This is a genomic window from Paraburkholderia sp. Ac-20342, from assembly GCF_017104985.1.
Classification (GTDB): Bacteria; Pseudomonadota; Gammaproteobacteria; order Burkholderiales; family Burkholderiaceae; genus Paraburkholderia.
This window is the reverse complement of sequence record NZ_JAAGPQ010000023.1, coordinates 1-57,671: the sequence shown is the minus strand read 5'-3', so window position 1 is coordinate 57,671 and position 57,671 is coordinate 1. Positions and strand designations below refer to the sequence as shown.

The following is a 57,671-nucleotide window of genomic DNA, read 5'->3' as shown; positions in this document are numbered from 1 at the left end:
ATTCCGGGTACTCGAGGCGTATGACCTCGTCGGCCAGGCGAAGCTCGCGCAATTGCCGAGCATTGGCCTGACTGCCCAAGGCGGTACGGCGAGTTTCGCGCTGAATCAACTGTTGAAATCGTTTACGTTCGGCATCATGCCGAGCATCGATATTCCCTTGCTCGATCCGGGCGTGCGTGCGCATGTGAAAGTGACCGAGGCGCAATCGAAAGTCGCCGAACAGCAGTATCGCGTGGCCGTCATGGGGGCGTTCGAGGAAGTCGAAAACGCACTCGTCAATCTGAGCGCGCACAAGCAGCAGCGCGAGGAATTGCTGCAGCAGGTTGCGCGTTTGCAGATCGTGGCCGATCAGATTCAGGCGCAATTGCGGCTTGGCGTCGTATCGCAACTCGAAGTTTTCGAAACCGAGCGGACTCTACTCGACGCACAGCAGGCGCTGCTCGAAAATCATCAGGAGATTCTGTCCGACACGGTACTGCTGTACAAGGCGCTCGGCGGCGGCTGGCCGAGCGTCGACGTGCAGGCGCAAGTCAAAGACAAGTAAAGGAACATTGAGCTAATCCGCGTGGTGGCGTACGGCGCGGGTATTTAGGCCGCGAATGACGCATCCGTGCTGTTCCCGGCAGACGATATGGAAATTGACACTCGCCATGCGTGACTTACAATTCTTTAGGGGTCTGCGTTCGCGCGGCTCCTCACGACAACATCGTTGCGCCGTGGTTCTTCGTCCCTGTTCCACCGTGTCCTTCGCGTTCCCATCGCGACAGGTACACGCTTAGTGATCCAGACAAAATGGCCGCCGGCGAAGATTCGATTGCTGAGATGCGCGCGACAGTGGACGCTGCCTTCGACGTGGTGCTGTCGCCGGTTGCGTCCGCGCAACGCCCGTCGTTCGACGCGATCCGCATCGTCGACACGCTGTTTGCTGTCGGCCGCAGCGAAGCACCGTTCAACGATTACCCCGCGCAGTGGACCGCGAGTCTGTCGCGCCGTCATGCGCGCATTTTTATCGAGCATGGCACGGTGTATGTGGCCGATCTCGGCAGCAAGAACGGCACGACCGTGAACGGCGTCGCGGTGCGACAAACGCCGGCGCGCGTGCGCGCGGGCGACGAGCTGTGCTTCGGCGGCGAGTTTCGCTACCGCGCCGGCATCGAGCCGCGCGCGCGCATCGTCGCGAGCAGCGGCGAGTCTTGCGCGCTTCGTCTGCTGCTCGCGCCGCAGCGCGACGACCTCGGTCTGCAACCGGTCGAAGTACACGCGTTTCCATTTCTCGTCAGCAAGACGGACGAGGTTTTCTCGCGTTACAAGGAACGCTATCCGCATCAGGTCAATTACATTTCGCGGCGCCATGCGCATCTGTTTCTGAAGAGCGGCGAGTTGTTCGTCGAAGATCTCGGCAGCACCAATGGCACGTTCGTGAACGGCGTGCGGCTCGACGAAGCGGCATTGCCGCTCGCGGACGGCGATGTCGTTGCATTTGGCGGCGATCATTTCGTCTACAGAGTGTCGCTACAGAAACAGCCTGACGTCGAGCCCACCGTGACCCAGATTTCACTGAACCCGGCCGCGGACAGCGCGGCCGATGCCGACAAGACCACGTTCGTGGGCGCCGCGCATTCGTTCCTCGATATCTTTTGCGTCGATCCGGCGCTGCAACGCGAGGACGAGGTGAACGAGGCGGCACAGGTGGCGACTGCGCAGGCAAAGCGCGACGGGGCCTATTCAGGAAGAAACGGTGCGCAAGCCGCCAATGGTGCGGGCAATCACGGCGGCGCAATCGGTAAGAACGCGGCGAAGCATGAAAAGAATGCCGTGAGAAGCCAGTCGCGCTGGCGCCTGCTGGCCGGAGAATTCAAAAAGGCGCTCGCCGACGGCGAACGCACGAACGTCCGTCGTATCGCGGCGTGGGGCGGCGCGGGTGTCGTCGTACTGGCCGGACTGGGTGTCGCGCTTTATCTGCATGGCTCGTCGGAGCGCGAGTTGAAGAACCTGCTCGCCAGCGGAGAGTACGCGAGCGCGGTTACGGTTGCGCGGAGTTATCTCGCCAATCATCCGACGGACACGAAAATCAGTGCGCTCGCGAGCGAAGCACTCTTGAAGGCGCAACTTCCAGGCTGGCTCGATACGCTGCAAAAAGCGCAATTCGATCAGGCCGATGCGCGGCTCAAGGAGATGAAGTCGTTGAGCGCGAACAATGCGGACGCGGGCTCGCTGGTCGGCGAATTGCAATGGGTCGGCGATCTGGAGCGGTTCGTCGTCGCGCGCGGTGGTGTCGATGCGCCGATCCGCATGTATGCGGACGAACCGACGATCAGCAACCTGCTGCGCCGCTGGAACGACGATGCGAGAACGCACCAGCGCGCGCTCGACCGGATTGCGGGCTACGTGCCTCAGTTCGCGGAGCCCTATGCGCTGGCGCTCAGTCATTTGCGCAAGCTGGAAAGCGACGATTCGGTGTATGTTGCCGCAATCGATCGGCTGAACGGCGTGATTCGCGCCGAGCTTGCGCGCGACAAACCCGATGCACTCCCGGCCGTACTCGACGATTATGCGCAGCGTTATCCGCGCCTTGCGGGCCTCGATCGCGTACGCGAGGACTTGCGCCAATACACGGCATTGCTCGATGCCGCGTTGAGCCGCCAATTGACGTCATTGCTCGCGATGATGAAGTCGGCGCATTTCAGCACGCCGCCGTTTCAGGCGCAATTCCGGCAACTGGCCGCCGCGCGCTTGCCTTCGGCGGAAATCGTCAGGCAGCAGAATCGGGTCGATGCCGCATGGCAGCGTGGCGATGCACAACAGGCGCTGGCCGGTTTGCAGTCGATGCCGGCGAGCGCCTGGTCCGACGTGTTCGCGGCCGAATCGGCGCACAAGAAAGCGCTGTTCGATCAATACACCGATTTGCAGAAAACGCGCGATGCCAAAGATTATGACCAGCGTCTGCTGTCGTTCTACGCGAGTCTCGATCCGCAAACGGATGCGTGGTTCGTGCAGTCGATTCAGAAGGACGTCGCTGCATTGCACGACAAAGCGCTTGCTCGTGCGCAGGACTCGATGCTGCGCGCGCAGAGCTTGTGGAGAGCGTATCGCGCGAGCGGTCCGATCGGCGGCACGCAACGGCTCGAAGCCGGCATTTCGCCCGGCTTTCGCAACGAGGCGCGCCTGCTTTCCGATGCGCAAACCGCGGCCCAACAAGGCATGCGCATCTACACGCAACTGAAGGCCGATCATCCGGCCGACTTCGACCGCCTGCTCGCGGATATCGAGGCCGAGGCGAGTTTGCAGCGCCGCTCGCTGACCGAATTGCGGATGGTGCTCGACCCCGCGCTATTGAAAGCGAAGCTCTCGCTGATTGGAGGCGATCAGAGTGAAACGCGACCCACACCCTAGACCGTTGTCCGAGGCGCTCGAAGATCACAGCGTCGAAGGCATCGCGATTCTGACCTCGGAGCCGGTGCGGATCGCGCGCGCCTTGATCTGGGCGATGGTGGCGCTAGTCGTGACGGGACTGCTGTGGTCGTTCGTCGGCCGCGCGGACGTGATCGTCAGCGCGCCGGGCACCTTGTCGCCGGAATCGGAGGTACGGCGCATCTACGCGCCGATCGACGGCGAACTCGCCGACCTCTATATCGCCGAGGGACAGCCGGTGTCGAAAGGCGACGTGCTCGCGCGGCTCAATGCACGCGGCGCGATCGAAGCCGCGAGTAATGCGTTGCAGGCGCAACTCAAGCTCGAAGACGCCGAGCGCGAATGGAAGCAGTTTCCCGAGAAAAAGGCGCTACTTGAACGCAAGGCTGCTGCATTGAAAGCGCAACTCGAAGTGGAAGAGCGACTGCACGAAAACCGCGTTTCCGAGGGTACGACGAAGCTGGCCGAAGGACAGAAAGCCGAACTCGATGAAGCCCGCAGCGCACTCGACAATGCGCGTCGCACGCGCGAAGCGGCACGCCAGGAACTCGACCGGTATTCGCGGCTTTTCGCGCAGCCCGGTGGCGGCGGCATTGCCGAATTGCAGGTCGAGCAGAAGCGCACGGCGGCGCTCGAAGCCGATAACGCCTATCGTGTCGCGCAATCGAAACTTGCGGAACTCGACTTCCGCCTGAGCCACGAATACGCGCAGGCGAATGCGCAACTGGCAACCAGCGGGCAGCAAAGCACCGATCTTCAGTTGCAATACGACTCGGCCGTGCGCGATATCACCGATGCCGAAGACAAGCTGCGCGTGCAATTGCAAAGCGCGCGTCTCGAAGCCGATGCGGCCGCGCGAGTCCGTTTCGAGAACATCGACAAAGATAACTTCCTGCTGATTCTCGCGCCGGTTTCGGGCGTCATTACCGACGTCACGTCGACGCAGCGCGGCGACAAGATTCAGGCGAATGCGCCGCTCGGCGGTATTGCGCCGAAAGACGCGCGGCCCGTGCTGAAGATCGAAATCGCCGAGCACGATCGCGCGTTTCTGCATGAGGGGCAACCGGTCAGGATGAAGTTCAATGCGTTTCCGTATCAGCGCTACGGGCTTATTAGCGGCACGCTCGCATCTATTTCTCCGGCGACGAAACCGTCAGTGCAGGACAAGCAGCCGGTCTACGAGGGCCGCGTCACGCTCGATAAAGACTACTACCAGGTGGCCGGCACGCGTTATCCATTGCGTTATGGCATGACCGCCAACGCGGAAATCGTCGTGCGCGAGCGGCGCCTGATCGACCTCGGTCTCGATCCGTTCAGACAGGTGGCGGGTTGAGCACAACGATGACACGTCAATCAAAGGAGCGGATCAAATGACCGCGATAGTGCGTATCGACGACGAAGTCGTGGACGTCGACGAGTTCATTCGTCTTCTGAAACTGACGGGCCAGTTCGAGAGCCTGATCGAGCAGATCGTGCGCGACAAGCTCACCGTGCATGCGGCGAAAAAGCAGGGCGTGGCCGTGAGCGCCGACGAAATCCAGCAGCGTGCCGACCAGTTTCGCCGCGTGCGCGGACTGCATCGCGCGGCGGACATGAATCATTATCTCGACGCGCTGCATGTGAGTCTCGACGAATTCGAGGTATTCATTACCGACGGGCTCTATCAGGAGAAGATGCTCGACGAGGTCGGCAACGATGCCGCGATCCGCGATTACTTCGCGCTCAATTCACCGAAGTTCGATTCGATCGAGGTGAGCCATATCGTGCTCGACAGCGAGGGCAAGGCGAAGGAAATGATTTCGTATCTGCGCGACGACCCCGGCAGTTTCGCGGAAATGGCGCAGGAGCATTCGATTGCCGATACGCGCGAATCGGGCGGCGTAATCGGCAAGGTACTGCGCGGTTCGTTGAAACCCGATATCGAAGCGAAAATCTTCAATGCAGCGGTCGGCGATCTGCTCGGACCATTCGCCTCGGCGGACCGTTCGTGCTTCGAGATTTTCGCGGTGACGGCCAAATATCCGGCCATGCTCGACGCCGACGTGGCCACTGAAATCCGCCGCCTGCTGCGCGAGAGCTGGCTGATTGCCCGCGCGCAGGAACACGTGATCGAAGCGCGCTAACGCGCTCGCCCGATTCGAATTCGACGCCCATGGACGCTCCCCAGACCGCGCCTTCCACCGCCGAATTTCTGGCCTCGGTGGAAATACTGTCGCCGTTCTCGCGCGACGAGATCGAGCGGCTCGCCGAGTATGCGCAGGCACGTTTCTATTCGTTCGGTGAAACGGTCTGCTCGACCGGCGAAGTTGCCGATGGTCTGTATGTGATCCGCTCCGGTTCCGTGCGCATCTTTACCGAGGAGCATGGCAAGGAAACCAGCATGGGCGTGCGCAAGTCGGGCGAGATCTTCGCCGACATCGCGATGTTGCGCACGTATATCCACGAAGCGTCGGTGCGTGCTTCGGCAAAAACCGAATTGCTGTTTATTCCGCGCACGGCGATCGAGCCGGTGATGGCCGGCAATCAGGCGGCGTTGGCGTTCGTTGCGAGCTATGTTGCGATCAATTCGGCGGGCGGCTTCGTCGCGCAACTGTTCGATCTGCGCGGCAAGCTGAACAAGGCCGAACTCGAAGAATACGTGCGCAGCGTCGGTGCGAAGAAAGTGTCTGCCGGCAAGGAGATTCTCAGGCAGGATGGCCGTGACGATCGCCGTCTCTATGTGGTGCGGCAAGGCGAGGTTCGCATCGTCCGGCACGAGGAAGGGCGCGATTACACGCTCGCGACGCTCGGCGAGGGCGAGATATTCGGCGAAAAGGCGTGCCTGATGCGCCAGGAGCAGATGGCTTCGGTCGTCGCGTCCACCGACACGCGTTTGCTCGTGATCCCCGAACGCACGGTGCATTTCATTCTCGAACGCAATCCGAAGCTGCGCGAAGTACTCGACGAACGCATCCGTTATGGCGACCGCGAATTGCAGCGGCAAAAGCGCCTGGAGCAGCGCCGCAAGCTGCCGTTGATGCTCGATTTGCGGAGCAAGCCGGAATTCGGCGAGAAGATCATCAAGCGCTTTGCGCTCGTCGAGCAGGCCGAGGAAATGGATTGCGGTGCCGCGTGTCTCGCGATGATCTGCCGCCACTACGGCATTCCGATGACGCTCGGCAAGCTGCGCGAACTCGCGAACGTAACGACGCAAGGCGCGACGCTCGACAGCCTCGCGCGCGCCGGCGAATCGCTCGGCTTTGCGACACGCGGCGTGCAATGCACGTTCGATTCGCTGCGCGGCTTCGATCTGCCGTTCATCGTGCATTGGGAAGGCTATCACTACGTCGTCGTGTACGGGCTTTCGAAAGAGTATGTGTGGCTGGCCGACCCGGCGCTCGGCTTCAGAAAACTCACGGTGGAGGAGTTCGAGCGCGGCTGGAGCGGTACGTGTCTGCTGTTTACCGGTGGGCCGCAGCTATTGCAGATGTCGGCCGCGCGCTCGCCGTGGATACGTTTTGTCGGCTACCTGAAGCCATACCGGACGATACTCGGCTACCTGTTTCTCGCGACCTTCGTGATTCAGGTATTGGGCGTGATCCCGCCGCTGATTATCCAGAACATTCTCGACGGCGTGGTCGTGCATCAGAACGTGAGCTTGCTGCATCTGCTAATCGGCGGCCTGATTATTTCCAACGTGTTCTCGCAATTGATGTCGACGATTCGCGCCTATCTCGCGAATTTCATGGTGCGTAACATGGACTTCGCGATGATGTCGCAATTCTTCAAGCATACGTTGTCGCTGCCGTTCTCGTTCTTCGCGAAGCGAAAAACCGGCGATATCTTCGCGCGCTTTCAGGAGAACCAGACGATTCGTGCGTTTCTGACCGAGTCGACCGTGACCACCGCGCTGAATCTGCTGATGATCTTCATCTACTTCACGATCATGTTCGTCTACAACGTGAAGATGACGCTCGTCTTGATCGCGTTCGTGATTCCGATCATGGCCTTGACCGTTATCGCGACGCCGAAGATCAAGTCCTATGCGCGCGAGGTGTTCACCGCGTCGACCGAGGCAAAGTCGTTCCTGATGGAAGCGCTCTCCGGTGTCGAGACCATCAAGGGTATGGGCATCGAACGGCCCGTGCGGCTGCGTTGGGAGAAGAAGTACGCGAAGGCGCTCGAATTGCAGTATCGCGCGCATGCTTTCGGTATTCTCGTCAGCTTCGGCAGCCAGTTGCTCAATGCGGCGACGACGATCGCGATTCTATGGGTCGGCGCGAATCTGGTGCTCGCGCATGAATTGTCGATTGGTCAGTTGATCGCGTTCAATGCATTCATGGGCAGCGTACTGGGTCCATTGATGGGGCTCGTCGGCCTGTGGAGCATGCTCAACGACGCGGGCGTGGCGATGGAGCGGCTTGGCGACGTGCTCGACATCGAGCCCGAACAGAAGCCGCAGGACTTGCCTTCGCGAGTCATGCTGCCGGAACTGCAAGGCGAAATCAGCCTGAGCGGCGTCTATTTCCGCTATGGCGAAGACGATTCGGCTTATGTGCTCGAAAACATCAGCTTCGACATCAAGCCCGGCGAACTGGTGGCGATAGTCGGGCGCAGCGGTTCGGGCAAGACGACGCTCGCGAAACTGCTGGTCGGCTTCTATCAGCCAACCGAAGGCAAGATGACGATCGACGGCTACGATGCCGGTGTGATCGACAAGAACTATTTCCGTGCGCAGATCGGCTACGTGATGCAAAGCAATCTGCTCTTTTCCGGCACGATTGCCGAGAACATCGCGAGCGGCGACGATGCGCCCGAGCGCCGCCGCATCGAGGAAGTCGCGAAGATGGCCGACGCGCATGGCTTTATCAGCAAGATGCCGCTCGGTTATGAGCAGATCGTCGGCGAGCGCGGTATCGGGTTGTCGGGCGGGCAGATCCAGCGGCTCTGTATTGCACGCGCGCTTTATCACGATCCGCGTCTGCTCGTATTCGACGAAGCGACCTCGGCGCTCGACTCGCAATCGGAGAGCAATATTCTCGGCAATATGCACGACATTCTGCGAGGCCGCACTGCGATAATCATCGCGCACCGGCTCAGCACGATCATGCGCGCGGACAAGATTCTCGTGCTGTATGAAGGCGCGATTGTCGAACAGGGCCGCCACGAAGAACTGATTCAACGCGGCGGCATGTATTACCAGCTCGTGCAGAAACAGTTGAGTGCATCATGATGAAGATACTCGATCAGACGGAAGAGGCCAGTCCCGCGATTTCGTATGCAGGGCTGATCGAGCGGATCGAGATTCTGCGCTCGACGTTGCGCTGGTCGTCGCGGCTCGAACGCGCGGATATCGACAAGCTGCTCAGGCAAGCCACCTCGCTGCGCGACGAAGTGATGCAGCTTTCGCACAAGGAGCGTTTCGTGCAGGCGGCCGTGGCCGCCGAGCCGCAGGAGTCCGCGGATCAATCGCGCGGCGCGCGCCGCAAGGCATTGCTCGAACGCAGCTTTATTTTCGAGGGAACGTTCGGTGACAATCCGCGCCTGCTTGAATCGCTCGAAATCGCCGAGAAAGCGGCGCCGACCGATTTGCCCGTGTTGATCGACGGCGAGAGCGGCACCGGCAAGGAGTTGATGGCAAAAGTGATTCACGCGAATGGCGCGCGTGCGGACAAGCCGTTTATCTCCGTGAATTGCGGCGCGATTCCAGACAACCTGCTTGAATCGGAACTGTTCGGTCATCGCAAGGGCGCGTTCACGGGCGCATCGAATGATCGCAAGGGCAAATTCGAAAGCGCGCATACGGGGACGATCTTTCTCGACGAGATCGGCGAATTGCCGCTGGCGGGGCAGGTGAAACTGCTGCGTGTGCTCGAAGCGCACGAGATTCAGCGTGTCGGGTCCGACGAAACGATTGCGGTCGATACGCGCATTGTCGCGGCGACCAATCGCAATCTGCGCAAGCTCAGCGAAGAGGGCAAATTTCGCGAGGATCTGTTCTATCGGCTCAGCGTGATTCACGTAACGCTGCCGCCATTGCGCGAGCGTCGCGATGAAATACCGCTGCTGATCGCATGGTTCGGCGACGAGGCGGCCGGCAGCCTGAAGCGCCGGCCCGTCAGATTGACGCCGCGTTTGCGGGACTTTTTGTTGAGCTATGCGTATCCCGGCAATATCCGCGAATTGCGCAACGTGATGTACCGCATTTCATGTCTCGCGGGCGAGATGGCCGACGTCGATCATCTGCCGCTCGATATGCGGCCCGCTGCGCCTGGTTCCACGACGGCCGCCGCGGATGATGGCATGCACGCAAACGGCGCACAGCCGATCAGCGTCGCGAATCTGATGTCGTTGAGCGACGCGAAGCGCGCCGCGAGCGACGACGCCGAAAAGGCGTTTCTCGAACGTGGACTGCGCGAGGTGAGCGGCACCGTTGCCGAACTGGCGAGACGGATCGACATGAACCGCTCGCATCTGCAGATGCTGCTCAAAAAGCATGGACTGCATTCGAAGGATTATCGCAATCGCAATGTACCGGCGGGAAAACAGAACGGCAGCGACGAGCCAGAGGAAGAAGACGGCGAAGCCTGAAGTCCGGTCGGCTCCAACGCGATCCGGAACCGCACGCAAAAGCGCAAGAAAAGCCGCGCTCACGGCGCGGGATTCAATAAGGTCTTCTCCGACGCATTCGGGTCTTGCGCTTCGACGACCACGGCCGTGATATTGTCGCGTCCGCCGCGTGCGAGCGCGAGTTCGACCAGGGCTCCGCATACGTTCTCGCGCTCGGTGGACGTCAGCACGCCGGCGATGTCGGCGTCGCTCAGTTCGTTGCTGAGGCCGTCGCTGCACAGCAGGAACAGGTCGCCGTCGGCGACTTCGATGGCATCGTCGTCGAGTTCGAGCAGGTCCGTTGCGCCGACCGCGCGCGTAATCATGTGCTGCGCGGGATGATGGCGCGCTTCTTCCTCGGTGATGACGCCGAGCGAGCGCAACTCCTCGACATGGCTGTGATCGCGCGTGAGTTGCCGCAACTGTCCCGCGCGATACAGATAGATGCGGCTGTCGCCTGCCCATACGTAGCCGCAAAAACGATCGTACGCGAGCAGCACGACCACGGTGCTGCCGATTCGCTGCACCCGGCGGCGCGCGGCCTCGTCGCGTAGCTGGCGGTTCGCGCCTTGCAGCCGCGCGCGCGTATCGGCGATCAGGGTTCTGATGCTGCGCGGCGCCGCGAGCCGGCTCAACGCTTCGATCACGGTGCGGCTCGCGAGATCGCCGACCGCGTGCCCGCCCATGCCGTCGGCGACGGCCCAGCGGCCGGCTTCGGGCAGATCGAGGCAGGCGTCTTCGTTGATTTCGCGTACGCGTCCCGCGTCGGAGCGCGCGGACGACGTCCAGCGAAATGGGCTCGCACAGGTCACAACGGCTACACCATATCGTTTCTGCTGCGTGCGTCGGGAGAGACGTTGATGTTCGAGTTCGAGCCGGTGTTGCGCACGTCGACCGACTGGAACTGGTTGATCATCTGGTTAGCATAGAAGTTGTTGGACACCTCGTACAGATTGACGACGGGTCCGATGCTCGGCGTTTGCGGCACGTAGGGCTGAATCCAGCCATATACCCACGGCGCGCCACCGCCGCCGCGAATCGCGGCCATCGCCTTGCGGTCGAGCGCGAGGTTCAGCGGGAGATCATCGACTGTGATGCGGGACATGGCGTTCTCCGGTTCGCCGCGTGTGCAACGCGCGCGGTTGAAGGATGTTGCGGACAACGATGCAAGTGCCATGCCAATGTGTGCCGAGCGCCGCGCATTTCGGGCCGTGCGTTGACTGTCGGGCGATTCCGGACGCCGTGCGTGATGCAAGGGACGACGCCAATGGCAATGAGTCGGCCTGCGGCCAACACACGCGCATTCGAATCGGTGTGTGCCCCAACACGTCGAACGACTTCCTGGTGTTTTTCCCGAGGCCGGCCTGCCGCGCGGTACGCGCTCCTACGAGTGCCGCAAAAGAGCGCCGCGCGCCAACATATCGACGCGAATCCTGTCGGCTTGCCGCCGACATCCTCACCCTTCAGAAAATCCGAAATCAGCCGAAAACCCTGTAAACAAGGGCTTTTCCATGCATGGCCCGGATGATGCGAAAAGCTGTCGCAACCGTGTTGGAAATCCGAACGAGGCCAGCCATGAACACCCGCACGCTCGATACAGGCAAGGAAAGCCGGCAACGCAGTGACGCATCATCGACGATCGATCTGCCGATCGGCGCGCATCTCGTCACGCAACGCAACGGCTACGAACATCACGGCATCTATGTCGGCAACGGCCGCGTCGTTCATTACGCGGGCTTTGCGAGTTCGGCGCATCGCGGGCCGGTCGAGGAAGTGGAGATCGCGCGCTTCGCGGCCGGTCATCCGCTGTCGATTCGTCCGACGCCGAGCGCCCGCTATGCCGGCGACGAAGCGGTGCGCCGCGCGCGTTCGCGTCTCGGCGAAAACCGCTACCGCCTGCTGACCAATAACTGCGAACACTTCTGCGCATGGTGCCTGCTCGGCGAAAGCCGCAGCGAACAGGTGCATTGCTGCCTGCGCCATCCGCGTACGGGTATGCGCGCGCTGATGTGTCTCGTGAAGGCGTTCGTCGAAAGCGGGGCGAGCAACGGTGCAAAAAGCCGCGGACGTAGTGCGCGCGTCGCGCAACTCGCGTGAACGTAGCGCAATCGGGGCCGCGCGCGCAGCAGCAGAAGATTCGAGGAGAGCATCATGGTTGCCGTCGAAAAAACCTTGCGCTGGGCCGTCGACAAATGGCTCGCGCCAACGCCGTCGACGCCCGCGCGCGTCGTGCGGTTCTGCCATCGCACCTCGCAGCGTTATGTCTGCGTCGAGGCGCTGAAGCCCGAAGGACTGCTGTCGATCTTCTTCTTCCGTCACGGCGACGGCTCATGGAACGTGTTTCCGCCGCAAGCCGAGCGGCCTGCAATGAGCGGACAATGCCGCGCGGTGCCCGCCTGCTAGTTTCAAGTAGTCTCAAGCAGTTTCAAGTCGGCACAAGCTTCGGGCCTCGAGATGCAAATCATGCAAATCCCTAAGCGGCCGCGGCCTTTGTGATCCATTGACTGAATAGCACCATTGCCGGTGTCATCGGCTTGCTCTTCAGACAGGTCAGCCAGTAGCTGCCCGCCTGGACTTCCACGTCGAACGGGCGCACGAGACGTCCCGTGTTGATCTCATGCTCGAACATCAGTGCGGGCGCGAGTGCGATGCCTGCGCCCTGCATCGCGGCTTCCGCCATCAGCCGCGACGAATCGAACACCGGCCCGCGCACCGGCCGCGGCGCGATGCCGGCGGCGGCAAACCAGCTCATCCAGTCGTCCACGCGATAGGAGCGCAGCAAGGTTTCGTTGGCGAGATCGTCGGGTCGCGCGAGACGCGCGGCGGTCTCCGGCGTGCAGAGCAGCGTGAGCGGCGCGTCGAGCAGTTTTGTCGCGAGCGAGCCGGGCCATGTGCCGTCGCCGAAACGGATCGCGAAATCGAGGCCCTCGGTCGCGAGATCGACGAGGTTGTTGTTCGTCAGCAGTTGCAGTTCGACGAACGGATGCGCGTCGCGAAACGATTTGAGCCGCGGCATCAGCCAGCCGACCGCAAACGTGCCCACCACGCCGACCCTCAGCACCTCATGAAAGTGACCGCCGTCGAACCGCCTGAGTACGGCCTCGATGCGATCGAATGCATCGGAGAGTACCGGGCGCAGCGCGAGACCTTCTTCGGTCATCGCGAGGCCGCGCGGCAGACGCTTGAACAACGCGGTGCCGAGCCGTTCTTCGAGCGAGCGGACCTGCTGGCTGACGGCAGCCTGGGTCACGTTCAGTTCGAGCGCGGCGCGCGTGAAGCTCAGATGTCGCGCGGACGATTCGAAGGCGCGCAACGCGTTCAGCGGAAGATACGGTCTCATGGTGCAGGCATTAGATTTTCTTGTGAGCTGGATAAATTAGCATCGTTGACGGCGACCGTATATCGTCGCGTCAGATTTTGTTCAGAAGAATTGTGCGACACTAGGGCCGCATCGAAGAGGGCGAGCACCGGCGCGGCGACGCCTGGACGATAACGGGCGCGCGGCGTGAAGCGGCAGGGAGGGGACGGTGACGGGCGGCTACGGCGGTTGCCTCGATGTGTAGCGAGAAGTTGACTGTTCAGATGGAATGATCGACATGTTCCGCCGGCGCGCGAGTGAAGGCGTCGGCTCGTTCAACCGTACGTCATTACCCTCGATCGGGAGCCCGCTATGTCCGTGTATGTTCTGGCTTTGCTCATCGGTGTCGTCGCCGGCCTGCGCGCCATGATTGCACCCACCGCCGTCAGTTGGGCCGCGCGTCTGGGATGGCTGCCCTTGCAAGGCACGCCGCTCGCTTTTTTCGGTTTTGCTGCCACCCCGTATATCTTCACCGTGCTGGCCGTGGTCGAACTGATTACCGATCAGTTGCCCGAAACACCGAGCCGCAAGGTGCCGCTGCAGTTCGGCGCGCGCATCGTGCTCGGTGCGTTGAGCGGCGCGGCGATCAGCGGGGCGCATGGTGGTCTCGCGGGTGGTGCGATCGTCGGCGTACTCGGGGCGGTGCTCGGTGCGGTCGGTGCGATCATCGGCACGCTCGGCGGGGCCAAGGCGCGCGGCGCGCTGGCGCGAATGTTCGGGCGCGATGCACCGGCGGCGCTGATTGAAGACGTGGTGGCGATTGTCGTTGCTGTGCTGCTCGTCGTGTCGCTGCACGGCTTATGAGGATTTTCTGTTAATGGCGGGACGCTGTGCGCGTCCCGCCGCCTTCGTTCGATAGATCGAGCCGATCGACTAGCTGGCGCGAGCGACTCGCGAGCCGGCCGTGATGTGCTTGACCGGCGCGGCAGCGGTTGTTGCGTTCACGCAATCGATGGCTCACTGTAAAAGGAGGCGGCGAAGCGGAGAACGTGGGAAACGCTCGATAAATGGCGCGGGCGTCTCAAGGTGGGTTTTCGCGGGGGAGTGGGAACGTTGGATGGGAATGTGAACAGGAAAATGCGAGTGTCTGCTGAACGGGCTGGCTTAGATACCCGTTCGCGCGAGCAGAGAGATATCGGGGAGTTCACCTTCTGCAATGTTTGGTCGCCAGTACCTCGCGGCTGATCTATCAGGTAGATCGACGGTCATGGCGTGCCAGGTCAACCGCTTTGCTATTCATCGGGACACGGTTTGTGTTTACGAGGGCCGTTTGCCACTACTCGTTTGCACGACAATCCAATACCGTGGAACTCCTTTGTGAAAACCGGCCCGCCGACAAAATCTATCGACACGACTGACGATGAAAAACATTTTCTTGCGCACGTTCACCTTGCTGGCTGTTGTTCTGGGCTTGAGCATCATGCAGTCCGCCGTGGCGGCGGAGACGCCCGAAGCGACGGTCCGGGAGTTCTACCCCTGGTACATCGGAAAGCAGGACACGCGCGATGCCCACTACTTTCAGCTAACGGACAACGCCATCTATCGCTACGTGTCGAAAAACACGGTAGATACGTTGAGAGACGACTACAAACACCACCGTCTCCGTGGGGATGCCGACTACTTCACGCGCGTTCAGGATCTCGACCCGCATGTATGGCTTGAAACGATGCTCGTGCATCCCGCCATCATGCTCGATGGCGTGGCCGTTATACCGGTGACTTTTGGCGTGAAGCCACAGGATAGGCAAAACCTCGTGGTGTTCGTCGCGAAGGAGAACGGGCACCGGCGAATCACCAAGGTAGAGGACACCCATAACGGCTACCTCGGCTATCACCAGTACGATGCGGCAGACTAGAGCGTGTTAGGCACTTTGGATAATTGGCACAGCATGAACGAGCATAAGCATGGCGAAGACAACGAAGTGCAGGCCTGCAAGGGTTTCGGGCAGGCGCTCGTAATCGCGTGCCAGCCGCCGGAAGCGGTTCAGCCAGCCAAAGCTGCGTTCAACCACCCAGCGACGCGGCAATAGCACGAATCCTTTCTTCGTCCCGGGCAGTTTGATGATCTGCAATTGCATTCCCTCGTCGCGAGCAGCCTGCGCAGCCGTGTCGCCCGTATAGCCCTGGTCAGCAAAGGCGAGTTTCACGGTCTGCCCCGTGACGTGCTGGACCTGGCGCGCAAGCTCACCCACCTGCGCACGTTCCTGCTCATTGGAGGGCGTAATGTGTACCGCAAGCAGCAGACCCAACGTGTCGACGGCCATATGAACCTTGCTGCCTCGCTTGCGCTTGTGTCCGTCATAGCCCGCACGTGGTCCGCTTTCGCATGTGGACTGCAACGTGCGTCCAGAATCACCGCACTGGGCTGGCCCTGGCGCGCTTGCGCCACGCGCAGCACCGAACGCAAATCGTTGACCATCGCCTCAAAGCAACCCGCGTTGAGCCAGCGTTGTGTTTGCTGATAGACCATCTCCCACGGCGGGAAGTTGGTCGGCAGCATGCGCCACGATGCACCAGCGCGCGCTATCCAGCGCAATGCGTTGAACATTTCACGCAGCTCATAGCGGCGCTGCGGCGCATCTTCGCTCATCAGGACGAGGTACGGAGCGGCGAAGCTCCATTCCTCGTCCGATACATCTGTTGGGTAGGGTTTGCGTTCTGGCATCCAGCCTGGTTACCAAGTTTGGCCGAAAGTGCCTAACACTAAAGCTATTTGAGGGATGTTGTACTAGCCCCCGCTTCACGCCATTTGGCGCACGGCTCTATTCGGGGTCTGAGGAGCAATGGAACAGGGAGGTCAGTTAAGCCTCGCGAACGAGCTTGACGGAGGAGTGAAGCGCGCGGGGTTCCATAGACCCCATTTAATTGTGAAATCTATGGAAAACACGAAAAAGGAATCACGCAATGGTTTACTGGAAGGGCCCAGGCGAGAGCGTTCGCAATGAGCAACTTTTTTTCGCGAGAGCGATAGTGCAGCGCCGGAGGATTGTGCATGCTGAAAGTTTCTCTGATGTTGTCGGACGATAATGGGCTGCATTCATTCAAAACTAGTGGATTCTCACGGGCACGACTATGCGCTCGATACGTTGGGGTCGTCGTCTTCGCCCGCGCAGGCGTCGGCGTTGTCATCGTCACGGTCTCAGTACTCCGACGCGCGGTTCGACCAGATTTCCCAAAACCGGCCACCCAAACTCAAATCTCCAGCGGCTCAAACGGCATACACTTCTGGTACTGCTGCTCAACCTTCTGCCGAAACACGCACAATAACGATGCCCCATGCGGTATTTTCGAAATCTCCCATGACATTGGAGACTAAAAGAGCCATCGCGCAAGTAGTCTTGGAGGATGTAAGGAATTTATATTACAAACATCCAAATTTGAAGTCCTGCAACAAAATTCGACTCCACGCGGAAAGAGACTCCGAAATACGCAGGGTTTGTGAGGCGGCAAATCAAATGGGTGAACTATATAAAAATTATACTTTGGATAACATAAAAAAATCGAAAGCACATAACTGTGGTGAATTGTCTCGACTCGCAGTCGACATGTTATTGAAGAATAATTTAAAGGCGGTCAAGATCGGGATTGTCGGGGTTGTTGGAACACACGCTTTCGCAGCTGTACTGCCACCATCGCACCCTGACTACATGGGTTTCGATATGGGGAGCGATATGAGTAAATGGAGTGAAGATATAATTATATGCGACCCATGGTGTAACATATCTTGTTCGGCACCTTATTTTAATGATTTTTTCTCAAAGAAGATGGATAAATGGGTTGCCGATGGAAAAATACTGGCAAATTCGTATGGTGGGTATAAGGAATACCTCGCAAATAATGAAGATTGGGTAAGAGATGTAGTGTCAGGGGAAAAGAAGATCGATTTCGTTCAATAAAAGCATGCCGTTTTGGCGAAACGGTCAGCGCATTTGTAAAGCGCTCAACGCTCCGGAAAACGTGCAAGCGTCTGATACACGGTCGGGTGGGATACCGAGAACAATTCAGCCAGATCGCTGATCGAGTGCTTGCCGCTTTCGTGCATCCGGCGCAGTTCCTTCTGCTGCTTGATGGAGAGCTTCGGTTGCTTGCCACGGAGCTTCCCCTTCGCTCGTGCGATGGCCATCCCCTCGCGGATACGCAGACGGATCAGGTCGGCTTCGAATTCCGCGAACGTCGCCGGGATGTTGAAGGACATCTTGCCCATTGGGTCGGCCGGATCGTAGACGCTTAACCCGACTGCCAGTTTCATGCCGCGCGTGACGAGCGAATCCGCGATGTCGCGCGCATCCGGCACCGACCGTGTCAGCCGGTCGAGCTTCGGGGCGATGAGCGTATCGCCACGACGTACGGCCCAGAGCCTGATCGAGTTCGGGGCGTGCGCGATGGGTACCGGTCAGGCCGCGATCCGTGTAGATGCGTCCGGGGCGCCCCCCAGTTCCATGAGCGCCCGCTGCTGGGCGGTCAGATCCTGTCTGTCGGTCGAGCACCGCACATAGCCAATCAGGGTCTCGGGCATATTTTCATGCTGCATGTTTAACCGCGATTTCCGCTGGCGCGATCTGCGACACACGTGGGCGAGCTGGCATGTGCAACGCGGCACGCCGCTACAGGTGCTGAAGGAATTGGGCGGGTGGGAAACGCTGGAGATGGTGCAGCGGTATGCACACCTGAGCGCGGATCATCTTGCGCAGTGGGTTGTGCCGCATACGAGCGAGACGGAACTGCACCTGGCAGCCGGCTAACTGTATTTTCACTGCACTGGGGGAAATCGATGAAGTAGCGAAATCGCTGAAAGCCTTATGAGGCTTGGCGCCCGACTGGGATCGAACCAGCAATCCCTGCCTTCAGATGGCAGCAAATCTTGCAAATACTTTTCAGCATGTTCGCCAAATTGCGCGAACGTATTCTGCGTGCGCCCTCATCCAGCAGCATAATTCCAGCGATCACATGAACCAAATCGCGGGGACGCATTAAGCCACATATCATCTTCGCGACGCGCACCGATCTATTGTGATATCGGCCTACCTGCATTGATATGTATTTTTCGTTCCAAGCCACACCAAGCTATGAGGCTTTTTTGTCTATTAGTACGCTTGCAGACAACTAGGACGCTTTGCGCTCCACCTCGCCAGTCCTATAGCTCAAATCCAACAACGAACGAAATCATTAAGGGTCCTCACGTGACACAGCCCCGATTACCTAGTGCCGCATCGTTAAAAGAACGCCGCGAAAAAAATCCTGATAACGGGGAATCCAATCCTTAATGGCTTGGTAGCGTTGCTGTTCGTTAAGCGGAGCGATCAAGTCACGGATATCGTTTATCGCAGCCACAGGTCCCCGACTATCGCGAAAAACGCGCCAATACAAGACGCTAACGTAATGGGTCCCGGTTCCGTATGGGCCGATACCGATATGCATGGCAGCCCTTCTCTGAGCCCCCCGTAGCATGCCCAATACCTCATCGCGAGATATCCTGAAGTCCGGATTACTGTTTTGATCTGCGAGAGCAGTCTGTAATTCGCGCTCGCGATCAGTCCGCATGTCGCGCCCTTCAATGACCGTGGCGACTGAGTCTGTGGCAGCCCAATTCCGGATGACGGCTGGCTTTGTATCACTTGCCTTTCCGGAGAGTCGCGTATTCAAGTGCATAAGCAGAGTTTGCTGTTCGTCCGCAGGCATGGAACGCAGTTTGGTTTCGATCTCGGCGCGCGCTGCCTGCTGCTCCCAGCGTGGCAATTCGTTCACGATTTGCGTAATACCCCGGCTGATCGATGGAGAAAACGCAGGCAGAGCGACCACGGGTTGCAACGGTTGAGAAGACGAGCCGGCCACCGGAACTCCGGAATACTGAACAGGAAACTGCGGCATTTGAGCTTGTGACGGGGCAAAAGGCAGCAACGGTGCCGAATTCGGGATCGGTTGCGCCTGCCCCAGAAGTGCTGGCGTTCTGGGGTGCAGAGATGATTACCCGCCTGTTTGGATTTGCTGAATCCCGCATGCCAGCTGAGACAAGGTCGAAGTGTCCGTCGGCGCGCGTCCTCAAATTGACGACGAGCGAGACAGTGCCATGAGTCGTTTCCAGCAGTTGCCCGTATTGCGCCCGCATGGCGCTTTGTGACGCGGGACTGCCTAAGGCTAACGAACCGTTCTGGATGGCTGATATGACCGCTCCGGCCAGCGCGCGTTCACCAGCATCGCTAGAATTCCGGAATGCGTGGAGCCACGCGGTAGACGATCCGCTTACCATGCTGGGCTGAAGTGTTGACGGATGCGAGACAGGGGCGAGGCCCCCAAACTGAGCGGCGCTGGCACGCCGGCCAGAGGACGGCACAGAGTTGTTGTTGGTCTGCGAGGGGGCTAATTCGGAATAGCTGTGCCACTGACCGGAAGGATTTCCAGAGATGCGTTGATTTGACATGTCGGTGATATTCGCAAAACTGCGCGCATTGGTAAAGACACTTGCCAATACCAGCAAACATGCGTCATACATTGCATCAAAGCGAAAACAGGTTCTGCCGTGCGAAGCGCCAGGAGACACGGATCGGCACCCTTGGAATACCTCCGCGACGCGCACTGCATTTTCAGTGTGATAAATTTTGGCGCTAAGTGGATAGCCCTTGAGCATGTACGGCATCGAACTCTGTTGCACCCCTAGTGTCGTGAGTTAGAAATTCGTTTGATTAATCAGTTTTGCTGCCAGCTATGACGAAGTGCTGCTTGAAGATGAGTTCGGATTCGAGCAAACCGTCGTCAGTGACGATCACGGATTTTGCTTTATTGACCGGACCGCCGATTAGGCCGCGTTCGTAGAGTCGGTTGAGCGCATCTCAATCGAAGCTCTTCCATGCTCGGTTGTGGTCATGCAGTGTCAAATAGAGAAGCGCGAGGGCGGCATCAACACGTGCGTCGTCGATCGATCTGGATGCGCCCGAACGTGGTGCGTCAAGCAGGCCTCCAGCCGATGCATTGCGTAGCGCCCACGCCACTTCGAGACAGTTTGCTGGGTAACCCGCAGTTTCGCCACGACCGTTCTGTTGTCGGTGCCCTCGGCACAGGCCAGCACGATCCGCGCTCGCAATGCCAACGCCTGCGCCGTCTTGCGGCGCGTCATCAGGGCCGTGAGCTGCTCGCGTTCCGCTTCGCTCAACACGAGTTCCGCCTTGGGTCTTCCGCTCATGGCCGCCTCTTCGTGTCCGTCGCACTCACTACACGGTACGACAGGCAGCAAATTGTTCAACGAATTTCTAACTCATTACACTAGGTTCTGTTCACATTCTCACGAGTAGTCCAAAGGCACAGGCAAGCGAAGCGAAGGCGAGATAGTTCCCTGCGCGATTGTCATAGCGAGTGGCGACGCGACGAAAATGTTTGATACGACTGAAAAAGCGTTCGACGATGTTCCGGGTCCGATACAGCACGCGGCTATAGCGACGCCTGATTTTCCGGTTCGAACGCAGCGGGATTACGGCCTTTGCATGCGTACTGCGGATACGCTCCACAAAGGCGTTCGAATCGTAGCCTTTGTCGGCAATGATCGCGCCGGTGCGCAAATGCTCAACCAGTTCATTCGCGCACGAAATATCGGAAACTTGCCCTTCGGTGGCCATCAACCGCAGAGGGCGGCCAGCGTCATCGACGGTCAGGTGCAACCTGGTGGTCAGTCCACCTCGCGAGCGCGTGCGGTCCGTTTTTTTCGAGCGCCGGACGAGTGCTGGTGCGCGCGCACGATGGTCGAATCGATCAGCACATGCCTGATCCCGGTTTCGTCAGCTACTGCGTGTATCACGCGTTCCCACGCACCCTTGCGACGCCACCTGGAAAACGCATGTACACCGTGTGCCATCGGCCGAATGCCTTCGGCAACCGGTCCGGCCGATCCAGAGGACAGCCTTGACAAACCAGCAATTGTCGGTCGCCGTTCGTCCTGGATCGCCTTCTTTGCCCGGCAAGACAGATTCGATTCGTGCCCCTACTTCATCGCTCATTAACGCTCGAATCATCTTGGCCCACTCGCGCAAAAGACAAGATGTAAACATATTTCATTGAATGTAAACAGGCCATAGTCGTCGGCTTCCATTGCTGTGATACCTAATCTACCCGTCGAAGTTCAAGGTTTCCGGAGAGGCTCCGCGACGGCTTGGGCGGGTCATATCGTGACACGGGCGTGACAGCCCTCGCCGCTGGAAGACTTCGAGGAGTGGGCATCGAGGACGTGGCATGAACGCGTCGGCGTATACAATGCGGCAGCACCTGATTTTTACAGCCTGACCTACCCGCAACGCATCCGTCAGTGCATTGATTGAACGCATTTTTTCCTACGCCTTGTACCGCGATCCGATCCAACCCATGCCGACTCCGACCCGGGCCTTCCTTCTCGGCCCGCTCCTGAAAGGCGTTTCACGCTCCTTCTATCTGACGCTGCGCGTGCTGCCCGCCGGCATGCGCGATCCGATCGGCCTTGCCTATCTGCTCGCGCGCGCGGCCGACACGATTGCCGACACCTCGCTGATTCCGCCCGAACAACGCCTCGTATTAGTGCTCGCACTGCGCGAGCAGGTGAATGGCGTGGCTGTCGATAGCGCGCCGTTTCAGCGCATCGCCGCCGAAGTCGCGGGCCAGCAGGTGCAATCGGATGAAAAAGTACTGCTCGAATCGCTGGGCCCCGCGCTCGACGTGTTGTCGCAACTGGGCGAATCCGACCGCAAGGCCGTGCGGGAAATCGTTTCGACGCTGACCGAAGGCATGGAATTCGATCTGCGCACGTTCCCCGACGAACGCGCCGGCCAGATCGCGGCGCTGCGCGTATACGGCGAACTCGATCGCTATACGTATCTGGTTGCCGGCTGCGTCGGCGAATTCTGGACCACGATGACTTACGCGCATATGCCGGGCACGCTGAAAGAGCCGCCCGATACGATGACGCAACTCGGCGTGCGTTTCGGCAAGGCCTTACAGATGACCAACGTGCTGCGCGATTGCGGCAAGGACTTGCGCATTGGCCGCTGTTATCTGCCACAGAACATGCTGGAGCGTCACGGCCTGAGCGCAGAGGAACTGCTGGAGCCGGCCAATTCGATGCGCGCGCGGCCGTTGCTCGTCGAGCTTCTGCGCAAGGCGATCGAGCACTATCGCGCGTCGCTCGATTACACGCTCGCGATTCCGGCCCATGCGGTACGCTTGCGGCTCGCGTGCTTGTGGCCGATTCTGATCGGCCTCGACACTCTCGTGCTGCTCGCGGATAACGACGCATGGCTCGATCCTGCGAAGGTATCGAAAGTCACGCGTCATGCGGTATATCGGATCATCGCGTCGTCGCTGCTGCTGGTGCCCTCGAATGCGCTGGTGCGCAATGCGATCGAGAAACGCATCAGGCGGATCGAAGCACGGTTGTAAGCGTTTCACATAGGGGCTGCGCGCGGGGCGAACGGACATTCGATTCGCATTGCATCGAGTCGGTCAAAATGGAACAGGGTGCATCGGCCCGGCAAAAATTGGCAATACGCGTTATTTCACTGCAAATCGCGGCGGAGTACTACCCGATTTAATTGGGATCATGAAATAAGCAGATAATCGGGAAAGCCCCAGGACCGTGCGCTCGCGCTTCGCGTTAGTCTCTTCCAAAAGAGGAGGCGACCCATGCGACAGGCGTTCAACATTGCCTTGGTGCTTTTGCTTGGCTATCTGATGGCAGATAGGGCGTTGATGCGTGCTCAGGCCGGCGAGGTTGGGACGATTACGTGCCACCAGGGCGCGGCGCTCGTCAAATCGGACGCTGTGAAGAAGGGCTTTGGAGAAGCCGGGGCCAGCGCGCAGAGCGAGAGCTTTCTGTCAAGCTGCCTCGTGACCGGACGCGGTCAGGTCGGCGATCTGATCGCGCGCGACTGAGCGGCTGATAGCGTTGCCGGGTATTCGGCGCGACGCACGCAGAGCGCCGTGAAAAAGCGCCCAGACCGTGAAGGTCCGGGCTAAGTCATCGGAAGCCCGATGACGGAGGTAACGGTTACATACAGGACAAAACTGGCCCGCGTCCGGGTATCACCGGACGCGGGCCAGTTTTTTTAACGACTTGCGTTGCTTACTGACCGAAGTAGACCGACTTCGGGCCAGTCGCCGGAGCCACACGGCCCGATTGCGACGAACCGCTGGTCACACCGCCGAAACCGCTTGCCGCGGCTTGGCTCACGCCGTTTTGCGCATTGATGCGAGCTTCAGCGGCCTGGATGTTGGCCGGGTACTGCGGGTCGGCGAGACCGGGTTGATAGCCGGCCTTTTCCAGTTGAACCAGTTCGGCGCGCACCTGGGCGCGGGTCACGGGCTGGGTGGTTTGCGCAAACGAAGCGACAGGAGCGGCGATTGCGGCGGCAATGACAACGGCTTGAATGAGCGATTTCATGATACTTACCTCCAGTTTTGGGTTTTGTCGTGCTGCGAACGTTGTTGTTCGTAGTCAGTGATTACATTGTAATTTCGATAACTGGAGAGAGTAATAGGTCATCCGTTGAATGTTTATTGCTAATTTTGAGATAAAGCTGCGGAACCTTTAAGGGTTAACGCGTGCTTATGCGGTTCGCGTGAGCCGCGAGCTGCGATCCGAAGAGACATGGGTCAATGCTCCGAGCCGATGCTATTTCGGAGAAACGGGGCGGGTTTGATCGGTATTGGCCCTTGCATCTTTCGATGGCGCGCCCGTCGTTTTGCGGACCGATTGCGAAAGACGCGTGAATGCGTCGCTCGTGCGCGCATCGCGCTGGTCCCGCGCTGCGTAGAAATCCTTGCTGAGCCATTGCCCGAAGCTCGTCATTAGCGAGCCCAACGTGCTTTTGAAGCGTACCCACGCGTTGCCGGCGTTCGCGAGTTGCGCTGCCGATGCCACCGCGTTCGCGCTAAGCCGGTCCAGTTCCTCGTGCAGGTAATCGGCGAAATAATGCAGTCCGTGCTGATTGCCGTTCGACGATTTGCGTTCGAGTTCCACATGCTCGGCAATCAGCAATTGATTGCTCACGCGGATAAAAGCCGGTGTATCGGTACGCGCGACATCGGTGCCGCCCATTGCTTCGCCCACACTCGATGCTTTCTGCGTGCGTAGCCCAAGCGGCGCGAGTTTCCATTTGTCGCACAGGTATTTCAGCAGACTGCAATGGTCGAACTGCGTGTGACACACGCCGGCCTTGCACCACGGCGACACGAGAATCGCGGGCACGCGCACGCCGAGCCGGGTGAAGTCGAAACTCGCGGTGTGGTCGTCCGGCGCGGTGGCGTTTGAGGGCGGCGACACATGGTCGTAGAAGCCGCCATGTTCGTCGTACAGGATCACTAACAACGTGCGTTCCCACAGCGCCTGATTCGAGCGCAGCGCATTGTAGGTATCGGCGATCAGCTTCTCCGCTTTCATGATGTTGTGCGGCGGATGATCGTCGTTCTGCGCTTCGCCGAAGTACTTCGGCTCGATCAGCACGAATTGCGGAAACGCGTCGGCGGGGCCGGCTGCGTCGTGAAAGAACGTCTCGAAGAGATGATAGTTCGCGAGGTTCGCGGCGTGCCGCTGGTTCTTCAAGAGCAGCGATGCGGGAAAGTCGTAGAAATAGACTTTCCATGTTTTTTGCGCCGCATTCAGCCGATCGAAAATCGTGTCCTGGCTCTGCTCGGTGTACCAGTGCGGATTGAGCGCATCGAGTCCCGATGGCATGGCCACCTGACCCATCGACGTGCCGGTCAACGCGAAGAAGCGATTCGGCCACGTGGGCCCCGGCAGCGATGAGAACCACCGGTCGCAGACGGTGAACTGCTTGCCGAGCGTATGGAGCGCGGGCAGAAAACCGAGCGGGTAATAGCCCATCACGTCCTGGCGCGCGGCGAGGCTGCTCTTCGGATAGTCCTTCACGAAGCGGCGCACGAAGCCGCTGTTGTCCGCGGCAATCTGCTCCATTACGGCCTCGTGCTCGTGATTCGGATCGTGCTTCATTTGCCGCTCGCGCGTGGCGCGAGGGTGGAACGTGTGGCCCTGACCGTCGGCATTCGATTTCGTGGCGGCGTTGCGCACGCCGTCGAGTCCGTCATGCACGGCGTCGAGGCAACCGAGCATCTGATCGAACGAGTGGTTCTCCATCAGCAGGAGAACCACATGTTCGATCGGATCGTTCTGCGCGCTGTGCTGGACGTCACTCATTTTTTATCGCTCCAGGTGGGACAGAGTTGGGTGGTTGGGTGGTTGGGTGCGGTTGCGGCGCTGCCAACTTAGCGCAAAACGTCTGGTCGCGAAAGAGCCCGGCTAAAACGGAAACGCGTGAGTGGCGGGGGCGACCCATCGCGCATGATCGGCGCAGCGAAGTCGAGCGAGATCGATTCGGAAGATATAGAAGCAAAAATGCCGTTCGGCCAAAGACCGAACGGCATTCGTGATGAATCGGGAAACGATTGGTACCGCTTTGCGCGCCGGATTCGAAGCGGCGCGGCGATTACGCTGCGCTTAAACCGAAGTCGGCCGCCATTTCAGCAGGCGGTTCTCGATCGCGGTCAACAGATAGTCCGCTGCCAGCGCGACCACGGCCAGCACGATCATTGCCGCAAACACGCCGCTTGCGTTGAACGCGCCCTGTGCGGTGGAAATCAGCAGGCCGATGCCCTGCTTCGAACCGAGAAATTCACCGACCACCGCACCGACCAGCGCAAAGCCGAAGCTCACATGCAGGCTGGCGAGAATCCAGCTGAGCGCCGACGGAATTACGACCGAGGTCGTCACCTGGCGGCGCGACGCGCCGAGAATCTGCGCATTCGCGATCATGTAGCGGTCTGCTTCGCGCACGCCCTGGAATGCATTGGCGAATACGACGAAGAACACCATCACGACGGCGAGCGCCACTTTCGACGCCATACCGAGCCCGAGTGCAATGACGAACACCGAGCCGAGCACGACGCGCGGAATCGAGTTGGCGATCTTGATGTAGAGGCTGAATACGTCCGAGAGCAGCTTGTTGCGGCCGAGCACGATGCCGCAGAAGATGCCGCCGACCGAGCCGATAATGAAGCCGAGCCCGGTTTCTTCGAGCGTGACCCATACCTGCGTAAGCAGCGGACCTTGCGACGTGCCGTTCACGAACCAGTCGACGATCTGCTCGAAAATCGCGCTCGGCATCGAGAAGAAGAACGGGTCGATCCATTTCAGGCGCGCGGACAGTTCCCAGCCGCCGAGCACGACCACGAGTACGAGAATGCGCAGCGAGACGACGAGTACATGGCGCTGGCGGATTTTCTTTTGCGCAATGCGCTCGACCTGAGCGAGCGATGCGGCGTCGATGCCGGACGGCATCATCTGTTGAGAGGGCGTGGACATGGTTGCCGTTCCTTGATTAACCGATTTGCACTTCTTCGCGCAGGTCGTGCCAGATGTCGCGCGAAATCTCGATGAAGCGCGAGTCGTAGCGAATCTCCGAGGTGACGCGCGGGCGCGGCAGATCGATTTCGTAGACTTTCTTCAGCGTCGCGGGGCGCGCGGTCAACACGAACACGCGGTCGGCGAGCGCAATCGCTTCTTCGAGGTCGTGCGTGACGAATACCACCGAGCCGACGCCGCCCCACAATTGCAGCAGTTCGTCCTGCATCAGCGTGCGCGTCTGCATGTCGAGCGCCGAGAACGGTTCGTCCATCAACAGGATTTCCGGCTTGTTGATGAAGGTCTGCGCAAGCGCGACGCGCTTGCGCATGCCGCCGGACAGTTGATGCGGATAGTGCTTGCCGAACTTGTCGAGGCCCACGCGGCGCAGCCATTCGTTCGCTTCGTCGTAGGCGGCGGATTTCGAGCGGCCACGATAGAGCGGACCGGCCGCGACGTTGTCGAGCACCGAGCGCCACGGAAACACCGCATCGGCCTGAAAGACGAAGCCGATGCGCGGATCGATGCCGTCCACCGGCGCGCCCATCACGCGCACTTCGCCGGTGGTGGGTTTCAGCAGACCGGTAATCATGCTCAGCGTGGTGGACTTGCCGCAGCCGGTCGGGCCGACCACCGCGACGAATTCGCCGCGTGCCACCGACATGCTGAAATCGCGCAACGCGATGGTTGCCTTGCCGTCCGGTGAAATGAAACGGCACGACACGTTGCGCATTTCAATTGCTGGCGTATCGCGTGACATAGGTTGATTCATCGGCGGAGCCTCGCAGTTCTCTGGATATGAAAGAAGCGTTACTTCGACGCGGTCTTGACCGGCGCCGATACGTATTCGTTGGTGTAGGTCTTGGCGAGATCGATGTGCTTGCCCTTCACCGACGGATTGAATGCCGACAGTACTTTCAGCACCGTGTCCGGGCCGTCGGCCGGCATCTTGCCGTCCTTCGTGAACATCGGCAGCGAGGCCTTCAGCGCGTTGACGTACAGGTCCTTGTTGTTGCCGTAGTAGTCTTTCGGCATTTGCGCGGCGATATCTTCCGCGCTATGCGTCGAAATGAAGTTGAGCGTCTTCACGAAGGCATGCGCGAGCTTCGCGGCCTCGTCCTTGTGCGATTCCGCCCATGCGCGCTGCACGTAGAAGCTCGATGCGGGGTACGTGCCGCCGAGCGCGGCGCGCGTGCCGTCGAGCGTGCGCATGTCGACGAGAACCTTGGCGTCGCCGGTCTTCAGCAATTGCGAAACGGTCGGCTCGGTGGTCATGCCCGCGTCGATGCGGTTCTGCTTGATCGCCGCGATAAAGCTGTTGTCGGCGCCGACCGGCAGTAGCGTGTATTGCGTGGCCGGTACGCCCGCGCGTTGCGCGAGGTACTGCGTGAGGAAGCTCGTCGACGAGCCGAGGCCGGTCACGCCGAGCGTTTTGCCTTTCGTGTCGGCCATGCTCTTAAGGGTATCGGCTGCTTTCGTCGAAACCATTTCCACTTCGCCGGGCACCTGGCCGAACACGACCAGCGCCTGAATTTCCTTGCCCTTGCTCTGCAGATCGATCGTGTGATCGTAGAAGCCCACGACACCTTGCACCGCGCCCGCGAGCAGTTCGTTTTCCGCGTCGACGCCGGCCGGTTGCGAGAGGATCTCGACGTCGAGCCCTTCGTCCTTGAAGTAGCCGAGCTGTTCGGTCAGCTTGGCCGGCAGATAGATGATCTTGGTGGCACCGCCCACCATGATCGTGATCTTTTCGGCGTGAGCGGCGGCCGAAGCGGCGGCAAGGGCGAAAGCAACACCTGACACGGCGGCAATCTGGCGCAAGGTACGCATGAAGCAGTCTCCTTAACTAAGTGTGGTCGCCGCAGCCTGATAAGCGGCGCTTTTCTGGGTGAATGGCGGCGATTATAAAAATGCGAAACCTTCTGCGAGCTTTCGGGAGGGAGCGCGAAACATGGGTGTTAACCCGAAAATGCACCGAAAATAAGCCGAAAATGCGCCGGGAATGTGCTGAAAACGAGCCGCGCTTAAGCCGCAAGCGAGCCGCAATCAGCCCGCCACTGCGCGACGCACTTGACCGGCGTCGACAGCGGACAGGGGACGTATGGCGCAAATCCCACAGGAAGCGCGCAAACCCCCTGTTTTACGGCACAATCGACGGCCTGACTTTTGCCGTTGCCGCCATGAAGCTGCTGCTCATCGAAGACAATCCCACGCTTGCGCACTGGCTCGCGAAGATGCTGGAGCAGGAGGCATTCGCGCTCGATGCCGTGCAGGACGGCGACGAGGCCGACCGTCTGCTGCGCACGAATCACTACGATGTGATTCTGCTCGACCTGAATTTGCCGAAGCTCTCGGGCAAGAACGTGCTGCGCCGTTTGCGTCAGCGTGGCGATGCGACGCCGGTGCTGATCCTGACCGCGAGCGGCTCGATCGACGAAAAAGTGGAACTGCTCGGCGCCGGCGCGGACGATTACCTCGTCAAGCCCTTCGAAGTGCGTGAGTTGATCGCGCGCATCAAGGTTGCGATTCGCCGGCAGTCGCCGTCGAAAGCGAGCGAGGTGGTGTGCGGCGATCTGTCGTTCGATATCGACACGCGCCAGTTCACGCTCAAAGGCGCGCCGCTCAATGTGACGCCGCGCGAGCGCTCCGTGCTCGAAGCGCTGATTTTGCGCCTCGGCAAGACGGTGACGAAACCCGCGCTCGTCGATGCGATCTTCACGCTCGCGGACGAGCCCAGCGAAGACGCGGTGGAGATCTATATCTCGCGTCTGCGCAAGAAGCTCGACGGCAGTTCCGCGGCGATCGTCACGCTGCGCGGGCTCGGCTATCTGCTGCGCAAGAAAGAAGACGACCACTGACAATGGCTAATAGCCTGCGTATACGTTTGCTATGGTGGCTGCTCGTGCCGCTCGCGCTCTATGTGTTCGTGACCGGCAAGACCGAATACGACAATGCGCGGCGTACCGCGAATCTCGTGCAGGACAACCAACTGGTGGCGTCGGCGCGCATGATCGCGGGGGAAGTCGAATGGCGCGACGGATTCCTGCGCGTGGACGTGCCGCCTGCCGCGCTCGAGATTTTCGCCTCGCCGTATCGCGACCAGGTGTTCTATAGCGTGCGTGTCGACGACGGGCAACTGCTCGCGGGTACGCCCGACTTTCCGCCGCGTCCCGCGCGGGCGCCCGACGTGCCGGATTCGTACTACACGGCGTTGCACGGCCAGCAGGTGCGCGCGGTCGATATCGCGCGGCTCATGTACGACAACGGCGTGACGCGGCGCGTGCGCGTGACGGTCGGCAAGACCGCGCGCTCGCGCGACGCGATGACGAAACAGCTATGGCAGCCGCAACTGATCCGGCAGATCGAAATGATCGTGCTGGCGGTTGCGCTCGTTTGTATCGGACTCACGTTCGAATTGCGGCCGCTGATGAAAGTGAAAGACGAGGTTGCCGATCGCGATCCGATGCAACTCGAGCCGATTCGTGTGGAGCGTTTGCACACGGAATTGCGTCCCATCGTCGATGCGATCAATCAGTGCATTGCGCGGCTCGGCTTGCAGGTGGCGGTGCAACGCCGCTTTATCGCGGATGCTGCGCATCAGTTGCGCACGCCGCTGACGCTGCTCGGTACGCAACTGCAATTCGCGCGGCAGCAGGACGGGATCAATCCCGCGCTCGACGAGGCGCTGGGCGCGATGCATCGCAGCAACCGGTCGATGGTCGCGCTCACGAACAAGCTGTTGCTGCTCGCGCAGGCCGAGGCCGCCGACAGCGCGCAACTCGCAATGGAAAGCGTCGACCTGGTGCCGCTCGCGATGGAAGTCGTCGAAGACCTTGCGTTGCTCGCGCAGGCGCGCGAAATCGATCTCGGCGCGGAGTTGCACGGCGCCGCGCCGGTGGTGGGGCATCGTGGATTGCTACAGGCACTGATTGCGAATCTCGCCGAGAACGCGATTCGTTATACCGGCAGTGGCGGTCACGTGACGGTTGCGGTGCATGCCGATGCCAATACGGTCACGGTAAGCGTCATCGACAACGGCCCCGGCATTCCGGCCGAAGCGCGCAGCCGCGTATTCGAGCCTTTTTTCAGGGCCTCGGCGGATACGGACGGCACGGGGCTTGGACTCGCGATCGTGCGTGAGATTGCGGATGCGCATCACGGCGAGATATCGCTGAAGGCGGGCGACGGCGGCAAGGGCGTGGATATTGCCGTGATGTTTCCGCGTGCGGCGATGAAGTGATCGGGACAAACCCGAGGTTCGCGCTATTTCACATTTGTGAAAGCATCGGGAAGGGTTCGCACCTTCAGAATCAGGCACAGGCGACTCGCGCGGCGCCACGAAGCAGGACAACGGAGACACCCGCAATGAAGCTTCCCCTGACGCGTTTCTCGCGCGCGGCCTGTGCCGCCGTCGCGGCGTCGCTCGTGTTGTGCGCGCTCGCGAAACTCGCGACGCCCGCGCAAGCCGCCGAGCCGGAGAAACTCGCGATCATGGTCGGTGGCATCGACAAGCTTATCTATTTGCCGGCGCGTCTTGCCGAACAGCTCGGCTATTTCAAGGCGGAAGGGCTCGACGTCGAGTTGCTGTCGCAACCGACCGGAATCGACGGCGAAAACGAAATGCTCGCGGGCGCGGTGCAGGGCGTGGTCGGCTTTTACGATCACACGATCGATTTGCAGACCCGCGGCAAGGAAGTGAAGACGATCGTCGTATTCGCTCAGGTGCCCGGTGAAGTGCAACTGGTCGCGGCAAAATCGGCCGCTTCCGTTAGAAGCATGGCCGACGTGCGCGGCAAAACGCTCGGCGTAACCGGGCTCGGTTCGTCGACGAGTTTTCTCACGCAATACCTCGCGCAACGCGCCGGCGTGCCGTCCACGCAATTCACGCTGTTGCCGGTCGGCGCGGACAGCAGTTTTATTGCGGCAATGCGGCAGGGGCACATTCAGGCGGGCATGACGACCGAGCCGACCGTCACTCGCTTATTGAAAGCCGGCGAGGCGAAAGTACTCGTCGATATGCGCAACGTCGACGGTACGCGCGAGGCGTTGGGCGGCACCTATCCGGCGTCGAGCTTCTATATGCAAAGTACCTGGCTCGACGCGCATCCCGACGAAGCCGCCAAACTCGCGCGCGCATTCGTGAAAACGCTGCGTTATATGCACACGCATAGCGCGGAACAGATTGCCGCGCAGATGCCGCAAGAAGCGATTGGCGGCGACCGGGTGCTTTATGTCAGCGCATTGCAGGCTTCGCTGCCGATGTACACCGTGGACGGCAAGATGCCCGCCGACGGTCCGCAGACGGTGCTCAAAGTACTGTCGGCATTCAATCCGACAGTGAAGGGGCGGCATATCGATCTGTCGCGCACGTTTACCAATCAGTTTGTCAGTGACGTGAAGCCTTGAAAGCGGGTTGACCGCGCTTGTCGCTTCGAACACAAAAGGATCGACGCATCGTGTTTTCAGGCAGCTTGCGCGGACGTTTGCTGTGGTGGCTCCTGTTGCCGCTGGCCGCATTCGTCTCCATTTCCGTCGCGATTTCATATCGCTTCGCGCAGACCACGGCGGATCTCGTGCAGGACAACGCACTGCTTTCGTCGATGCGGATCATCGGCGAGGATATCGATTGGGACGATAGTTCTTCGGTCTCCATTCAGATTCCGCCGGCTGCGCTCGAACTCTTCGAATCGCCGGAACAGGACAGCGTTTTCTATCGCGTCGAGGCGAGCGGACATCGTCTGCTTGCGGGCAGTCCCGACCTGCCGCTGCCGCCGCACGTGAGCGATAGTCCCACGCTTTATTCCACGCATTTCGACGACGGCCGCGAGGCGCGCGCGGTGGCTTATGTGCGGCAGCTCTACGACTCGGGGCGCACCGAGGAGGTGATCGTCGCGGTCGCGAAGACCGAGGGCTCGCGCGATGCGATGGTGTGGCGTCTGCTGCGGCCGCAATTGTCCGGCGAAGTACTGACGCTGGTGCTCGCGATGGTGTTCGTCTATCTTGGCTTGACCTTCGAGTTGCTGCCGCTCATGAAGGTGAAGGACGACGTTGCCGATCGCAATGCGTCGCAACTCGAACCGATTCGCGTCGCGCGTCTGCATGTCGAACTCAGGCCGATTGTCGAGGCGATTAATCAGTGCATTGCGCGAATGGGCCAGCAGGCGGCGACGCAGCGGCAGTTCATTTCCGATGCCGCGCATCAGTTGCGCACGCCGCTTGCGCTGCTGGTCGCGCAGATCCAGTTCGCGCGGCAACGCGACAACCGGGACGCACCGCTCGCCGAAGCGCTCGCGGGCATGCACAAGAGCAGCCGCAAGCTGACCACGCTGACCAACAAGCTGTTGCTGCTTGCACAGGCCGAGTCGGTTGCGCCGTCGAGTGCGCGCGAGCGTATTGATCTGAGCGCGCTGATCGCGGGCGTACTCGAAGACTTGATTGCGTTCGCACAGTCGCGTGCAATCGATCTGGGTGCCGAGCTGGAAGACGGCTTATACGTGACCGGCGACGAAGCCTTGACCTCTGCACTCGTGACCAATCTCGTCGATAACGCGCTGCGTTATATCCAGGCCGGCGGTCACGTTACCGTGCAGACGCAGCGGCGCGATGAGATGGCGATCGTACGCGTGATCGACAACGGACCCGGCATCAAGGCCGAAGCACGCGAGCGTGTGTTCGAGCGCTTCTATCGCGCGTCGAGTCATGCCGAAGGAACGGGACTCGGTTTGCCGATCGTGCGCGAGATTGCGCGACGCCAGGGCGGTAGCGTGAGGCTCGAACCGAATGACGACGGTATCGGCCTCGTCGCGACGGTCGAAATGCCTTTATGGATCGGCGCAGCCTGACGCGTCGCGCGACCCGCAAAAGAGGGAGGAACGATGAAACTACTGCTTGTGGAAGACGACGCGGACCTCGCCCGCTGGGTGATGAACCTGATGCAGGTCGAGCAATTCGCCATCGATTGGGCGCAGAACGGCGAGTGCGCGGAAACGCTGCTCGGTCTGCAATGCTATGACGCGGTGCTGCTCGATATGCGTTTGCCCGGCATCGGCGGCAAAGAGGTACTCAAGCGGTTGCGCCGCAAGCGCGACAATGTACCGGTGCTGATGCTGACCGCAAATGGCTCGACCGACGACAAGGTGGCCTGCTTCTCCGCCGGCGCCGACGATTATGTCGTCAAGCCTTTCGATGCGCGCGAACTGGTGGCGCGCATCAAGGCATTGATCCGCCGTCAGGCGGCGGGCGACAAGGGGCAGCAGATCGAATGCGGAGATTTGTGCTATCTGTTCGATTCGCGCGAATTCCTGCTGCAAAACGAGCGTTTGCCACTGCGCCGCCGCGAACACGCGATTCTCGAAACGCTGATGCTGAAGCAGGGCAAGACCGTTTCCAAAGCGACGCTGATGGACAAGGTTTTCACGCTCGACGAAGAGCCGAGCGCCGACGCGATCGATATCTATATTCACCGCTTGCGCAAGCATCTCGCGGCATCGAGCGCGAAGATCATGACGCTGCGCGGACTCGGCTACATTCTGCGCGAAGAGGAACCGCACGAGGCATTTGCTGCGACCTGAGACGACAGCGCGATAAATACGTGTTTCGTTTACCCGTCTTCTGTTGTCAAAATCATACGTTCTAGTGTTTTCACCGACTTCCGCCGCTCCTGCGCGAAAGAGGCGTGAAGGGTTGCTCTGACTATTCTTGGCATTGCTATGCAAGCAGATGTCCGATCAATTCAACACAGCAGGAACGGAGGAGAAGATGGGGAATAAGACCAGGTTTTTGCTGGTGGCAGGCGGCAGTGCTTTGGCCATGAGCAACGTTCACGCACAATCGAGCGTGCAGCTTTACGGTTTGATGGATTTGAGCGCGGTGTCGTATCAGACCAATGCGAATGCCGAAGGCAAGCATGTCATCTCGATGGGCATTAACGGCGAGCCGTGGTTTAGCGGTAGCCGTTTCGGCATGAAAGGCGCGGAAGATCTCGGCGGCGGGCTGAAGGCGATCTTCAGGCTCGAAGCGGAATACCGCGTGAGCGATGGCGCAATGGAAGACCCGGGCCAGATCTTCGATCGCGACGCATGGGTGGGTATCGAAAGCGACACATTCGGCAAGGTGACGGCGGGCTTCCAGAACACCGTGGCACGCGATGCCGCCGCGATTTACGGCGACCCATACGGCAGCGCCGCCTTGACCACCGAAGAAGGCGGCTGGACTAATGCCAATAACTTCAAGCAACTGATTTTCTACGCGGGCAGTGCCACGGGTACTCGCTATGAAAACAGCGTGGTGTGGAAAAAGCTGTTCAGCAACGGCATATTTGCTGCGGCGGGCTACGCATTCGGCAATCACACGAGTTTTGGCACCGACGCCACCTACACCGGCGCACTCGGCTATAACGGCGGACCGTTCAATGTGTCCGCGTTCTTCAACCATGTCAACAACAACGGCTTCACGAACAAATCGTATTCGATCGGCGGCAACTACACGTATAGCATCGTTCGCGTGAACGCCGGCTATTTCCACTACACGGGCGATCAGGGCGCGCTGGGACAACGTCACGACAATGCGTGGACCGTGTCGCTCAAACTCTCGCCGAAGGGACCGTTCGACTACGCAATCGGCTACCAGCAGATGCATGCATCGAATGCGGCATTCGACGATAACGGCGGCACCGCGAATGCCAACCTTGCCTTCAATCCCGATGGGGGCACCGCGAGCGGCTATAAGGAAACCCTGTACGCGTCGATGTTCTATCACCTGTCGAAGCGCACCGAACTATATGTGGCCGGTGACTATATGAAGCTGCACAACGGTTACGTCGTGGCGACGACGTATGGCGCGAAGAATCAGCTGGAATTGACGACGGGGATTCGTACGCGGTTCTGAGTTTCGGGTTTCGTGTCTCTTGTTTCGCGAGAGTGACGTGGGCGTTGCGGGAGGTCGAGCGTTCTTTAGGCTGAGCATTTCTCGCGGTGAAAGCCCAATTTACTGCTCAAGTATTTCTGCGCTTGCGTTGAAGACAGACCGCCGCCGGTTTCTCGGGCGGCGGTCTGTTTTTTTGGGAGGGGCTTGCAGGCGTTACTCAAGCTGCCTTGGCTGCGGCCTCCTTCGCGAGCAGATGCTGGGCCTGATGATCACCCTTTGCCGCTTCCTGCTCGGTTTGAACCGACGTCTCGCTGGCTTCGGCCAGCATGGCGCGCGCGGCACTGCTGATGCTGACCGTGTACGACGAGGTGGTGGAACTGGTGGACGATCCTGTCGACGACGAAGCGCTCTTGCTGGATGCGGGTGCCGTCGATGCCGATGCCGATGCCGATGCCGATGCCGAGGCCGAACCCGACGCGACAGCAGAACCTGTGGGTCCCGCCGGGCTTTGACCAACTGCCTGAATAGACATTTCTCTCTCCTGGTTGGAAAACGAGTACTGCGCTCTGTCTATCGGCGTCGTTCGAGGGGGCTTGAGGACTATATTTTTTGTGTTTTGGGTGGAGCTTAAGTTGTTGTTAAGGTTGGAAAGAAAAGTGCTGGGAGGGGTGTTTTCTTAATGTTTCGATAAGGTTGAAGAGGTAGGCTGCGCCTCGATGATAGGTCACGACGGACAGACTACGGCGCGGTAATTAAACGTCTGCATCTGGTCTTGTGTGCAGACGAGCTATATCCGTTTGAGTCGATGGATTCAAACATCTGTTTCGTCGATGGCGAGTAATTCATTCACCCGCTTTAGAATGCCGGCCTTTTTCCACATCGTATAGCGCAGATAACAGGTCTGTTGCGGTGGAAATGTTGCCGGAAGTCTGTGCCATTTTTCTTTTCGCTGCTGTAGCCACAGGATGGCGTCGAGAATGTCGCGATCGCTGCGGCGTGGCCGCCCGCGAGTTGAGGCGGGCGGTTCGGGGAACAGACTCTTGACGCGATCCCAGTTGGCGTCGGAGAGCGGGATTTCTAGCATCGGCTGCCTTGAATGAACTTAAGGGAAATTCGCAGTCGCTGGTCAATATTGCGTCGGAGCGGATACTAGTCAATCTTGCAGAGCCGGTCAAATGGTTAGGCACGCAATTTTCCGTATTTGACTTTCTTAATCTCCTGCATTTTATGCCGATATACGAGCCCGCCCGTATGGTGTGATAGGGCCGCGCTTGTCGTTGCGTTACGTCACGGGCAACACAACGCAACGTAACGTGCGACGTTACGCAAACATCGTACGGTGTGCCACAGCCATTTTTCCCATCAAGATATTGTTCCCGAAGTCCTTGATCGAAAAGACTTTTACGGTCTTTTTGCAAATAATCGGCGAATCCGTGTCATATCTGGCGCGACTCGTGCTTGCATATGCGCGTTTATACAAAAAGACGTATTCGCCATGCACACGCTTGACCCTGCGAAACATGTCGCGCTTGCGCGCACGATGACCGCGCGTTTGGCCGCCGTCGCGCAGAACGATGCGAACGGCGCCGACAACACGACCGCGCGACTTAGCGAACTGGAGACGCGTGTCTGCGAAGGCCTGCATGCTGGCGAGTTCCATCTCGTGTTTCAGGGTGCATATCGCGTGGAAGGTGGCGCGCCGGCGCGGCTCGAGGCCCAGCTTCGCTGGACGCACCCCGAATACGGATTACTGCTGCCGGGTATCTTCATGATGCCACTTGAACATCCGCAAGTGGCACGAGAAATGGCCGCATTCGTGGTGGATGGCATATGCCGCGAACTGCGCGATTGCGTTGCCATGCAGTTACCGTTGCAGCCCATAGCGATCACGGTGCCCACGCAGATCGCATTGCTCGATTCGTTTGCTGATGACCTCGCACGTGCTGCGCAATCGCATGGTGTGCCGCTGCATCTGTTCGAAATCGAGGTGACAGATAGCGCCGAAGCGGCGAAGCTGCTTTCGCTGCGCACGATGACGGAAGGGCTTCGCGAGGCCGGCGTGGGCGTGGCGCTGGGGAATTGGGGGAATGGGGCGTCGTCACTTGCGTTGCTCGGTGCGCTCGATGTTGACACGATTACGATTGCGCGCGAATTGATGAGCGCGGTGCCGCGTGACAGGCGAGCTTGTGTGGTGATGTCGGCGGTGATGGATCTGCTCTGTGAGCTCGGTGTGCGGGTGGTTGTGAATGGCGTCGATACGCGGGAGCAGTTCGAGTGGTTGGGCCGGTGGCCCGATGTGTTGGCGCAGGGGGCGTTGTTGGCGCGGCCGCAGGCGGGGTTGAGGGACGTGCTTGAGTTGAAATGTGATCTGTAATTGAGGAGGGACGTTACGAGTAACGTCCCGTTATCCGAGATTTACTTAATCTGGCGCCGACTGCCCGCTGAAGTAGTTGAATGCACCGGTAAAATCGTTGGTGCGAATGGGTTCCTCACCGCTTTTGTCTGCGATCGTCTTGCCGTTGCGCGTCAGCAAGAAACGCGGGGTGCCTGGCAGGGCTGGCACGGCGACTTCGCTAACGCCGCCAGGCAGTTCACGCACGGCTCGTGTATTACCTTGCAGGATCTCAAGCGTTGCGGGCTCAGTGAGGAACGTCGTTACGTGGACCAGCGCGGTCAATGGCGTACTTGAACGCGGGGCGATTGCAGCACCACCTGTACTGCCGACAGCAGCAGCCGCACCGATTCCCACCGGGTGCAAGCGGTAGAAATAATAGAACTTATCCTGTGTAATTGTCGGTGCAGTCCCGCGCTTGAACCACTCAATGAAGTAGCGGCTCGCGTCGAGATAGCCTGTATGACTCGGCAATAATCCGAAGCGGGGAGCGTAAACCCGTGCGCTTGCGTTGCTACCGATCGGCGCGACATACGTCGATTCGGCCCAATCATTCCATGTGACGATCTGCACCCAATCGACGTTAGATCGAATAGTGGCAATCCATTCGGTTGCCATGCCAGAAAAGCCGTTTGTTTCAAATGCGCGATAGTTTGTGCCGCTCGCAAGCCCGCGGTAATACGGTGTGACGGGTGCCATGAAGAGCTTTCCCGCCGCTTTTAGTGCAGTAGCGAGATGCGCAATCGATCGCGCGAGCGAGTCCGGCGCGCCCGCCGCACCGAAATAGAAATAACCCTGCGCGGAATGACAGCGCCATGCGATTTCCTTGGCGGTTGCATCACCGATTTCAGCTTCTTTCGTCGACGGCATGAAGTGCGGCACGATGTACGCGCCGAGCGATTCCGCCTGCTTGATCAGTGCCTCGCCACGCTCTGAGTCATCGCCACCTAATCCATATGCGGATATCACAGGTTTTCCGTCAACCATCAGCTGCGCCGGGAGATTCGCGGTCGTCTGCACGATGTCCTCGAGTTCGTCCTGCGCTTTTCCGTCTGCAGAGACGAATAGCTTGAAGCCGTTGCCGAACTGTTCTGCGGCGCGATACATCGTCAGCACGCGTTGACGGTACAGTGGCTCGCTGCGATGCCATCCACCACAATTGAGAGCAAAGCCGTCGATGCCGCGTTGGTGTGCGTCGCGAAATTCGGCAATGTAATTGTCGACGCCCGCGTTCGGGCCGCTGCGTGGCCACGCGACCATGTAATGCGCGAATACGCGCTTGGTGTCGCGCAAGTCTTCCGCCTGTGTCGATACTTTCGATGCCGCCGACGCAACCGATATTTGCGCGGCTAGCCAAGCGGGCACCGAACTTACACCGCCGAGAACGAGTGTTCGGCGTTTCATTTCTGTAGTCCTCCCTGCCATTGACTGACAACCGGTTTCTCGATTGATCGTCGTGCGGCGCGTCGGCTGATCATCAACGACAAAACTAACACGAGCATGCTCGCGATTACGATGCCGGTCAGCGCGCCAATCAGCCCAAAGCTATACGACAACGCCGATACGAACGCGAGCGAAGCGCCAACTTCGAGAGTCGAGATCTTGACAAAGGCCGCGCGGTTGGTAGAGAACACCATTAATGACAGCACACGGCACAAGAAAATCAGCATCGCGCCAAGGAACGCGACAAACATGAAGCCAAATTGCATCGTGTAGCCGCCCAGCATCGCAATCGGGAACAGATGAATGCGGCAAGCGAGCCAACTCGCGAACGATACGAGCGCAATGAGCACTATCACGCTAGCGGCTATCACATGACGTTGCGGCACGTGCAAGAGCGCGTTCATGATTCGCTTGAGCGCGCCACTTAATACGAGTGCGACGCCTTGGCCGCAATTGAACGCAAGGTTGTGCACGCTTTTCACGCCACGATAGAGCGAACCCGCTGATGGTCCGACAATGAACGTGACGATCATGATGTCTACGTGCTTCGCGCCTGAGCAAATCGCATTGCCGTACCAGCTACCGAGAATCTCCTTGCGGTTCTGCACGAAGAACGCCTTGTAGTCGAAAGTCCGAAAGCGGAATTTTTCCGCCTCAGGGCGGAAGAATCCGGAGTCGGGCGGTGGCCCTCGTCGTAGCGAATGCAGGTACGCGGCAAGCAGCATCACACCATATATCGCTTCGACGAGTAACAGCAGGTCGGGAAGATATGCATCAAGCGAGCGTCTTTCCACCAGCAGCACAACGATCAACACACGGCTAAACGCCGAGATAGTCGAAATCGAACAGATCGTGCCGCTACGTCCATAGAAGCGCAGTATGCCCAACGAGAAGTGGGAAAGACCATAGCAGGCCGGCGCGAGTATCATCAGTATTCCGAGCTGTGTGCGTGCAAACAGACCATAATGCGCGAACAGCGCACCTATCGTTGAGAACACTGCGGTTGACCCGAGTGCGCTAAGACAATCCAGAAAGATCAGCGTGGACACGTGCGAACGCACCTGTTCGACCGTGAAGATACGCGGCGAGCCAAAATTGAAAAGATCGATCGCGACAAAAAAGAATGCGACAAGTGCATAGGATTTTCCTAGCCACTCCGCGTCGAGATACCTGAGCGCGAGTGCGACCGCGATGAAATTGCCAAACGCCGGCAACGCGGACGCAAGCATGACATAGACGACGTCCCGCTTCATGTCAGCCATATGCTTTTAGCGCCTCGCAATAGTGGCGATACTGTGCCTGCAAATCCGAATAGCGAAAACGTCGCACTGTTTCGTATTGACGTTTCTTCTGCTGGTCGCACCATTGTGCATCGGTGGCGACGTGCATGATCTTCTCGCTTAGTGCATCGATATCGGCTGGCGGTATAAGACTTGCTAGTTCGAGGACTTCGCCGACGCCGCCAACCTGTGTTGCGATCACTGGAATGCCGACTGCCATCGCTTCGAGCAACGCACGCGGCATACCTTCCTGTAGTGACGGCAGCACGAAGAGCGCATGTTGGCTTACGATGTTTAGTACGTCGTCACCGCTCAACGCACCTGCGAAGTGCACACAGTCGCCGAGACCGAGCTGCGCCGCTAGCTGTTCGAAGGTGCCGCGCTGCGCGCCATCGCCTATCAACGTGAGTTCGACGTTGAGTCCACGCGCGCGTAGCACGGCCATTGCTTTCAGTAGGACCGAGTGGCCCTTGCTTTCGTTGTGCATCATTGCCACGTTGACGATGCGGAACACGCCGGTTTCGGCGTTGCGTCTGGTGTACGTATCGTCGCGAAGCTCGAACAGTTCATCAGGCAGATACGCGTCGCTGAATCCGAATGAGCGCGCTTGCGCGCGGGGTGGATAGATGGCCTGCAGTGCGCCGACCGTCACATAGCGTACCGTGCGGCCATGCTTCGCCGCATGACGTGTGGCCCAGCAATGCACGCGGCGAGCAATGTGCCGCAACGGATGGGATGATGCCGTGTCGCTGAAATAGTCACCCGGATCGGCGACGATCTCCGCGGAGAACGGCTTGCCGCTCGCCTGGCACAGCAGCATCGCGAGCAGAGAGAGATTGCCTGGAAAGCGCAGCACTAGCAGATCCGCATCGCGGATCACACACCAGATACGCCATATGAGTCGCGGTAGATGACCGATCAGGGCTTTGACGCCGCGCGGATTTCCGAGGTCAACGAAGTGCGTTGCTTCGCCAGTCACGAGATCGCCGCGGGCGTGCTGTGCGGGAAACGAGCGAGCGGCAATACATACGCTGGAGAAATTCTCGGTGAAGCGTGCTGCGAACTTCCGATGACCCATATGAGGGCTGAAGATCTGATCTCCAACTTTTTGAAAGTTGCCGTCGATCAGCAGCGTGATCGACGGATCGCATTTTGCCTTGATCCGTTCGATCATTTCGCGATAACGATTCGTCGATGCATCGGCCAATTGCTGCCAGAACGGTGCTGGATCGCGTCGAAGCTTTTCGATTGCAGCGGTAACCGTGTCGGGATCGAAGCTCTCCGCATGGTACGCATAGCTGGATAGGCCAAGATCACTGTATGCGGCTTGCCCCTTGCGCTCGTAGGCGATGTGGATGCTCGGCAGGCCGCCGAGCACGCTTTCGAGACTGCCGTGCAGTCGCACCGATACGACGATCGCATCTTCCTGGCGGATCACGTCGCGCAACGCCGGCGCTGATTCGATGCCGAACACCCGTCGGTAGAACATATCGTCGCTGTTGCCGCGTCCGGAGCTCTGCAAGGCAAGGCGTGCATCGGGCGTGAGTTGGACCAGGCGCCGCAGTTTCGCGACGTAGGCGTCCGCATACGGCTTGTCGCCGAGATCGCGAAACACGAAGTACACATCGCGCCGTGTACTGAATATCGAAGAAGTAGGCGATGTCACGGTGGCGCGGCGCGGAACAGGCGGCTGCTTGCTGATTTCGAGCACGACCAGATCGCCGATTCTCACCGCGTGTCGATGGGTCAGTTCGCGTACGCTCTTGTCATCACGCAAAAAAATTGTGTCGATGTGGCGACGCACAAGCCATTTGAGTACATTGCCTGGCAAGCCAGAAAACGGTCCGACACTTTGCGGAAGATAGATGCGCGCGCGCGGCTTCCATAGCGACGCACACACGATCTGCAGGCCATGTGCAACGAGTGTTTTGCAGCCCTCCTTCCACGTGCCTGCGCGCAGATAGCCGCCGCCGACACCGAAACATACCGGTGCCCGACGGAACCACGCCTGTGTGAACGTTCTCGCCACGAATTGCCAGAGCGAAATCAGCTCGATGTGCTGATCGTCGAGATAGCCGACGAATGACGCCGGGTCCAGACATACGACCGTGACGCGCTGCGCAAAGCCCGCATCGCGGATCGCCTGCAAGCTTAGCTTGACCAGTAGGCCGTCGCCGCTGTTACGCGAGCTGTACGCGTGCAGAAGAAAGACGTCAGGCGTTCTCATAGCAGTTCATCAGCGATTTGAAGAATTTGTCAGCGTTGAACGCGTGATCGAACACGTGACGCGAATTTGCGCCCATGCGACGGCATTCGTCGATGGACAGAGAGTTGAGTTGCTCGGCGAGGCATGTGCTTGTCAACTGCCGCAGAATCAAACCGTTGTAGCCATGAATGACCTGTTCAGGTAGTGAGCTTTCGCTCGATACGACGAGCACCTTGCCTGCGCGCATTGCTTCAATCGGCACGAGTGCAAGACCCTCCCAGCGCGACGGCACTACGATTACGTCCATACTGCGCATCGCGAGCTTTGTCTCCTCGGGACTGATCCAGCCGTGGTAGGTGGTCCTCGACGCTTCGCGCGGCATCGTGACACTGCCGCGCACCGCCGTGCCGAATACGTGAACGTGCAGGTTATCGTTGAGGAGAGGCAGCGCCTCGACGAGAATGTCGAAGCCCTTCTGATAATCAAGACGGCCAAAGTAGCCGATCCGAATCTGCTGCGCAGGGTGCACGGTGTTTTCCGGTTCGCTCGCGAGCCTATCAGAGGCGGGGTCGGTCGGAATACCCGTGTAAACGAGCTCGATCCTATCCGGTGCGATGCCGTGCTTGCGTGCCGCGCGCACTTCGTCGAACGACATGCAAAGAATGCGCGTGCAGCGCCGAGCGAGCCACTTCTCCACGAGTCCAAACGCGAATGCGGTGGGACGTGAGATGTCCTTCTTCATGAACGACCATGCGTGCGGCGTGTACAGCACCTTGGCACCGTCGAAGCGGTTCAGCCTTACGTAGATGCCGGGATAGGAGCTATGGCAGTGGATCACATCGGCATGCAGCGTCTGGACGAGACCACGCACTGCACGCGCGATGCTCGCAAACTTCAGAGGATTGCGGCTCGATCGGTATGACACGACATGAATGCCGTCGATGTCGAGTTTCGCGACATCCATATTGCGCGGGTCGCAGACAAGTACGACGTCGTGTCCGCGATCGCGCTGCTCGATCATCAGCGTTGTCACGTAATTGGCAACACCTCCGATCCATGTTTCAACTACGTGGACTATTCTCATCACGCACTCCGGCGTTTCGATAGTAAAGACGCGAGCTATGTTTTTTCTGTTTCAGCAACAGCGCCAGTGGCAAAGCGAACAGCACGATCCAGCGCATCCCGTAGTAAGCAAGGACGTTCGAATCGAACAGGAAAAAGAGGAAGGGCAGCGGGTACGACACGATCTTGATAGGCAGCCATCGCCAATGCGAGCCAAGACCGATCCGATTGATGCGTGCGATTAGCCATGCTACGACGATGAACGACAGTAAATAGCCAAACACGCCGAAATTGACGAGAAATTCTCCAGGCATTCCGAATAGCAGTGTTGTTTCGTCGGAATCGTTGGTTTCGGTTTCGCGCACAATATCGCTCTTCTCGCGTGCGAAGGTGTCAGGTTTGTTTTTCCAGATCGCTTTGGGCACGATTGCTGCGGCGGCGCCGACGAAGCTGCGCCCCATGCCGAGCGTGTAGCCAGGTTTCGATACCGACTGAAGCGCCAACACTTGCACGTCGAAACGCGACAGGTCGCGAAACAGGAAGAAGCTAAGCGGTCCCATCGACAGTTGCAGCATCCGCTGGTCAGCAAAGTTCTTGGACAGATTGCCGAGTTCGGAATAGTCGATACCAAACTTCAGCGGAATCATCGCAAGGCCGCCGATCGCGACGCACACGCCGACGATCTTCGCCGCACGCTTGCTGATTTGAGCCGAGAACGAGTGATAGATAAAGCAGGCGAACAGCACGACGAACACGATGCCCTGCCGGTTGCCGAACACGCCCGACGACAGCCAGCCAAGCACCACCAGTTGAGAGAATGCTGCGAATTTCATCAGCCGGCTACGCCAGGGTCGCAGCATCACGCATGCGAACACCCATAGTGGTGCGGTATTGGCCAGCGCTTGCACAACGCCGAGTCCTTCGAGCGGATCGTTCTGCGTGACCGAGGTTTCGAGACGATCCGCATACAACTGTACGATCGCCCGATAACCGCCGAGCTTTACGTAGATGAACGCGAGTGCCGCGAGCGAAAGCAACGCGAACATATAGACCCAGCGGCTTGCGAGAACTGCGCGACGTATATCCGGCGTTCCGACAGGCGTCGACGCTCTCGCGCCCGTGCGACGATTGCGCAAAACGATGAATGTGAAGTTCATCGCCCAGATGCCGATGATGTTCAGCACGAACCATGAGATCGTCGCCGGGTTTTGCTCGGGTAGCAGCGTCAAATAGATTTCGTCGCGCGCAATCAGCTGACCGGCCGGCAGCACGCAAAAGTACGCGAGCGCGAAGAGCCGCCATAGGCGCAGCAATTCGTTATCGGCTTTGAGGCAGCAGATGCTTGCCGCGCTGAGCAGGAGCAGGCAGGCTGTCAGCGCATTCGTGGCGCCCAGATAGAGCGCGGTGAAAAGCCCGGCGATCGCGCCACCGCCGGCCAGCAGCCAGAGAAACGGCAGCTTGTCGCTTTTGCGCGGCGGGCGCCGCCAGGTAGCTCGCAGCGTGCTCATTTCGCCGGCTTCTGGTTCTGATACTGATAGGCCACGTAGCGGTACGAGCCATATTTCGAGCGATAGCCGAACGCGCGCGCATCGACGCCGTTGAAGATCACGCCCCTGAGCGGGGCGTTCGAGCGTTGCAGTTGTCGTGCGCTCTCTGTGAGTTCGCCGATCGTGGTCTTCTGGAAGCGTGAGACCAGGAACACGGTACCCGCGATTGTCGCCATCACCGGTGCGTCAGAAACAGCCAGTACCGGCGGCGTGTCGATGACGACCATGTCGTAACGCTCGCTCAGCGATTCCATCAGGCGGCTCATGCTTTCGCTGAGCAGCAGCTCCGACGCATTGGGAGGAATGCTACCAGTCGTCATCAGATCGAGTCCCTGCGATACGTCGTACTGGATCGCGGCTTCAGCCGTCGCCTGGCCGGCGAGAACATTAGACAGACCCGTGCCGCGCTTGCGGCCGAAGTACTGGTGCAGATGGCCGCGCCGCATGTCCGCGTCAACCAGCAGAACGCGCTTGCCGCCGCCGCACAGGACGGCCGCCAGGTTCGCGGAGATGAACGACTTGCCGACGCCTGGTGCGGGGCCCGTCAACAGCAGCCGATTATTCGGTGCTTCGAGCATCGCGAAGCTGAGAGCCGTGCGCAGGCTGCGCAGACTTTCAATCGAAGGGTCCGTCGAATTGGTTTCTGCGAGCAGGTATTTGCCCTGCTTACCCGCCTGCATCGATGCATTCAGAGGCTTCTGTGCCTGCGAAAGAGGGATCGTGCCGTACACGTTGAGACCCGCGTAGCGCTCGATATCCTGCGCATCAGTGACTCCGCCATACAGCATTTCCCGCGCGAATGCCGCGCCGATGCCGAAGATCAAACCGGCGATCGCGGCGAGACCGATTACGAGTGGCTTCTTTGGCCATACCGGTTCGTCGGGCAAGCGCGCAGGGTCGACCAGACGCACGTTGCCGACCTTGCCAGCCGAAACGAGCTTCAGTTGCTGGATCTCGTTTAGTGTGCCGACATAGATATCCTGTGCGACCTGCACGTCGCGCATCAGCGACACCGCGTCCTGATCGACGTTCGGCAGGCGTTTGAGGTGGCCGTTGACGTCACCGAGCTTGGATTTCATCTCGTCGATCTGTTGATCGAGAGCGGCGATTGCCGGGTGGCCAGGTGCATAGCGCGAGGCGAGATCAGCGCGCTTCTGTTCCAGATCGAGCAGGCCGCTTTGCGTCGCGACGCTTTGCTGCAGAAAGGTTTGCGCTTCGAGGTTTACATCGAACGAGCCGCGCTGATTGCGCATTGTGGTGTAGCGCTTCTCGGCAACTTCGAGATCGTGCTTGAGGCCCGGCAACAGCGTCTCGAGATAGTGTGAAGACTGGTCCGCTTCGGCCGCCTTGCGCTTCACGTTCTGCTCGACATAGGCCTGGCCGATCTGATTCATGATCGACGAAATCAGTTGCGGATCGGTGCCGCGCAGCGAGCCGGTAATGATGTCGCTCTGCTTGCCTTTCTGCTGCATGTTCAGCTTGTCTTGCAGATCGGTCAGCGTCTTGAGCTTCGATTGCCGCTTGAGAACGAACGTGGCGCCTGGTTTTGCATGCACGTCGCGCACGAGCAGGTGGATATGGCCGACACTCTGTTCGACGTCGACCGCCTGGCCGATTACGCCTTCGATCGGCGAGTCGAGGTCCGATTGCTTCAGGATGAAGCGATGGTTGTCGAGCAGCGTCAGCTTGAAGCGTTCGTCGTACAGTTCTTTCGGTACGTCGAACTCACGCACGTCGATTGATTCCGTGCCCCATGCAAAGCCCCCCCAGCCGAGCAGGCCAGGATTAGACAGGGTTTTCGCATTGGCCGCGATCAGCCAGCCGACCAGCGGGAAATAGCGGGGCTGCGCGTCGATATAGAGGCGCAGGTTTTGCACGGCCTGATCCACCACGAACTGCGACTGCAAAATTTCCAGTTCACCTTCGGCTTGCGTCTTGACGTCGAACAGTGACGACACGTCGCCGAGTAGAGTGCTTGCACTGGTCGGATTGTCTTCCTCGACCTGGATCATCATGTCCGCCTCGTACGTCGGTCGCGCGAGGAACGCGTAAGCGGTTCCGAGCAGCGTGACCGCGACGAATATGCTGATGATGAGCCAGCGGTTCGAGATCACGATGTCGAGGTAGCGAATCAGGTCGCCGTCCTCGTCGATGTGGTCCTCGACCGGTATATCCAATCGGTTGTTCATGTTGTTGTTTCCTCGTTAGGCCATGGCTTTTATGCGAGGCGTCCATGTATCCACGCCTTGCCGGATCAGATCGAATGCGTCGTAGAACTGTGCAATCGGTTTCGTGTAGGGGTCGGGCACGTCGAAGCGTCCGATCTCTCCGAGCCGGAACACCTTTCCCGACGCGCCCGGATGGCGTCGCATGATTTCGTGCTTGTGCGAGGCTTCCATCGCGAGAATCAGATCGGCGCCGCCAACCAGGCCGACGTTCAATTGCTGTGCGCGATGGGAGGTGATGTCGAGTCCTGACTCGGCGCTTACACGCACCGCGAGCGGGTCGGGCCCGCAGCCGACGACTGCGTCGAGCCCGGCAGATATGACGGTGACGCCGTTCAGCTCGCGCGCGAGCAGGTACTGAGCCATCGGGCTGCGGCAGATGTTGCCGACGCAGACGACCAATATGGTGTTGATCATTTGGTCACTATCGCCGCGGTGAGTCCGGCATTGATGGCCGGCAGCAACAGGCTCAGCACGCGCGAGAAGCGCACCAGGCCATTGCCGTCGACATAGACGATGTCGTGCGGATTCAATTCGAACTGATTTGCGAGCAGCATCGCCACCGGCGAGCGTGCAGCGAGGTGATAGACCTGTGGGTGCGGGCTCAGCGAATCCCGTATCACGTAGACTTCGGACGCGTCGGCGGTACTGCTATTCAGGCTACCTGCTTGCGAGATGGCGTCGCTTAGCGAGAGGCGGCCGTTGCGCATGGGTAGCGCGGTCAACGGCTTGTTGACTTCACCCATCACATACACGCCGTTTTCGTCGCGCGCGAGCACGCGCAGCAGATCACCGTCATGCAGTACGATCTTCGCCGGATTGATACCCGTGTCCAGCATGTCGGTAAGGCTGATCGGATACGAACGGCCGTTGCGCACGAGCACAAGATGGCTTTGGTCGGCGGTATCGCTGAAGCCGCCTGCGCGATTGATCGCGTCGTACAACGTCATTGGAATATCGTTGAGCGGCAGGGCACCCGGTGTATGCACCTGGCCGTCCACGAACACCTGTTTCGCGCGGAACGACGCGATACGCACCGTCACCTGCGGCTTGATAAAGACGTTGGCGAGACGTGTAGTCAATTCGCGTTGAACTTCGGCGGGTTTGAGCCCTTCGACGTGCAGGTTTCCAACATAGGGGAATTGCAGATTGCCGTCTTCGTCGATCACAAAGCCAGGTGCCGGATCGAACGCGCGCGTCGTCGTCTGTCCGCTCGGTGCCTGAGCGGCAACGAGTTCCGGGTGATCCCACACCGTGATCTGCAGTACGTCGCCCTTGCCGAGCGTATAAGCAGCGGGAGCCGACATGAGATCGCGAAGCTGATCGGAGCGTGTCTGCGCGAGCTGGTTTTGCATCTGCGCGATCAGAGTAACGTTGATGTCCTCGATCGATACTGGCAGATTCGTGGCCGGCGTTTGTGCGTCGCCGGTCGTCACCGGGAGCGCTGTTGGTGTACTCATCTTCATGCCCGGCGCGGCGGCACACGCCACCATACTTGCACACGCGGCGATTGCGGACACGCCGCGCACAATCCTCAGGCTTCTGCCGATTGCATTTACATCCACTCTCATTTCACTGCTCCGTAAAGCCGTTGGCCATTAGCGTGCTCGATGCCGTTTGCGGATCACCGCGGCGGCCGTCACACATTTAGTGTTGGTCGATGCTGTAACTGCAGATGACCGATGCTTGCTTGCCTGCGGAACTCGCTTGCATTGATCTTTTTGTTGAGATGGATCGGCGGGAGCGTGAGCGTTCCCGCGCGATCATGTGATGCCGCCTACTTCGTCGACGTTCCGGTTCCGCCCGAACCACCCGTCCCACCCGTCCCACCCGTCGGATTCCCCCCCGTCCCACCGCCCGAAATCGGCGCGGCCTGACCTGCCGCCAATGCCGCCGCCGCCAGCGCCGCCGCCGGCTGGCCGTTGCTCGTGATCGCTCCCGCGGTCTGCAGCGTGTCGAGATCCGAGTCGGCGCCGGCGGAGCCCGGCGTAAACGCCACCGTCAGGAACGACGAGGAAGACAGCGTGATGCCGTACTTGTCCTTGATGAGCTTCGCGACCGCAGCTTCCGCATTTGCGATGACCGTGCTATTCGAAAGCGCGCTCTGGTAAGACGCATTCGACGAAATGCCCGCAAGTAGCGCGCTTTCCGTCGTGCCGAGTTGGCCGGCCAGGTAGCTCAGCAGCAGTTCGGTGAGTGGCGTCACGTTGTAGGTGCCGGAACCGGCCGCGAACGAATGGATCGTCACCGAACCGCCGCTTGCGGTGATCACGCAAGGTCCATCGAAACTGAAGGTGGCTTTATAGGCGCCATTCGAATCGGATGTGGTGCTTCCCGATCCGTTCTTGCAGGTCAGCGTGACGTTCGCGCTGGCAAGGGCGGCACCGACCGCGGTCGTGCCGCTGATCGTCGCGGTAGGGGCGGAGCCGACGTCGTTGCCACCGCATGCAACCAGCGCGCTGGCAGCGAGCATCATCGATCCGTACTGGAGGGTGCGCAGCGTAGCACCGTTAAGAAGTTTCATCGTGTATCTCCAAAGAAGGTTATTCACACTTGACGGGCATTAACGCCAGTCCATCGCTTACACCTGACAGAACCTGTTTTCCGCAGTCGCGACGCAAAAGTGCGATTCCCATCGGCGACTCTTGCGCACCCGTTTGCGGCGCGGTTTTCTTTTCATTGCGATCGGGATGGCCGTAACGCAAATAGGCGTCGCGCATCCGGTAAAGCTGCGTGGAGAAGTACTCGCCACTAAAGCGACCCTGATTCAGCAGGTATTGCTGCGTGCTATACGGAAAGCTCATGTTTTCAGCGGCATTGGCCGACAGGTAATTCGTCGAACCGACGCGCGTGCGGAAATCGAGGCCGAAGTCTTCCGAGCCATACACCTGCGTAATGCCGGGCTGCATGCCTTGACGCGGTGTGAGCGGGAAGCTGACCGCCGCGCCGACGAACGTGCCTTGGCCGCTGTGTTCCCCATGCACGCTGACGGATACGTCGTCGAACCAGCGCGTGAGCGTGGCGACAGGGCCTTTATCTCCGCCGACGAAACGCGCGACGCCGGCTTCGATCCATAGCTTCCACGCGGGCTGTACCCAGCGGTAAGTCAACTCCGCGTTCTTTTCGCTCGGCAGGTCGTCGTGGCCCGGTTCGTGGTGCAGATACGCGAGCCGCAGACGAATCAGATCGGGACGGCCCGGTACGAAGACGGTCGTTTCGTTTTGTGCGCCGACATACGAGTAATCGAACTTGCCGACCGACAGCACGTTGAAAACCCGCGGCGCGATCCAGAAGCTCTGCGCGAGAGCCACGGCGTTCAGACCGCCACGCAGGCGGTAGTCGCTGAACACGCGGCCGTCGTCCATGTTCTTCGTGTTGTAAAGCGGTGCGATATAGCTCGCGTACAGCTCCGCGCCGCGCCATAGCGGCACGAAGCCCTGAATGTTGGCGCCGAGCGAAATATCAAATACGCCGTATTCGGTGCCGTACAGGTAGCTGACGACCGGCTCGATCTGGATGCGCGTAAGCCCGTGCTTGCGCTCGTCGCCATGCCAGGAAATCGAGTCGGGGTCATAGGTCGGACGCGTGCGCATCGTCAGCGACGCGCTAGCGGCCATTGGGTCGCCACCGGCCATAAATTGCGCAAATGCGTCGCGATCGACGGTCACTTCGCCGAGCGGCTCATTGGCCTTCTTGATCACGACGTGAATCTTGCTGGTACCGTGCGGTGCGTTGACGCTCGCCACACCGAGCACGATGCCGAGTGCGTCGGTTTCATTCTGGTTGTAGCGATGGTTCTCATACTCGACGATCAGATCGTGACCGCTGATACCGACGCGCACGCGCTCGAGCCCTGCGGCGAACAGATGTGCGGCGATTTCGTCGAGCGAGGACGTATCGAGCGCTTCCGCCAGTGCGGGCGTGTCCGCGGATTTCGCTGGCGTCGCGTCGCTCAGCATGACCGACGCGTACGATTGCAGCGGTGGCACGTAGCTGATCGGCGCGCTGGCTAGTGCGTTGGTGCTTGCCGTTGCCGCACGTACGTTGACGGGGGGCAGGCTTGCGAACCGTAGCGGTTCGTCGTCTTTCGCCGCGGTGGTTTGCGTGGCGCCGGTTTGCGGGCCTTCGCACAGGCCGTTTTCGCAGCGCGCGCCGCTAAAGCGCTTGCCGAGCGGAATCTGAATGCCGACCGAAAACGACGTGCGCGGCGATACGCCATTCGTCGAGCGCAGCGATCGCGCGAAGGTGCCGATTACATTCGCGTCGGCGAGCCAGCTGATTCGCGGCGATTGATAACGTACGCCCGCGTAAGGTGTTTTCGAATCGTCTTCCGCGAGCAGGGACAGACCGGTATGCCACAGCGAGAGCTGCGCACCGCCGAATAGCCCGTCGAGGCGATCGCCCTGACCGTAACCAGCAGTCAACGTCAATGGTCCGAATGCCTGTGAAACGACACCGTATTTCGACCGGAAGAAATGTGTTTGTCCGCCGATGTCGCTGAGGCCGAACGCAATCGTTGGCTGGTATTTGAAGAACTTCGGTACTTCGACTTTCAGGTTTCCCATCAGGTGACGGAAAAGAAAGCGTTCCTCATTCGAATACGGTACGTGCACGTTGGCCGGATAGTTCGCGAGGCCGGCCGACAGTTCGACGTATGGCAGCAATCCCACCGCGCCCCAGTAGATCTGGGAACCGGTCGCCTGCGTCCCATAGCGCGGATCGATGTAGTTGTTGTACTGCGTTTCCACCATTCCTTCGGGCAGCGCAAACGCGTAAGGAATCACCAGGCCGCCGGCCTGGCCGAGTGCGCCCAGGGCGGGATCGGTCGCATGGGCCAACGCCGGGAATGCAAGCGTCGCCGCGAGCGCCAGAGCCGTGGGTGTCGGATGAGACGTCAGTCCGCGTAGTTTCGTGGCCATGCGTTGTTGTCGTGGGTACGGATATCAATACGCGTTGCTGTGAACGAATCCTTTGGCGATAGTCGCCGCGACGATTCGCATGTCCAATCCGAATGACCAGTTCCTCAGGTAATAGAGATCGTGTTCGACGCGCTCCTGCATCTTTTCGATGCGATCGGTTTCGCCTCTGAAACCGTTGATCTGTGCCCATCCTGTAATGCCGGGTTTGATCCGGTAGCGATGGATATAGCCGTTCACCACTTTCTGATAGAGCTCGTCGTGTTCGATCGCATGCGGACGCGGACCGACCACCGACATATCGCCGCGCAGTACGTTGAAGAACTGCGGTAATTCGTCGAGACTGGTGCGGCGGAGAAACGCGCCCACGCGCGTAATGCGCGGATCGTCTTTGGTTGCCTGCTTTACTACGCCGCTCTCGACCACATGCGGACGCATCGAGCGAAACTTGTAGATCTTGAAGATTTGTCCGTCCGCGCCCTTGCGCTTCTGCGTGAAGAACACCGGTCCACGCGAAGAGCACTTCACGGCAATGGCGATTGCGAGGAGCAGCGGTGCGAGTGCCAATAGCGCACAGGCGGCGAATATGCGATCGAAAATCTCTTTCTTCACAAGCGCGCGCGCAGGTACCGGCGATGCGACGAGGTTGATCGCGGGCATACCGATCAGATCGATCATGCCGCTATCGAACAGCGCAACACTGCGCATGTCGGGTACGAAACGCACGTTGACGAGATCGTCGCGGAATTCCGCGACGAATCGCGAGATGGTGCGCTCTTCGGAAAGCGGCAACGCGAGCCATACTTCCTGCACGTCGTGAGTGCGGACATAGGCGGCGAATTTCCCGACGTCGTCGTATACCGGCACGCCTGAGCCGGCGGTGCTGATGACCGGTCGTGCGTCGAAAGCCGCCACTGCTCGAAAGCCGCTACCGGCGGCTCCTTCGATCGTGCGCACGACCTGCTGGCAATGTGCTCCGCAACCGACGACGGCGACGTGCCTCAGGTTCATGCCGGCATAGCGAAGACGCGCGAGCACCATGTGCACTGCGACGCGAGAGGTGACCAGCGCGCCACCGGTCATTCCGGTCCAATAGGCGAACCACAGCCGCGAGATGAAATCGGACCGATGCAAGGAGAACATCAATACGAGTCCGCAGCCTTGCACGACCAGCCACGCGAGCGATACTTGCCCGATCATGCGCAGCATGGCTCTGCCGCGCCATGAACCGTACACGCCGAACATCGGAAACAGCACCAGCGTAAAAGCGGCGGCAAACGCGACGAAAGCCGTATCGAGACGGCTCTGCGCTAGGTCTTCGAATCTCACATGCGATGCAACCAGCGATCCTAGAACGACAAGCGTCACATCGAGAAGACGCGCAATCAGGCTGTGCAAGCCTGGCATCGCTCTTCTGTGGTGTGAAAAATCTGTCGTTTCCATTTCTTCTTTCCCCGCGCGCATCTTTGGCGCCAAATGTTTTTTGTCGATCTGTGCAATGCGTATTTCGCTCGCACAGATCAGGTCTCTCTTTTTGTTTGCTCTTTACTACTGCTCTATCGTCGTAAAAGACGACATTGCCTCGCCACGCGATAAGCGCGCAATTCAAGACACAAACCGGATTGCACCCGACCAGCCGCAGTTACATGGCTGAACGAGCCTGAACAACGATGGGGAACGTCCTGTGAAACCGACGGCGCCAGTTAGACGCATGCGGCGCTTCACATTGCATCTGCAGCGCCGTACTGCGAAACGCACTGACGCTACGCGTTGAGGAGCCTGACCTGATAACCCCCGATCAGATCAGGCGTTGACGCGAACGCAATATTGCCCACTGCTTTCTAAGCCACGTTCTGTACCGCGGTTCATAAAAAGCAGAAAGCATGCCAATAGACATGTTCCCGTTGCTCGGTGGCGAAGCGAACGGGATAAAACCTTTTCTGACAATGCTTTACGGGTATCCGCAGAGCATGGGTGATGTGGCGGGCAGCGTTCTGGCGTGTATGAAGGAGCTGGCCCGTTACGTTACGTCTCCCGTAACGGACCGTACAGGAAGGAACGGAGTAGACGCGTTTCGCTGCGCCATTTCTAGGTTATATCGGAGGGTGCTGGCAGGGTCTGTTTGAATCGAACGTTTGAGGGAGTTGCCGCTAACTTGTGTGGAGAGAAAGGAGAAGGCGGACGAGTTCTCGTCCGCCTTCGAAGTGCGTCAGCCAGAATTGGCGGCGCGAGATATATCGTAATAAATGGAGTAATAGACAGAGTGCACCAATAAAACAACTCAACTACCGCCTGCGTGATTTCAAGTACTTTTACCCAAACACCCTCAAAACCCTCGCCACCACCCCATTCCTCCCAATCCACTCCGCGTAAGCCCGATACTCCGGATCATTCATCAAATGCCGTTCCTCGGTTTTTGCTCGCAAAAAATAAAGCAGGTTGATACCGATCAACCCCGTGCAATGCATGAGCGCGACGCGCCAGCCGAGCGGCTCGATGAAGGGCACCGAGATCATCCAGTACGACAGATTCTTCGAGATATAAGCCGGATGCTTGGTGAAACGATAAGGCCCTGAAGTAATGATCCCGCGATTGGTCAGATTGGAAAAGCGCAAGCCGAACGAGATCGTCGACGACGCATAGCACAGCAGCAGCGCGACGATCACGACGCCCCAGACGATGCGCAGCGTCGGCACCGAAATAAGCCAGTTGTCCCAGAACACCGAACCTTCATAGCGCAGGTACTGGTTCGCCATTACCGACCAGAACGGTTGATAGCAGATGAGCGCGACGAGCCAGCCGAGCGTCGTCGGCTCGGCGCTGCGCACGTGGCTGTCGAGAATGCGGAACGTGCACAGATAGCCCACCGTGCCGAACATCAGGTCCATCGAGTACGACAGGTCGTACATGAAGCGGAACGAGTCGAGCGTGAAGGGTGCGTTCAGCGCGGCGTTCAGCGAACCGTTCAGATGATCCGCGTTGGTCGACAGATAGACGGTCATCAGCGGCAGGAAAAACGCCTTCACCATCCAACCCGCCAGCATCTCCCGCAGCGGACGCCAGTTGGCGGGGCGCTCGCCGCGCAGCAGCAGGCGTCCCCATACGAGGTACGCGTCGTCGGTGTCGCGCTGGCGGCGGTCCATCCACGCGAAATAAAACGGTGCCGCGACGATCACGTACGGCGCGAGCGTGCGCAGCAGCGTCCAGTACGGTTCGTAGAACGCGCCCTGGTATTCGGGCAGCAGGAAATAGAGCAGGCCGATGCCGGCATAGATCGACGCAAGCGCGGCGAGCCGCACCGCGACGCGCGCGACACTGAGCGGCCGCACCGCGTGGCCCGCCAGTCCGGCGCTCGGGCGCAAATAGACGCGCGCGACGAACAGATCGTGAAGCGCGATCGTCGCGATGATCGCGAGAGACGCGAGTACGCCGCGCGTCGCGCCGTCGAGTGTCGTGCTGTTGCGCAGCAGCCAGAGCGTCAGCAGGCCCGCGGCGATGCCGACGAGGCCGACCGAAAACGGAGCCGCCGAACGCGGGCGAGCGTCCGGCGCTTGCGCGACGGTATCGATAGTGGAGTTCATGCCATCCTCGTAGTCATGACATTGTTAGCGGCCGGGCTGTTGATTTTTTAAGGCCCGGCCGCCGTATCGAAGAACGCTTACTTGCCGGTCGTGGCGACGCCGCCGAGCAAGCCGCCGACGAGGTTCGTCACCGGCGCGAGCAGGCCCTTGTTGCCCGAGCCGCCGCTGCTCGTGCCGCTCGACGAACCGCCGGTGAGGCCGGCGAGCAGGCCGGTCACCGGGTTGGGCGTGGCACCGCCGCCGCCCGAGCCGCTGGTTCCCGCGCTTGCGCCCGCGCTGACGGTTCCGCTCACCGAGACGGTCAGCGAGCCGACGAGGCTCGTCACCGGCGCGAGCAGGCCGCCGCTGCCCGAGGTGCCGCCGAGCGAACCGACCTTGCCGAGCAGGCCGGTGACCGGGCTCAGCAGGCCGCCGAGGCCGGCCGAACCGCCGGTGCCACCCGTGCCGCCCGTGCCACCAGTACCGCCGAGGCCAAGGCCGAGATTTCCGAGCAGTCCGGTGAGCGGCGGGATTGCGATGCCGCCCGAACCGCCGCTGCCGCCTGCGCCGCCGAGTCCGCCCAGCAGTCCGGTGAGCGGTGCGAGCGGATTGGTGGTCGCTCCGGTGAGCAGGCCGCCCGTGCTGGTGACGGTCTTGCCCAATTGGCTCACGATGCCGCCGACGTCCTTGCCGACCTGATCGTTGGTGGAGTTCGACAATTTCAGACCTGCCGAGTCGATGCCGTTGCCGAGCGTGCTGAGCAGTTTGTCGAGCGGCGTGCCGAGGCCGGTCGCGTTGCCGAGCGTTTGCGTCGTATTGGAGACGGTGAGCGTGATCGGATTGATCACCGAGCTGAGCTGCGTTTCGACCTGCTGCACCGGCGTGCTCGTCAGTACCTTGTTCAGTCCCGAGCCGACGGCGATGACGCCGCCGCCCACGCCATCGACGACGCCGCCGAGCGTCGAGGTCACCGGCGCCAGCGGCTTGAGCGGCCCGCTGCCGAGGCTTGCCACGACGCCGCCGACCGACTTGACCGCGGCGCCTGCATCGGAGACGACGCCCGAGGTGGAAGTCAGCGTCGGGCCGAGCGGATTGGCCGAGCTGCCGAGCGAGCCGAGGCCGGCTGCGGCGCCGTTGCCGAGCGTCTTCACGCCGTCGCCGAGATCGGTGAGCGCCGCGCCGAGGTTGGTGGTCGTCGCGCTGTTGACGCCGGGGATCGACGTGCCGGACACCTTGCCGCCGGTATCGGCAACCGTGGTGCCGACGGCGGTGATGAGGTTGCTGGCCTGGGTGACGACGTTGCCGATCGGGGTGGAGGAGGTGCCCGAAGTACCCGAAGTACCCGAAGTACCCGAAGTACCCGAAGTACCCGAAGTACCCGAAGTACCCGAAGTACCCGAAGTACCCGAAGTACCCGAAGTACCCGAAGTACCCGAAGTACCCGAAGTAC

Annotated in this window: 46 protein-coding genes and 5 pseudogenes (1 of these 51 running past the window's edge); 23 read left to right on the top strand and 28 right to left on the bottom strand. The window is 59.8% G+C overall.

All coding sequences use genetic code 11. The annotated features are described in order from the left end of the window. The 6 genes from G3N58_RS12405 to G3N58_RS12380 form a co-directional block, all read left to right on the top strand. On the top strand, window positions 1-544 hold the end of the coding sequence (locus G3N58_RS12405) for an efflux transporter outer membrane subunit (protein ID WP_205999301.1). 869 nt of this gene lie to the left of the window's left edge; only the last 544 of its 1,413 coding nucleotides appear in the window; its start codon lies beyond the left edge, outside the window; it ends in the stop codon at window positions 542-544. 248 nt (window positions 545-792) lie between these two features. Next, window positions 793-3,393: an FHA domain-containing protein gene (locus tag G3N58_RS12400; protein WP_205999281.1), complete on the top strand. Its 2,601-nt coding sequence runs from the start codon at window positions 793-795 to the stop codon at window positions 3,391-3,393. Next, window positions 3,371-4,744 (top strand): HlyD family efflux transporter periplasmic adaptor subunit, encoded by a 1,374-nt coding sequence (locus G3N58_RS12395; protein WP_167042595.1) that lies wholly within the window; start codon window positions 3,371-3,373, stop codon window positions 4,742-4,744. The genes G3N58_RS12400 and G3N58_RS12395 overlap by 23 nt, the downstream gene beginning before the upstream one ends. A gap of 37 nt (window positions 4,745-4,781) precedes the next feature. Next, window positions 4,782-5,534 (top strand): peptidylprolyl isomerase, encoded by a 753-nt coding sequence (locus G3N58_RS12390; RefSeq protein WP_167283778.1) that lies wholly within the window; start codon window positions 4,782-4,784, stop codon window positions 5,532-5,534. Window positions 5,535-5,563: 29 nt separating this feature from the next. After that, window positions 5,564-8,623: a peptidase domain-containing ABC transporter gene (locus G3N58_RS12385; protein WP_205999280.1), complete on the top strand. Its 3,060-nt coding sequence runs from the start codon at window positions 5,564-5,566 to the stop codon at window positions 8,621-8,623. Continuing rightward, entirely contained in the window at window positions 8,620-9,981 is a 1,362-nt protein-coding gene (locus tag G3N58_RS12380) for a sigma 54-interacting transcriptional regulator (protein WP_205999279.1), read from the top strand. Before G3N58_RS12385 ends, G3N58_RS12380 begins: the two co-directional genes overlap by 4 nt. 59 nt (window positions 9,982-10,040) lie before the next feature. Here G3N58_RS12380 and G3N58_RS12375 read toward each other — a convergent pair whose 3' ends face one another. Both G3N58_RS12375 and G3N58_RS12370 read right to left on the bottom strand, forming a co-directional pair. Then, window positions 10,041-10,811, bottom strand: coding sequence for a protein phosphatase 2C domain-containing protein (locus G3N58_RS12375; RefSeq protein ID WP_205989350.1), 771 nt, complete (start codon window positions 10,809-10,811; stop codon window positions 10,041-10,043). A 5-nt stretch (window positions 10,812-10,816) separates the two neighbouring features. After that, window positions 10,817-11,104 carry a hypothetical protein gene (locus G3N58_RS12370; protein ID WP_167042585.1) on the bottom strand — a complete coding sequence of 96 codons (288 nt, stop codon included), beginning with the start codon at window positions 11,102-11,104 and terminating at the stop codon, window positions 10,817-10,819. 470 nt (window positions 11,105-11,574) lie between these two features. Between G3N58_RS12370 and G3N58_RS12365 the strand changes: the two genes are divergently transcribed. Both G3N58_RS12365 and G3N58_RS12360 read left to right on the top strand, forming a co-directional pair. Beyond that, the gene (locus G3N58_RS12365; RefSeq protein WP_167042583.1) at window positions 11,575-12,096 is read left to right on the top strand and encodes a lecithin retinol acyltransferase family protein; all 522 of its coding nucleotides are present in this window, start codon (window positions 11,575-11,577) and stop codon (window positions 12,094-12,096) included. 54 nt (window positions 12,097-12,150) lie between these two features. Next, window positions 12,151-12,402 (top strand): hypothetical protein, encoded by a 252-nt coding sequence (locus G3N58_RS12360; protein WP_167042581.1) that lies wholly within the window; start codon window positions 12,151-12,153, stop codon window positions 12,400-12,402. A gap of 70 nt (window positions 12,403-12,472) precedes the next feature. Here G3N58_RS12360 and G3N58_RS12355 read toward each other — a convergent pair whose 3' ends face one another. Then, entirely contained in the window at window positions 12,473-13,339 is an 867-nt protein-coding gene (locus G3N58_RS12355) for a LysR family transcriptional regulator (protein ID WP_167042579.1), read from the bottom strand. Between the two features lie 330 nt (window positions 13,340-13,669). Here G3N58_RS12355 and G3N58_RS12350 point away from each other — a divergent pair, with 330 nt between their 5' ends. Beyond that, window positions 13,670-14,161 (top strand): DUF4126 domain-containing protein, encoded by a 492-nt coding sequence (locus G3N58_RS12350; RefSeq protein ID WP_167042577.1) that lies wholly within the window; start codon window positions 13,670-13,672, stop codon window positions 14,159-14,161. Window positions 14,162-14,717: 556 nt separating this feature from the next. After that, window positions 14,718-15,212, top strand: a complete 495-nt coding sequence (locus G3N58_RS12345; protein ID WP_205999278.1) for a DUF3828 domain-containing protein — start codon at window positions 14,718-14,720, stop codon at window positions 15,210-15,212. Between the two features lie 6 nt (window positions 15,213-15,218). On the opposite strand, the pseudogene G3N58_RS12340 reads toward G3N58_RS12345, so the two are convergent. After that, window positions 15,219-16,021: pseudogene (locus G3N58_RS12340) on the bottom strand (IS5 family transposase). Window positions 16,022-16,655: 634 nt separating this feature from the next. Between G3N58_RS12340 and G3N58_RS12335 the strand changes: the two are divergent. Next, the gene (locus G3N58_RS12335) at window positions 16,656-17,252 is read left to right on the top strand and encodes a hypothetical protein (protein ID WP_205999277.1); all 597 of its coding nucleotides are present in this window, start codon (window positions 16,656-16,658) and stop codon (window positions 17,250-17,252) included. A 44-nt stretch (window positions 17,253-17,296) separates the two neighbouring features. Here G3N58_RS12335 and G3N58_RS34635 read toward each other — a convergent pair whose 3' ends face one another. Then, window positions 17,297-17,719, bottom strand: coding sequence for a recombinase family protein (locus tag G3N58_RS34635; protein ID WP_346778267.1), 423 nt, complete (start codon window positions 17,717-17,719; stop codon window positions 17,297-17,299). A gap of 175 nt (window positions 17,720-17,894) precedes the next feature. On the opposite strand from G3N58_RS34635, the pseudogene G3N58_RS12325 reads away from it, so the two are divergent. Beyond that, window positions 17,895-18,098 (top strand): annotated as a pseudogene (locus tag G3N58_RS12325) (tyrosine-type recombinase/integrase); the annotation flags it as partial. Window positions 18,099-18,555: 457 nt separating this feature from the next. Here G3N58_RS12325 and G3N58_RS12320 read toward each other — a convergent pair. The 4 genes and pseudogenes from G3N58_RS12320 to G3N58_RS34160 all read right to left on the bottom strand — a co-directional run. After that, on the bottom strand, window positions 18,556-19,224 hold the full coding sequence (locus G3N58_RS12320) for a hypothetical protein (protein WP_205999276.1): 669 nt from the start codon (window positions 19,222-19,224) through the stop codon (window positions 18,556-18,558). 812 nt (window positions 19,225-20,036) lie between these two features. Further along, window positions 20,037-20,228: pseudogene (locus G3N58_RS34165) on the bottom strand (DUF6429 family protein). 9 nt (window positions 20,229-20,237) lie between these two features. Further along, window positions 20,238-20,533 (bottom strand): annotated as a pseudogene (locus G3N58_RS12315) (helix-turn-helix domain-containing protein); the annotation flags it as partial. 91 nt (window positions 20,534-20,624) lie between these two features. After that, window positions 20,625-21,095 (bottom strand): annotated as a pseudogene (locus tag G3N58_RS34160) (IS5 family transposase); the annotation flags it as partial. A 607-nt stretch (window positions 21,096-21,702) separates the two neighbouring features. On the opposite strand from G3N58_RS34160, the gene G3N58_RS12305 reads away from it, so the two are divergent. Together G3N58_RS12305 and G3N58_RS12300 are read left to right on the top strand one after the other, a co-directional pair. Continuing rightward, complete coding sequence (locus tag G3N58_RS12305; RefSeq protein ID WP_205989764.1) at window positions 21,703-22,749, top strand: phytoene/squalene synthase family protein; 1,047 nt, start codon at window positions 21,703-21,705, stop codon at window positions 22,747-22,749. Window positions 22,750-22,992: 243 nt separating this feature from the next. Next, the gene (locus G3N58_RS12300) at window positions 22,993-23,241 is read left to right on the top strand and encodes a hypothetical protein (RefSeq protein ID WP_167042568.1); all 249 of its coding nucleotides are present in this window, start codon (window positions 22,993-22,995) and stop codon (window positions 23,239-23,241) included. Between the two features lie 190 nt (window positions 23,242-23,431). On the opposite strand, the gene G3N58_RS12295 is transcribed toward G3N58_RS12300, so the two are convergent. The 5 genes from G3N58_RS12295 to G3N58_RS12275 form a co-directional block, all read right to left on the bottom strand. Further along, on the bottom strand, window positions 23,432-23,749 hold the full coding sequence (locus G3N58_RS12295) for a DUF4148 domain-containing protein (protein ID WP_167285195.1): 318 nt from the start codon (window positions 23,747-23,749) through the stop codon (window positions 23,432-23,434). A 231-nt stretch (window positions 23,750-23,980) separates the two neighbouring features. Continuing rightward, on the bottom strand, window positions 23,981-25,522 hold the full coding sequence (locus G3N58_RS12290) for an alkaline phosphatase family protein (RefSeq protein ID WP_205999275.1): 1,542 nt from the start codon (window positions 25,520-25,522) through the stop codon (window positions 23,981-23,983). Between the two features lie 300 nt (window positions 25,523-25,822). Beyond that, a complete protein-coding gene (locus G3N58_RS12285; protein WP_167042564.1) occupies window positions 25,823-26,686 on the bottom strand; it encodes an ABC transporter permease in 864 nt (287 codons plus the stop codon). Between the two features lie 16 nt (window positions 26,687-26,702). After that, entirely contained in the window at window positions 26,703-27,497 is a 795-nt protein-coding gene (locus G3N58_RS12280) for an ABC transporter ATP-binding protein (protein ID WP_167285198.1), read from the bottom strand. A 38-nt stretch (window positions 27,498-27,535) separates the two neighbouring features. Next, complete coding sequence (locus tag G3N58_RS12275; protein WP_167042561.1) at window positions 27,536-28,555, bottom strand: ABC transporter substrate-binding protein; 1,020 nt, start codon at window positions 28,553-28,555, stop codon at window positions 27,536-27,538. Between the two features lie 350 nt (window positions 28,556-28,905). On the opposite strand from G3N58_RS12275, the gene G3N58_RS12270 reads away from it, so the two are divergent. The 7 genes from G3N58_RS12270 (at window position 28,906) to G3N58_RS12240 (ending at window position 36,102) form a co-directional block, all read left to right on the top strand. Further along, the gene (locus tag G3N58_RS12270) at window positions 28,906-29,583 is read left to right on the top strand and encodes a response regulator (RefSeq protein ID WP_167042559.1); all 678 of its coding nucleotides are present in this window, start codon (window positions 28,906-28,908) and stop codon (window positions 29,581-29,583) included. A gap of 2 nt (window positions 29,584-29,585) precedes the next feature. Beyond that, the gene (locus tag G3N58_RS12265) at window positions 29,586-30,965 is read left to right on the top strand and encodes a sensor histidine kinase (protein WP_205989762.1); all 1,380 of its coding nucleotides are present in this window, start codon (window positions 29,586-29,588) and stop codon (window positions 30,963-30,965) included. A 125-nt stretch (window positions 30,966-31,090) separates the two neighbouring features. Continuing rightward, the gene (locus G3N58_RS12260) at window positions 31,091-32,131 is read left to right on the top strand and encodes an ABC transporter substrate-binding protein (protein ID WP_167285201.1); all 1,041 of its coding nucleotides are present in this window, start codon (window positions 31,091-31,093) and stop codon (window positions 32,129-32,131) included. Between the two features lie 50 nt (window positions 32,132-32,181). Beyond that, complete coding sequence (locus G3N58_RS12255) at window positions 32,182-33,567, top strand: sensor histidine kinase (RefSeq protein WP_205999274.1); 1,386 nt, start codon at window positions 32,182-32,184, stop codon at window positions 33,565-33,567. Window positions 33,568-33,600: 33 nt separating this feature from the next. Next, window positions 33,601-34,296, top strand: a complete 696-nt coding sequence (locus tag G3N58_RS12250; RefSeq protein WP_167042553.1) for a response regulator — start codon at window positions 33,601-33,603, stop codon at window positions 34,294-34,296. Window positions 34,297-34,534: 238 nt separating this feature from the next. Then, window positions 34,535-35,611, top strand: a complete 1,077-nt coding sequence (locus tag G3N58_RS12245) for a porin (protein ID WP_240158958.1) — start codon at window positions 34,535-34,537, stop codon at window positions 35,609-35,611. 305 nt (window positions 35,612-35,916) lie between these two features. Further along, entirely contained in the window at window positions 35,917-36,102 is a 186-nt protein-coding gene (locus G3N58_RS12240) for a hypothetical protein (protein WP_205999273.1), read from the top strand. Window positions 36,103-36,401: 299 nt separating this feature from the next. Here the strand turns inward: G3N58_RS12240 and G3N58_RS12235 are convergent, their stop codons facing one another. Further along, window positions 36,402-36,674, bottom strand: coding sequence for a transposase (locus tag G3N58_RS12235; RefSeq protein WP_205989758.1), 273 nt, complete (start codon window positions 36,672-36,674; stop codon window positions 36,402-36,404). Between the two features lie 411 nt (window positions 36,675-37,085). Between G3N58_RS12235 and G3N58_RS12230 the strand changes: the two genes are divergently transcribed. Next, window positions 37,086-37,964, top strand: coding sequence for an EAL domain-containing protein (locus G3N58_RS12230; RefSeq protein ID WP_205999272.1), 879 nt, complete (start codon window positions 37,086-37,088; stop codon window positions 37,962-37,964). 45 nt (window positions 37,965-38,009) lie between these two features. On the opposite strand, the gene G3N58_RS12225 is transcribed toward G3N58_RS12230, so the two are convergent. From G3N58_RS12225 to G3N58_RS12160, 13 genes are all read right to left on the bottom strand, one after another. After that, window positions 38,010-39,386: an endo-1,3-alpha-glucanase family glycosylhydrolase gene (locus G3N58_RS12225; RefSeq protein WP_167042546.1), complete on the bottom strand. Its 1,377-nt coding sequence runs from the start codon at window positions 39,384-39,386 to the stop codon at window positions 38,010-38,012. Continuing rightward, entirely contained in the window at window positions 39,383-40,687 is a 1,305-nt protein-coding gene (locus G3N58_RS12220) for a hypothetical protein (protein WP_241017090.1), read from the bottom strand. Before G3N58_RS12220 ends, G3N58_RS12225 begins: the two co-directional genes overlap by 4 nt. Further along, on the bottom strand, window positions 40,680-42,932 hold the full coding sequence (locus G3N58_RS34155) for a glycosyltransferase (protein WP_241017089.1): 2,253 nt from the start codon (window positions 42,930-42,932) through the stop codon (window positions 40,680-40,682). Before G3N58_RS34155 ends, G3N58_RS12220 begins: the two co-directional genes overlap by 8 nt. Beyond that, the gene (locus G3N58_RS12205; RefSeq protein WP_205999271.1) at window positions 42,919-43,995 is read right to left on the bottom strand and encodes a glycosyltransferase family 4 protein; all 1,077 of its coding nucleotides are present in this window, start codon (window positions 43,993-43,995) and stop codon (window positions 42,919-42,921) included. Before G3N58_RS12205 ends, G3N58_RS34155 begins: the two co-directional genes overlap by 14 nt. Continuing rightward, window positions 43,973-45,244 carry a hypothetical protein gene (locus tag G3N58_RS12200; protein ID WP_205999270.1) on the bottom strand — a complete coding sequence of 424 codons (1,272 nt, stop codon included), beginning with the start codon at window positions 45,242-45,244 and terminating at the stop codon, window positions 43,973-43,975. Before G3N58_RS12200 ends, G3N58_RS12205 begins: the two co-directional genes overlap by 23 nt. A 233-nt stretch (window positions 45,245-45,477) precedes the next feature. Beyond that, the gene (locus G3N58_RS12195) at window positions 45,478-47,709 is read right to left on the bottom strand and encodes a polysaccharide biosynthesis tyrosine autokinase (protein ID WP_167042538.1); all 2,232 of its coding nucleotides are present in this window, start codon (window positions 47,707-47,709) and stop codon (window positions 45,478-45,480) included. A 15-nt stretch (window positions 47,710-47,724) separates the two neighbouring features. Then, a complete protein-coding gene (locus tag G3N58_RS12190; RefSeq protein ID WP_167042536.1) occupies window positions 47,725-48,162 on the bottom strand; it encodes a low molecular weight protein-tyrosine-phosphatase in 438 nt (145 codons plus the stop codon). Beyond that, the gene (locus G3N58_RS12185) at window positions 48,159-49,238 is read right to left on the bottom strand and encodes a polysaccharide biosynthesis/export family protein (RefSeq protein ID WP_240158974.1); all 1,080 of its coding nucleotides are present in this window, start codon (window positions 49,236-49,238) and stop codon (window positions 48,159-48,161) included. The genes G3N58_RS12190 and G3N58_RS12185 overlap by 4 nt, the downstream gene beginning before the upstream one ends. 284 nt (window positions 49,239-49,522) lie before the next feature. Next, window positions 49,523-50,269, bottom strand: coding sequence for a carboxypeptidase regulatory-like domain-containing protein (locus tag G3N58_RS12180; RefSeq protein WP_205999269.1), 747 nt, complete (start codon window positions 50,267-50,269; stop codon window positions 49,523-49,525). Between the two features lie 19 nt (window positions 50,270-50,288). Beyond that, on the bottom strand, window positions 50,289-52,664 hold the full coding sequence (locus G3N58_RS12175; protein ID WP_167042532.1) for a YjbH domain-containing protein: 2,376 nt from the start codon (window positions 52,662-52,664) through the stop codon (window positions 50,289-50,291). A 24-nt stretch (window positions 52,665-52,688) separates the two neighbouring features. Next, entirely contained in the window at window positions 52,689-54,068 is a 1,380-nt protein-coding gene (locus tag G3N58_RS12170) for an undecaprenyl-phosphate glucose phosphotransferase (RefSeq protein ID WP_167042530.1), read from the bottom strand. 905 nt (window positions 54,069-54,973) lie between these two features. Next, window positions 54,974-56,242 (bottom strand): isoprenylcysteine carboxylmethyltransferase family protein, encoded by a 1,269-nt coding sequence (locus tag G3N58_RS12165; RefSeq protein ID WP_205999268.1) that lies wholly within the window; start codon window positions 56,240-56,242, stop codon window positions 54,974-54,976. 77 nt (window positions 56,243-56,319) lie between these two features. Next, complete coding sequence (locus G3N58_RS12160) at window positions 56,320-57,453, bottom strand: collagen-like triple helix repeat-containing protein (protein ID WP_346778265.1); 1,134 nt, start codon at window positions 57,451-57,453, stop codon at window positions 56,320-56,322. On the opposite strand from G3N58_RS12160, the gene G3N58_RS34630 reads away from it, so the two are divergent. Then, window positions 57,443-57,671, top strand: a 229-nt coding sequence (locus tag G3N58_RS34630) for a hypothetical protein (protein WP_346778264.1), incomplete at its 3' end; no start/stop codon positions are given. The genes G3N58_RS12160 and G3N58_RS34630 overlap by 11 nt on opposite strands.

What these genes read in the sequence shown, in the direction of transcription:
- G3N58_RS12275 (WP_167042561.1), bottom strand. Translation starts at nt 28,555, where the DNA reads ATGCGTACCTTGCGCCAGATTGCCGCCGTGTCAGGTGTTGCTTTCGCC.
- G3N58_RS12390 (WP_167283778.1), top strand. Translation starts at nt 4,782, where the DNA reads ATGACCGCGATAGTGCGTATCGACGACGAAGTCGTGGACGTCGACGAG.
- G3N58_RS12380 (WP_205999279.1), top strand. Translation starts at nt 8,620, where the DNA reads ATGATGAAGATACTCGATCAGACGGAAGAGGCCAGTCCCGCGATTTCG.
- G3N58_RS12165 (WP_205999268.1), bottom strand. Translation starts at nt 56,242, where the DNA reads ATGAACTCCACTATCGATACCGTCGCGCAAGCGCCGGACGCTCGCCCG.
- G3N58_RS12280 (WP_167285198.1), bottom strand. Translation starts at nt 27,497, where the DNA reads ATGAATCAACCTATGTCACGCGATACGCCAGCAATTGAAATGCGCAAC.
- G3N58_RS12230 (WP_205999272.1), top strand. Translation starts at nt 37,086, where the DNA reads ATGCACACGCTTGACCCTGCGAAACATGTCGCGCTTGCGCGCACGATG.
- G3N58_RS12290 (WP_205999275.1), bottom strand. Translation starts at nt 25,522, where the DNA reads ATGAGTGACGTCCAGCACAGCGCGCAGAACGATCCGATCGAACATGTG.
- G3N58_RS12270 (WP_167042559.1), top strand. Translation starts at nt 28,906, where the DNA reads ATGAAGCTGCTGCTCATCGAAGACAATCCCACGCTTGCGCACTGGCTC.
- G3N58_RS12265 (WP_205989762.1), top strand. Translation starts at nt 29,586, where the DNA reads ATGGCTAATAGCCTGCGTATACGTTTGCTATGGTGGCTGCTCGTGCCG.
- G3N58_RS12295 (WP_167285195.1), bottom strand. Translation starts at nt 23,749, where the DNA reads ATGAAATCGCTCATTCAAGCCGTTGTCATTGCCGCCGCAATCGCCGCT.
- G3N58_RS12350 (WP_167042577.1), top strand. Translation starts at nt 13,670, where the DNA reads ATGTCCGTGTATGTTCTGGCTTTGCTCATCGGTGTCGTCGCCGGCCTG.
- G3N58_RS12360 (WP_167042581.1), top strand. Translation starts at nt 12,151, where the DNA reads ATGGTTGCCGTCGAAAAAACCTTGCGCTGGGCCGTCGACAAATGGCTC.
- G3N58_RS12320 (WP_205999276.1), bottom strand. Translation starts at nt 19,224, where the DNA reads ATGCCGCAGTTTCCTGTTCAGTATTCCGGAGTTCCGGTGGCCGGCTCG.
- G3N58_RS12385 (WP_205999280.1), top strand. Translation starts at nt 5,564, where the DNA reads ATGGACGCTCCCCAGACCGCGCCTTCCACCGCCGAATTTCTGGCCTCG.
- G3N58_RS12170 (WP_167042530.1), bottom strand. Translation starts at nt 54,068, where the DNA reads ATGCCAGGCTTGCACAGCCTGATTGCGCGTCTTCTCGATGTGACGCTT.
- G3N58_RS12195 (WP_167042538.1), bottom strand. Translation starts at nt 47,709, where the DNA reads ATGAACAACCGATTGGATATACCGGTCGAGGACCACATCGACGAGGAC.
- G3N58_RS12190 (WP_167042536.1), bottom strand. Translation starts at nt 48,162, where the DNA reads ATGATCAACACCATATTGGTCGTCTGCGTCGGCAACATCTGCCGCAGC.
- G3N58_RS12225 (WP_167042546.1), bottom strand. Translation starts at nt 39,386, where the DNA reads ATGAAACGCCGAACACTCGTTCTCGGCGGTGTAAGTTCGGTGCCCGCT.
- G3N58_RS12180 (WP_205999269.1), bottom strand. Translation starts at nt 50,269, where the DNA reads ATGAAACTTCTTAACGGTGCTACGCTGCGCACCCTCCAGTACGGATCG.
- G3N58_RS12235 (WP_205989758.1), bottom strand. Translation starts at nt 36,674, where the DNA reads ATGCTAGAAATCCCGCTCTCCGACGCCAACTGGGATCGCGTCAAGAGT.
- G3N58_RS12345 (WP_205999278.1), top strand. Translation starts at nt 14,718, where the DNA reads ATGAAAAACATTTTCTTGCGCACGTTCACCTTGCTGGCTGTTGTTCTG.
- G3N58_RS12335 (WP_205999277.1), top strand. Translation starts at nt 16,656, where the DNA reads ATGACATTGGAGACTAAAAGAGCCATCGCGCAAGTAGTCTTGGAGGAT.
- G3N58_RS12185 (WP_240158974.1), bottom strand. Translation starts at nt 49,238, where the DNA reads ATGGTGGCGTGTGCCGCCGCGCCGGGCATGAAGATGAGTACACCAACA.
- G3N58_RS12355 (WP_167042579.1), bottom strand. Translation starts at nt 13,339, where the DNA reads ATGAGACCGTATCTTCCGCTGAACGCGTTGCGCGCCTTCGAATCGTCC.
- G3N58_RS12205 (WP_205999271.1), bottom strand. Translation starts at nt 43,995, where the DNA reads ATGAGAATAGTCCACGTAGTTGAAACATGGATCGGAGGTGTTGCCAAT.
- G3N58_RS34155 (WP_241017089.1), bottom strand. Translation starts at nt 42,932, where the DNA reads ATGAGAACGCCTGACGTCTTTCTTCTGCACGCGTACAGCTCGCGTAAC.
- G3N58_RS12175 (WP_167042532.1), bottom strand. Translation starts at nt 52,664, where the DNA reads ATGGCCACGAAACTACGCGGACTGACGTCTCATCCGACACCCACGGCT.
- G3N58_RS12305 (WP_205989764.1), top strand. Translation starts at nt 21,703, where the DNA reads ATGCCGACTCCGACCCGGGCCTTCCTTCTCGGCCCGCTCCTGAAAGGC.
- G3N58_RS12220 (WP_241017090.1), bottom strand. Translation starts at nt 40,687, where the DNA reads ATGGCTGACATGAAGCGGGACGTCGTCTATGTCATGCTTGCGTCCGCG.
- G3N58_RS12260 (WP_167285201.1), top strand. Translation starts at nt 31,091, where the DNA reads ATGAAGCTTCCCCTGACGCGTTTCTCGCGCGCGGCCTGTGCCGCCGTC.
- G3N58_RS12245 (WP_240158958.1), top strand. Translation starts at nt 34,535, where the DNA reads ATGAGCAACGTTCACGCACAATCGAGCGTGCAGCTTTACGGTTTGATG.
- G3N58_RS12285 (WP_167042564.1), bottom strand. Translation starts at nt 26,686, where the DNA reads ATGTCCACGCCCTCTCAACAGATGATGCCGTCCGGCATCGACGCCGCA.
- G3N58_RS12400 (WP_205999281.1), top strand. Translation starts at nt 793, where the DNA reads ATGGCCGCCGGCGAAGATTCGATTGCTGAGATGCGCGCGACAGTGGAC.
- G3N58_RS12365 (WP_167042583.1), top strand. Translation starts at nt 11,575, where the DNA reads ATGAACACCCGCACGCTCGATACAGGCAAGGAAAGCCGGCAACGCAGT.
- G3N58_RS12300 (WP_167042568.1), top strand. Translation starts at nt 22,993, where the DNA reads ATGCGACAGGCGTTCAACATTGCCTTGGTGCTTTTGCTTGGCTATCTG.
- G3N58_RS12240 (WP_205999273.1), top strand. Translation starts at nt 35,917, where the DNA reads ATGGCGCGCGCGGCACTGCTGATGCTGACCGTGTACGACGAGGTGGTG.
- G3N58_RS12370 (WP_167042585.1), bottom strand. Translation starts at nt 11,104, where the DNA reads ATGTCCCGCATCACAGTCGATGATCTCCCGCTGAACCTCGCGCTCGAC.
- G3N58_RS12250 (WP_167042553.1), top strand. Translation starts at nt 33,601, where the DNA reads ATGAAACTACTGCTTGTGGAAGACGACGCGGACCTCGCCCGCTGGGTG.